Raw genomic sequence first — 57,671 nt, 5'->3', positions numbered from 1 at the left:
GTCGAGCCCAGCGCGGCGCCGGCGCTCTTCTGATCCACCGCCATGCGGCGGTAGCCGAGATCCTCCAGCGCCTGCACGGCGCCCGACATGTCGCCCACCACGTTGACCTGATCGGTCAGGAAGATCGCCAGATAGCTCTTGCCGGCGGGATCGGACGGCAGTGCCCCCCGCACCGCCGCCACGCGCTCCCGATAGGCCGTCTCGCGCACGGTGAAGGCATCCTCGCGCCCGACGACCCGCGCCAGTTCCCTCTCGACGCCGAAGCCACGGATTTTCCCGGTGCTGACCTTCTGGAGATAGACCGGGGCGACGGTCGCCAGTTGCGGAGCCTTGTCGACGTCGAGTTCCGTGCCGACGATCAGGTCGGGGTTGAGCGCCCGCAGCCTCTCCAGATCGATCTGGCCGACCGGGCCGAAGCCCCTGGGTTTCGACCGGCCGGCCCCGAGCACGAGATCGACGAAGTCGATGGCGGTGACGAACCTCCCATCCTCGCCGCGGCCGTAGCTGCCGACCACCTCGACCCCCAGATCCATCAGCGGCAGGCCGAGCAGCGGCTCGTGCATCACGACGATCCGCGCCGGGCGGGCGGGAACGGCGACGCTGCGGCCGGCGTCGTCGGTCAGGCTGCGGGTGTCGGCGAGGGCAGGGGCGGTGGCGGCCAGCAGCACGAGAACGGTCGCGGCGGCGGTGGCGAACAGGGGGTTCAGACGCATGGCGTTGCCTTTTTCTACGGAGCCCGCTTCTAAGAAGGGGCCCGCCTCCGGCGCAGGGCCTGGAGGCGGAGGGCGAGGATGAAGAGGGGGACCCCGATCAGCGTCAGGGCAAGGCCGATCGGCAGCGGCAGGTCGCCGGCCAGCCCGCGCGTCAACGCGTCGGCGGCCACCACCAGGATGCCGCCCATCAGCCCCGACAGCAGCAGACGGGCCCGCGCCACCGCCGGCGACAGGAAACCGGCCAGATGCGGCGCCAGCACGCCGAGGAAGGTGAGCGGCCCGACCGCCGTGACCGCCGAGGCGCTGAGGCCGACGGCGAAGAGCAGGATCAGCGGGCGCGAGCGCCCGACCGGCTCGCCCAACGCCATCGCCGTTTCGTGGCCGAGGTCGTAGACGGCGAGCGCCCGGCCGGCGAGCGCGATCCCGAGCAGGCTCAGCGGCATCAGCGGCGCGAAGGCGGCGATCCCCGTCCAGCTCGCCTGGAACAGCGAGCCGGCCATCCAGTCGGCCAGCGCGATCGAGGTTTCCGGCGGCGTGTGGAGCAGCAGGACCGAACCGACCGAGGACAGCACCGTTTCGATGGCGATCCCCATCAGCAGGATGGCCGGCCCGCCGGCCCGGCTGCCGCCGACCAGGGCGATCAGCGCCAGGGCCACGGCCAGCGCGCCCGCCACGGCGGCCAGCGCCACCAGCGGCTTGGGCGCTCCCGGCAGCAGGACCAGCAGCAGCATGATCATGGTCATGGAGCCCTGGCTCAGCCCGAACAGGCCGGGGTCGGCCAGCGGGTTGCGTGCGATCGATTGCAGCATCGCCCCGGCCAGCGCCACGCTCCAGCCGGCCATGAAGCCCATCAGGATGCGCGGGAGCCGCACCGTCCACAGCGCGTAGGCCTGCTCGCCCCCTTCCGCCACGCCGGCCAGCAGGTCGAGGAGCCCGGTGTCGGTGCGGCCGAGGCCAGCCGACAGCGCGGCCAGCAGCAGCGCCGCGGCGAGCAGCCCCGCCCCGGCCCACAGGTTGCCGGTCCGCATCGGCAGCCCGCCGGCCAGCCGCAGGATCCGCCGTCCGTCGGTCGCGCGGTCGAGTTTCATGGGCCGAACGTCATGCCGTTTTCCCCGGCGACAGGTAGAAGCGCTTGACGATCACCAGGAAGACGAGCCCGCCCAGCAGATCCGTCACCAGCCCGGTGTGCAGCACATAGGGGTGGAAGGCGGTCTGGGCGACCAGATCGGCCAGCAGGCAGACGATGGCGCCAGCCAGCGCGCAGGCGGGCAGGGCGAGCGTCAGGCCGGAGCCGACGAGCGGCCGCACCAGATGCGGCACCACCAGCCCGACGAAGCCGACCGGCCCGCAGATCGCCACCGCCGAGCCGCAGCCCAGCAGCGCCGCCGCCAGCGCGAGCCGCGACACCCGCCCCACCTCCACCCCGGCCGAGGCCGCCTTTTCCGCCCCCAGCAGCACCAGCGTCAGCGGTCGCGCCAGCAGGGCGAGGACCAGCAGGGACAGCGCGCCGATCCACCAGAAGGCGGCGAGGCGGTCGGCGTAGACATGGGTCAGGGTGCCGGCGACCCAGCCGAGAAACTCGGTCCGCCGCGCCGGGTCGGAGAGCAGCAGCGCGTTGGTCATGCCGACCAGCAGCATCGACACCAGCGCCCCGGCCAGGATCAGCGACAGCCCGCGCGGGTCGCGGTCGCGGCCGGCCAGCCGCGCCACCAGCACGCAGGCGGCGAAGCCGGCGCCGCCGCCGGCCAGCGCGGCGACGCCCTGGGCCGCGGTGCCGAGGTCGAAGAGCAGGGCGCCGGCGACGACGGACAGCGCCGCCCCGGCGTTGATCCCCAGCGTGGAGGGCGAGGCGAGCGGGTTGCGGACCAGCCCTTGCAGCACGGCGCCGCCCACCGCCGTGACCGCACCGACATAGACGGCGATCAGCGCGCGCGGCAGCCGCTGGTGCAGCACCACCGATTGCTCGTAGGTCTCGGCGTCGAGGGTGAGCAGGGCGCCGGCCACCTCGGACAGCGGGATCGCGGCGGCGCCGATCCACAGCTCGGCCAGCAGCGCCAGAGCCAGCAGCGGCGGCGCGACGGCGAGGAACAGACGGCGCCGGGTCATGCCGACGGCTGCTCTTGCCGGGCCGGACGGGGCAGGCAGACCAGCCGGCCCCCATGGGCGAAGATGTCGGCCTCCAGGTCGAAGACGCGGGCGACGGTGTCGGCGGTGATCGCGCCCTGCGCCGGCCCCGCCGCCGCGACCCGTCCGTCCTTCAGCATCACCACGTCGTCGGCGAAGGCCGAGGCGAGGTTGAGGTCGTGCAGCACGACGACGATGGTCCGCCCATGGTCCCGCGACAGCGACCGGACCAGATCGAGCACCGCGTACTGGTACTTCATGTCGAGATGGTTGACCGGCTCGTCCAGCAGGATCAGCCCGGTGTCCTGGGCCAGCACCATGGCGATCCAGGCGCGCTGGCGCTGGCCGCCCGACAGCGCGTTGACCGGGTGGGCGGCCTTGTCGGCCAGACCGACGATGTCGAGCGCCTCGCGGAACAGCCGGCGGTCGCGCTCCGACGGGCCGCCGGCCAGCCCGTAGCGGGCGTAGCCCGACAGCTCGACCAGTTCGCCGAGCGTCAGGTAGTCCGGGCAATGGTTTTCCTGCGGCAGGTAGGCGATCCGCCGGGCGAGCGCGCGCCGGCCGATGCGCTGGATCGCTTCGCCCTCCAGCCGGATATCGCCGCCCGACACCGGCAGGAAGCCCATGACCGCCTTCAGCAGGGTCGATTTGCCGCAGCCGTTCGGCCCGACCAGCGCGGTGACGCGTCCGGCCCGGAAACGCGCGGAAACACCGCGCAGGACGGGGGCCGGGCCATAGCTCGCGGTGACCTCACTGACGTCGAGCACGACTTCGAACCCCCCGCTCACCCCTTGCATCGCGGTCGGACTATCGTCAAAAACAAGGCCTTGCGCAACATGCGTCTAAGTCGCATTCGCAAAATCGCACCCTCGATCACCGCAGGCCGGGATATCAGGAATGACCCATCACGGAACGCAGCCCAGGACGCTTCACATCGGCATGTCGCTCGCCCCGACCTGGCTCGGCGGCGACGCCTGGCGGCGCCCCGACAGCGGCGTCGAGGGCCTCTTCGGCACCGACTTCTACGTGGATGTCGCGCGGCGTTCGGAGGCGGCGAAGCTCGACTTCGTGTTCCGGCCCGACACCCTGTTCCTCAACACGCCGGCCCTGGAGTCCGGCTTCGGCTTCGCCAGCCTCGACCCGACGGTCCTGCTGGCGGCGCTCGCCCGCGAAACCTCGCGGATCGGCCTCCTGTCCACCGTCTCCACCACCTTCTTCCCGCCCTACGTCCTGGCGCGGCAGATCCTGTCGCTGCACTGGATCACCAACGGCCGGGCCGGCTGGAACATCGTCACCGCGCTGGAGGGCCACGAGAATTTCGGGCTTCCCGCCATGCCCTCGCCCGAGGAGCGCTATGAGCGGGCGGCCGAGTTCACCGAACTGGTGCGCCATCTGTGGGAAAGCTTCCCCGAGGAGGCGCTGGCGCTCGACCGCGAGGGCGGCCGCTACGCCGACCCCGCCCGCATCCGTCCGGTCGATCACCGGGGCCGGCATTTCAGCGTCAAGGGGCCGCTCAACCTGCCGTCCTTCGGCGGGGCGCCGATCCCGCTGGTGCAGGCCGGGGCGTCGGCGGTCGGGCGCGACTTCGCCGCCTCGGTCGCCGACGCGGTCTTCGCCTCGACCCCCGACCGCGACGCGGCGGTCGACCTGCGCCGCGACCTGCGCCGGCTGGCCGAGGGCCACGGCCGCTCCGCCGACGCCGTCCGCCTGCTGCCGGGCCTCAGCCTCTATCTGGCCGGCAGCCGCGCCGAGGCCCGCGAGCTGTTCGCCGAAACCCACGCCGGCACACAGCGGGCGCGCAAGCTCGCCTCCATCCGCGAGATGACCGGCCTCGACCTGTCGGACTGGCCGGAGGACCGACCGGTCACCGCCGCCGATCTGCCGCCGCCGCCCGAGCGCCCGCGCAGCCGCACCCACGCCGGGTTGCTGCGGCGGCTGATCGAGCGCGAGGGGCCGGCCCTCGCCGACCTGCTGCAACGGCCGGAGGTGATCGGCTCGGCCCACTGGCAGGTGATCGGCACGGTGGACGACGCCGTCGCGGCGGTGCGCGACTGGGTGGAGGCCGGGGCCATCGACGGCTTCATCGCCGTGCCCGGCGGCTCGGTCGGGTCGATGCGGCTGGCCCTGGAAGGGCTGGTGCCGCGGCTGGCCGAGGCCGGGCTGTTCCGCCGCGACTACACGGCCACGACCTTCGCCGGCCATCTGCGGGAGTAGGGCGGGAGTAGGGCGGGAGTAGGAGGGTGCGAGCGACGGGGCGCGCCGTTCCGGCGGTCCCCGTCACGATCCTTCGGACAGCCCCGGAAAGGACAGCCCGCCCGTCGCCCGGTTGATCTGCCGGGCGCGCAGGAACAGGGCGTCCCGGTCCTCGGGCGTCTCCGTCTGGCCGAGGTCGGAGACGGTGGTGACGACGCAGACGATCTGCTGCTGGGCGTCGAACACCGGCGCCGCCCGCCCCGTGACGTTGGGAAGCAGGTGGTTGCTCAGCTCGGCCCGGCAAGCCCGGCGGATGCCGTCCAGCATCCCCCGGTCCGGCGGCGTGCCGCGGAAATGCTCCGGCTGGAGCCGCCGCGCCGGCTCGACGGTCGCTTCGGGCAGGAACGCCTGGAAAACCAGACCGCAGGCGGTGTTGTCCAGCGGCAGGATGTCGCCCAGCGCCAGCGAGCTGATCGAGAAGTAGGCGCTGCGGAACCAGCGCACCAGCGTCGGCCCCCGGTCGGTCCAGATCGCCACGCCGCCGCTGCCGGCGCGTCCCCGGGCCAGTTCCTTCATGTGGCTCGCCGCGATCTCGACGGCATCGACCCGCTTCAGGGCGCCGATCCCGATGCTGAGCGCCGCCGGCCCGAGATCATAGAGCCCGGTGGCGGAATCCTGGGCCGCCAGCCCTTCCTTGACCAGGCTTTGCAGATAGCGGTGCGCCGTCGAGGTGCCGGTGCCGCTGCGCCGGGCGAGCGCGCCGAGCGGCAGCGCCTCCTCGGCGTTGGCGAGGATGCGCAGGAACTCGGCGGCGATCGAAACCGACTGGATGGTTCCGTCACGTTTCTCACCGGGCGCGGTCGCGGTCTTGGCTGAGCGGTCGGTCATGGGCGTGATGTTCGGTCCCAACGGTGCCCTTGGCGGGGACGGGGCGGGATCATCGCCCAACGGCGCCCTGGTTTCCAGGGTTTCGAGACGGTTCCCGCTTCCGGAGGAATGGAGGCGTGCGTGTTCCGGCGAACCCGCCCGGCCGTTCCGCCTGGGCGTGTTCGCCGGAACACGGCAAGTCAGAAGCTGCCCTTGATGCCGATGCCGAGGGTGCGCGGCTCGATCATGTTGGCGACCAGCCCGCCGACGGAACGGTCGTCGGACAGGTAGGTGACGGCGCGCCGGTCGAAGAGGTTGTTCACGTAGGTGTAGATCTGCAAATAGTCGCGCGGGGCGTAGCTGGCCCGCAGGTTGGCGACCGTGAGGTTGCCGACCTCGTAGGCCGGCTTGTTCTCGTCGGTCGAGTGGTAGCCGTCGGTGTGCCGGATCTCGCCGGTCAGCCGGACCGTCGGCGTCACGTCCCAATCGGCGGCGAGGCTCAGCATGTAGCCGGGGGCGCCGCCGAATTCGTGGCCCTTGTGGATGGCGCCGTAGGCGTTGGCGAAGCGGCCGATCTCGGTGTGGAGCAGACCGGCGCCCGCCCGGACCCGGAGGTCGCTGGTGACCAGATAGTCGGCGGAGACCTCCAGCCCGTAGGATTCCGCCTTGTCGGCGTTGACGGCGATGCTGCCGTACTGGACGCCGTTGAGATAGTCGGGCAGCAGCCGCTGGGAATTCCTGAAGTCGCTGTAGAACACATTGCCGTTGAGGGTCAGCCGGCGGTCGAGCAGCCGTGCCCGGCCGAACAGCTCGTAGTTCCAGACGGTCTCGGCCCCGAAGGTGATGTAGCGGCTGCTGGCGAAGCTGAGATTGACGCCGCCGGGGTTGTAGCCCTTGCTGACCATGGCGCCGACGGTGGCGTCGGGGGTGATGCTGTAGGCCAGCGACAGCTTGGGCAGCCAGGCCTGGAAGCTCTCGTCATAGGCGAGCGGACGCGGCGAATAGCTGGAAAGGCCGGTGCGGCGCTGGCTGTCGCGCTGGTGGCGCAGTCCGCCGGTCAGCGACCAGCGCTCGTCCAGCCGGTAGGTCAGTTCGGTGAAGACGCCGAGATTCTCCCGGCGGTCGTCGAAGTCGGAGACGCCGCGGATGTGGAGCGTGTCGTCCGAGGTGGTGCGGGCCGCGTAGAGCCCGACGACACCGCTGACGGTCGATTTCGCGTCCCCGAAGGTCAGGCGGGTCTCGTTGGAATAGTTTTGCTGGTCGATCGCTGCCGAGCCGTTGTTCGCCGGTGCCGCCACGCGGTCGACATGCATGTTGGAATATTGGGTCTGGTTGTGCAGCGCCAGCCCGTTGCCGAACTCGTAGCCGAGATCGACGACGCCGGTGTCGCCGCGCTGCTTCCAGCTCGGCATCGAGGTGGTGGCGTTGTCCAGCCGGTCATAGGGAGCCGACGCCGCCTCCCAGGTCGGGCGGTTGTTGGCGGTGTGCGCGTAGGTCAGCTTCGCCGTCAGGCCGGCGATCGCCTCCGGCTTCCACAGCAGCTTGGCCCGGCCGTTGAGGGACCGGAAATCCAGGTTGGTGCCGCCCCTGGCGAAGTTGCGGCTGACGTAATCGATGAAGGTGTCGCGCCCCCAATAATCGACCGCCACGCGCCCGGCCAGTTCGCTGCCGACGATCGGGCCGGACAGCGCCAGCGATCCGCGCTTGCGGTTGTGGCTGCCAAGTTCCGCCTGATAGGAACCCTCGGGCGTGAAGGTCGGATCCTTGGTGTTGACGATGATGGCGCCGGCGATGGCGTTGGCGCCCTGCGCGGTCGTCTGCGGCCCGCGGAAGACCTCGACGCTCTCGACGTCCCAGATCCCGGTGCCGCCATAGACGTATTCGTAGAAGTTCAGGTAATGGCCGTCGAGGTTGATCGTGGCGCGCGGGATGGTGCCGCCGAAGAAGGCGGTGGAGCCGAAGTTCGGACCCTGGGAGTCCTGGCCGCGGATGATCGGCGCGCTGACGGTGCCGGTGTAGACGACGTTGGGGACGTCGCCGATCAGGTCGGGCACCGACGCCGCCCCCACCTTGTTGTCGATGTCGCCGGCGGTGAAGGCGGACACGGAGGAGGCGGTGTCCTGGATGCTGCGCGTCACCTTCTCGCCGGTGATGACGACCGGCTCGAGCCTGAACGTCTGTCCGGCGTCGCCGGCCGCCTCCTGCGCCAGCGCGCCGCCCGACAAGGCGGCGGTGACCGCCACCGCACCGATACTGAAGATGCCTCTTCCGTCGACCCCGACTCTCATCTGACGCCCTCGCAGCATGAACGATTCTCTCGAAGCCTATCGTTAGAGAGAGAGCGGAGTTTCCACAATGCAGAATGCATCCCGCACCATGGAGGCGGGGGAGCGGCATCCTTAAGTTGTTTCTTTGATCGGAATTCGACGATTCTCGCCTGAAAAACCACTCATAAGAGAAGTTAAATATATTTGAGCGGGATGATCTCCCATAAAAATCAATCAATCTGTTCGCGAATCGGTCTTATTCGCATCTCTGCTCCGATCCGGCTCGGCTTGTCTGACCGCGATCCCCTTCTCCCGCGCCAGTTCCTGCCGGATCGCGTCGGCGTTCCCCACGCAGCCTCCGTCCGCAAAACCCGGGAGCGACGCCGCCTGGGGGCTTTACCGTCACAATTATAACTGTTATATGAAATCACAATCATGGCATCGAGCGACTTCCGTCGCGTTCATCCCGGCGCCTGCGGACCAGCAAGGCCGGCGCCGGGAAGCCGTTCCAAAAAGCAATCGCCAGAACCGGAGGAAACGCATGTCCGATCTCCACCCGCCCGCCCGCCGCGACGGCGCCCGCCCGCGCCTGCGCCGCGCTCTGCTGGCCGCCGCCGTCGTGGCGCTGCTGCCCGGCGCGGCGGCGGCCGACATCACCATCGGCCTGATCGTGCCGGCCACCGGCTCGACGGCGGCGCTCGGCATCCCGGTGAAGAACACGGCGACCCTCTTCCCCGAGGAGATCGGCGGGGAAAAGGTCAGGCTGGTCGTGGTGGACGACGCGTCCGACCCGACGACGGCGACGACCCAGGCCCGCCGCCTCGTCACCGAGGAGAAGGTGGACGTCATCCTCGGTTCGGTGATGACCGGCGCCGCCATCGCGGTGGCCGGGGTGGCGCGCGAAAGCGAGGTGCCGCAGCTCGCGCTGTCGCCGATCGACCTGCCGGCCGGCAAGGACAACTGGACCTTCCGCCTGCCGCAGAACGTGACGCTGATGGCCCGCGCCGTCGTCGCGCACATGAAGGCCGCCGGCGTGAAGACGGTGGGCTTCATCGGCTTTTCCGACGCCTGGGGCGATTTCTGGCTGCGCGACCTGAAGGCGCTGGCCGACGACGGCGGCTTCAGGCTGGTGGCGGAGGAGCGCTACGCCCGCGCCGACACCTCGGTCGCCGGGCAGGTGCTGAAGGTGATGGCGGCGCGGCCCGACGTGGTGCTGGTCGGCGCGTCCGGCACGGCGGCGGCGCTGCCGCAGCTGGCGCTGCGCGAACGCGGCTTCAAGGGCGTCATCTACCAGACCCACGGCGCCGTCACCCACGACCTGATCCGCATCGGCGGCGCGGCGATGGAGGGCGCCATCCTCGCCTCCGGCCCGGTCATGGTGGCCGAGCAGCTTCCGGAATCCAGCCCGGTGCGCGCCGTGGCGCTGGATTACGTCACCCGGTACGAGGCGAAATTCGGCGCCAACAGCCGCACCCAGTTCGGCGCCCATGGCTGGGACGCCGTCCAGGTGCTGAACCGCGTCGTGCCCGCCGCGTTGAAGACGGCCAGGCCGGGCACCAGGGAGTTCCGGTCGGCCCTGCGCGACGCGCTGGAGAGCGAGCGGGACATCCCCGCCTCCCAGGGCGTCTTCAACTTCACCAAGGACGACCATTTCGGCCTCGACGAGCGCGGCCACGTGCTGCTGACCATCGAAAAGGGCCAATGGAAGCTCCTGAAGTAAGGCCGAGGCCCCCCGCATCCGACGTCCCGGAGGTCATTCCTTGGACCCGACCATCGCCCTGTTCCTGGCCCAGGACGGCGTGACGAACGGCGCGATCTACGCGCTGCTCGCCCTGTCGCTCGTGCTGGTCTTCACCATCACCCGCGTGATCTTCATCCCCCAGGGCGAATTCGTCGCCTACGGCGCGCTGACCCTGGCGGCCTTCGAGCGGGGCGTGCTGCCGCAGACCGCGTGGCTCGCCCTGCTGCTGGGGGCGGCGGCCTTCCTCGACGACCTGATCCGCTTGCCGGACCGACGGTCGCCGCGCCGCGTCCTCGCGGCGCTGGCGGCCGACGTCGGCTTTCCCGCCGCCGTCCTGGCGGCGGCCTGGTGGGCGGCGCCCCGGCATCTCGGGCCGCTGGCCGAGGTGCCGCTGACGCTGGCGATGGTCGCCTCGCTCGGCCCCTTCCTATACCGGCTGGTCTTCCGTCCGCTGGCCGAGGCCCCGGTCCTCGTGCTGCTGATCGCGGCGGTCGGCGTCCATCTGGCGCTGGTCGGGCTGGGGCTGGTCTTCTTCGGGGCCGAGGGCTTCCGCACCGCGCCCTTCAGCACCGCCGTGATCGAGGCCGGGCCGGCGACGATCACCGGCCAGAGCCTGTGGGTCCTCGGCGTGACGGGCGGCCTGATCCTGGCGCTGTGGGCCTTCTTCGGCCACACGCTGACCGGCAAGGCGCTGCGGGCGACGGCGGTCAACCGGCTGGGCGCGCGGCTGGTCGGCATTCCGACGGCGGCGGCCGGGCGCATCGCCTTCGTGCTGGCCGCCTTCATCGGCGCGCTGTCGGGCGTGCTGATCGCGCCGGTGACGACGGTCTTCTACGACACCGGCTTCCTGACCGGACTGAAGGGCTTCGTCGCCGCGATCATCGGCGGGCTGGTCAGCTTTCCGCTGGCCGCCGCCGCCGCCGTCCTGGTCGGGCTGGTCGAGGCCTTCGCCTCCTTCTGGGCCAGCAGCTTCAAGGAGGTCGTCGTCTTCACGATCATCATCCCGGTCCTGCTGTGGCGCTCGCTGCGCAGCGGCCCGGCGGAGGACGAGGAATGAGCGCGCTGTCGATGAGCCGCCTCCCGACGACGGGCGGGCCGGTCCGCCTCGCCGGGCTGGCGATCCTGGTGGCCGGCGCCGTGCTGCCGCTGCTGCCGGGGGTGCCGGAATTCTGGATCACCCTGTTGAACGCCGTCGGGCTGTCGGCGCTGGTCGCGATGGGGCTGGTGGTGCTGACCGGGGTCGGCGGCCTGACGTCCTTCGGGCAGGCGGCCTTCTGCGGCTTCGGCGCCTACACGACGGCGGTGCTGTCCACCGTCCACGGCGTCTCGCCCTGGCTGACGCTGGTCGCGGCGCTGCTGCTGACCGGGGCGGCGGCGCTGCTGCTCGGGCTGCTGACGGTGCGGCTGTCCGGCCATTACCTGCCGCTCGGCACCATGGCCTGGGGGATCAGCCTGTTCTACCTGTTCGGCAACCTCGACGCGCTGGGCCGCCACGACGGCATCTCCGGCATCCCGCCGCTGAGCGTCGCCGGCCACGCCCTCTACGACGGCCGCTCGGTCTATTACGTGATCTGGGGCATCGTCGCGCTGGCCGCGCTGGCGACCGTCCGCCTGCTCGATTCGCGGGTCGGGCGCACCATCCGGGCGCTGCGCGGCGGCGTCCTGGCGGCCGAGGCCTCCGGCGTCGACACCGCGCGGGCCAAGCTGGTCGCCTTCGTCTACGCGGCGCTGCTGGCGGCGGTGTCCGGCTGGCTGTTCGCCCATGTCCAGCGCGCGGTGAATCCGACGCCCTTCGGGCTGAACGCCGGCATCGAGTATCTGTTCATGGCGGTGGTCGGCGGCGTCTCCCACATCGGGGGGGCGGTGCTGGGGGCCGGTCTGGTGCTGCTGCTGAAGGACCAGTTGCAGGTCGTCCTGCCCTGGCTGTTCGGCGGTTCGGGCAACTATGAATCCATCGTCTTCGGCGGGCTGCTCGTCCTGCTGCTGCAACACGCCCGCGGCGGGCTGTGGCCGCTGGCGGCGCGCCTCCTGCCGGCCCCCGCCGCGCCGGTGGTCGATCCCGCCGCCGAGCCCCTGCCGCGCCGGAGCGTCCCGGAGCGCGGCGGTCCGCTGCTGGAGATCGACGACCTCCAGAAGAGCTTCGGCGGGCTGGCGGCGGTGCGCAACGTCGGCTTCTCGGTCGCGGCCGGGGAGATCGTCGGGCTGATCGGTCCCAACGGGGCCGGCAAGAGCACGACCTTCAACCTGATCACCGGCGTGCTGCGGCCCTCGGGCGGCCGCGTCCGCCTGCTGGGGAGCGGCATCGGCGGGCTGCCCGCGCGCGCCGTCGCAAGGCGCGGCGTCGCCCGCAGCTTCCAGCACGTCAAGCTGCTGCCCGAGATGAGCGTGCTCGACAACGTGATGCTGGGCGCCCATCTGCGCGGCCGCGCCGGGGTGCTGCGGGCGGTGCTGCGCCTCGACCGCGCCGAGGAGGCCCGGCTGCGCCGCGAGGCGGCGCTCCAGCTCGAGCGCTGCGGCCTGGGCGACAGCCTGCACCGCCCGGCCGGCACGCTGGCGCTGGGCCAGAGCCGGATCGTCGAGATCGCGCGGGCGCTCTGCCTCGACCCGCTGCTGCTGCTGCTCGACGAGCCGGCCGCCGGCCTGCGCCACGCGGAGAAGCAGGCGCTGGCCGCCCTGCTGCGCCGCCTGCGCGAGGAGGGCACCACCATCCTGCTGGTCGAGCACGACATGGATTTCGTCATGGGGCTGGTCGACCGGCTCGTCGTCATGGAGTTCGGCGCCAGGATCGCCGAGGGCGTGCCGGCGGACATCCGCAACGACCCGGCGGTGCTGGACGCCTATCTCGGGGGGATCGAATGAGCGAGCCGCTGTTCGCCTTGCGCGACCTGTCCGTCGCCTACGGCAAGATCGAAGCCGTGCGGCGGGTGTCGCTGGAGATCGGCGCCGGCCGGATCGTCACCGTGGTCGGCGCCAACGGGGCGGGCAAGACCACCCTGTTGAACGCCGCCATGGGCATCCTGCCGGCGCGCGGCGAGATCCGCTTCCAGGGGCGGCCGGTCGGCGGCCTGTCCATCGAGCGGCGGGTCGCCGGCGGCATCGCGCTGGTGGCCGAGAAGCGCGAGCTGTTCACCACCTTGTCGGTGGAGGACAATCTGCGGCTCGGCGCCTACACCCGCCCGCGCGGCGAGCGCGTCGCCGACGCGCTGGAGGAGGTCTACGCGCTGTTCCCCCGCCTGAAGGAGCGGCGGCGCCAGATGTCCGGCACGATGTCGGGCGGCGAGCGGCAGATGCTGGCGATGGGCCGCGCCCTGATGGCCCGCCCGAAGCTGCTGATGCTGGATGAGCCGAGCCTTGGCCTCGCGCCGCGCATCGTGAAGGAGATCCTGCGCCTCGTCTCCGACCTGCGCCGCACCGGGGTCGGCATCCTGCTGGTCGAGCAGAACGCCCGGGCCGCCCTGCGCATCGCCGACTACGGCTATGTGATGGAGACCGGGGCGGTGACGCTGCAAGGCCCGGCGGAGACCCTGGCCAAGGATCCCCGCGTCATCGAGAGCTATCTCGGCTTTTCCGACCGCGCCGCCTGACGGCGGCGGAGGGCGGTCCGCTTGACGGCGGCGCGCGCAATAGTTATAATTCATAACAATAATGCAAAGTAACAGAAAGGCAGTCCGATGGGCTTGGGCGAACATGTGGGCGAACGAATCCTGGAAGGGGCGTTGCCCTCCTCCCTGCGGGCGGAACAGCGGGGCGAGGTCGCCGTGCTGACGCTGGCGCGGCCGGAAAAGCGCAACGCGCTCAACGACGACACCATCCTCGGGATCGAGGCCTTCTTCCTGTCCCTGCCGGCGGCGGTCAAGGCGGCGGTCGTCGCGGCGGAGGGCGACAACTTCTCCGCCGGGCTCGACCTGTCGGACATCGCCGAGCGCTCCACCGTGGACGGCGTGGCGCATTCCATGATGTGGCACCGCGCCTTCGAGCGGATCGAGTTCGGCCGCGTGCCGGTGGTCTCGGTCCTCAAGGGGGCGGTGGTCGGCGGCGGGCTGGAGCTGGCCTGCGCCACCCACATCCGCGTCGCCGAGCGCGGCGCCTACTACGCCCTGCCGGAGGGGCAGCGCGGCATCTTCGTCGGCGGCGGTGCCTCGGTGCGGGTGCCGCGCCTGATCGGGGTCGCCCGCATGGCCGACATGATGCTGACCGGCCGGGTGCACGACGCCGAGAGCGGCTACGCGCTGGGGCTGTCGCAGTATCTGGTCGGACCCGGCGAGGGGCTGGCCAAGGCGCTCGACCTCGCCGCCCGCATCGCCGCCAACGCCCCCATCACCAACTTCGCCGTCATCCACGCGCTGCCCCGCATCGCCGAGGCCGACCCGCGCCAGGGCTTCATGATGGAATCCCTGATGGCCGCCATCGCCCAGGGCAGCGACGACGCCAAGGACCGCCTGCGCGCCTTCCTGGACAAGCGGGCGAAGAAGGTCACCGAATTCTGAACCGCCGGTTCTGAACCGCCGGGAAGGCCGGGGACGGCGAACGACCGCCCGCCCGGCCTTCCCACCACCACCACCGCAGCGATGCCGGGAGCGGCGACAAGACCGCGACCAAAGCCCGGCCGTATTCTGGAGCCATGTTCCGGGGAGGAACACCCATGACCAAACCGATGCGCGCGATCCGTCTCGGCCAGCCGGGCGTGATCGTGGACCGCCGCGACGACGGCACCCTGCTGGTGCGCGGCGACGCTCCGCTGGAGCCCCATCCCGACAAGCTGACCCTCTGCCTGGAACGCTGGGCGCGCGACGCCCCCGACCGGGTGTTCCTGGCCCAGCGCCGGCCCGACGGCGGCTGGCGCGAACTGACCTACGCCGGAACCCTGGACCGGGTGCGGCGCATCGCCCAGGCGCTGCTCGACCGCAACCTGTCGGCCGAGCGCGGCATCGCGATTTTATCGGGGAACGGCATCGAGCACGCGCTGCTCGGGCTGGCGGCGCAGTATGTCGGCGTTCCCTACGCCCCGGTCTCGACCGCCTATTCGCTGGTCAGCACCGATTTCGGCAAGCTGCGCCACGTCCTCGGCCTGGTGACGCCGGGGCTGGTCTTCGCCGCCGAGGGGGAGCGGTTCGAGCGCGCGCTGCGCGCCGCCGTGCCCGCCGGGGTCGAGGTGGTGGTCGGCGACGCGCCATCCTCCAGCCCGATATCCTCCAGCCCGACATCCTCCACCTTGCCGGCGACGCCCTTCGCGGCGCTGACCGCCAGGGCCGCCACCCCGGAGGTGGACGAAGCCCACGCCAGGGTCGGTCCCGACACCGTGGCGAAGCTGCTGTTCACCTCGGGCTCGACCGGGCTGCCCAAGGGCGTGATCAACACCCAGCGCATGCAGTGCAGCAACCAGCAGATGCTGCGTCAGGTCTTCACCTTCCTCGCCGAGGAGCCGCCGGTGCTGGTCGACTGGCTGCCCTGGAACCACACCTTCGGCGGCAACCACAATTTCAACATGGCGCTCTACAACGGCGGCACCTTCTGCATCGACGAGGGCCGGCCGGTGGCCGACGGCGTCCTGCCGACCGTCGCCAACCTGCGCGACGTCGCCCCGACGATGTACTTCAACGTGCCCAAGGGATACGAGGCGCTGGTCCCCCATCTGCGCGCCGAACCGGAGCTGCGCCGCCGCTTCTTCAGCCGCCTGAAGGCGCTGTTCTACGCCGGGGCCGGGCTGTCGCCCTACATCTGGGAGAGCCTGGAGGAGCTGGCGGTGGAGTCCTGCGGCGAGCGGATCGTGTTCGTGACCAGCCTGGGCTCCACCGAGACGGCGCCCGCCGCCCTGATCGGCAACCGCGCGGTCGACCAGCCGGGAATCGTCGGCGTTCCGGCCCCCGGCGTCGAGGTGAAGCTGGTGCCGTCGGGCGAAAAGCTGGAACTGCGCCTGCGCGGGCCGAACGTCACGCCCGGCTACTGGCGCCAGGACGCGATGACCGCCAAGGCGTTCGACGAGGAGGGCTTCTACCGGATGGGCGACGCCCTGCGCTTCTTCGACGACGCGCGGCCCGAACTGGGCTTCGTCTTCGACGGGCGCATCTCCGAGGATTTCAAGCTGGCGACCGGGACCTGGGTCAGCGTCAGCACGATGCGGGCCGGCGTGCTGCGCCATTTCGCCCCGCTGGTCAGCGACGTGGTCATCGCCGGGCACGACCGCGACGACGTGGCGATGCTGATCGTGCCGGACGTTCCGGCCTGCCGCGACCATTGCGCGGACTTCGCCCGCGACCTGCCCGACGCCGAGGTTCTCCGCCGTCCGGAGGTGCGCGCGCGCTTCCAGGCGCTGCTCGACGATTTCGCGCTGACCGGCACAGGCAGCTCCAACCGCATCGGCCGCGCCATCCTGCTGGAGGAGCGGCCCTCGCTCGACGCCGGGGAGATCACCGACAAGGGGTCGCTCAACCAGCGGGCCGTGCTGACGCGCCGCGCCGCGCAGGTCGAGGCGCTCTACGCGCCGGTGCCGGGGCCGGACGTGCTGGTCGCCGCCCGGCACGTCTCCCAAGGCAAGGGCTGACCAGGGCAAACGCCGACCGGGGCAAACGCCGACCGGGGCAAACGCTGACCAGGGCAAACGCTGAAAAGGACGCAACGACATGATCATCGAGGGACAGGCGGCCGTCGTCACCGGCGGCGGTTCGGGGCTGGGCGCCGCGACGGCGCGGGCGCTGGCGGGTGCCGGGGCCAGGGTGGCGCTGCTCGACATTGACGCCGACGCCGCGCGGGATCTGGCGCGCGAGCTGGGCGGCGTCGCCCTGCGCTGCGACGTGACCGATCCGCGGGCGGCGGCCGACGCGCTGGCCGAGGCGGGCGCCGCCCATGGGCCGGCCCGCGTGCTGGTCAACTGCGCCGGCATCGGCACGGCCAGGCGCATCCTCGGCCGCGACGGGCCGCAGCCGCTCGACGCGTTCGCCCGCATCGTCCAGGTCAACCTGATCGGCAGCTTCAACATGCTGCGTCTGGCCGCCGCCGCCATGGCCGGGCTGGAGCCGCTGGCCGACGGCGAGCGCGGCGTCGTGGTGTCGACCGCCTCGGTCGCCGCCTTCGAGGGGCAGGTCGGGCAGGCGGCCTACGCGGCCTCGAAGGGCGGCATCGTCTCGCTGACCCTGCCGGCGGCGCGCGAGCTGGCGCAGTTCGGCGTCCGGGTGCTGGCCATCGCGCCGGGCCTGTTCCTGACGCCGATGATGCGGACCCTGCCCGACGCGGTGCAGGCCAGCCTGGGCGCCTCCATCCCCTTTCCCAGGCGCCTGGGAAAGCCGGAGGAGTTCGCGGATCTGGTCCTGCATTGCGTGGCCAACCCGGCCCTGAACGGCGAGGTGATCCGGCTCGACGGAGCCCTGCGCCTGCCGCCGCGGTGAGGGGCGGGTGAGGGGCGGGTTACGGGGGGGATGCCTTGGGCGCGCGCGGCTTGCGCGGCTTGGCCGGCGGGGCCTCGGCCGCGTCCCCCTCGTCGGCCAGGCCGGGCCCGCCGAACTCCACCAGCCGGCCCAGCAGCTCCAGCAGCCGGGTCCGCCCCTCCTCGCCGATCTGGTCGCGGATGCGCTGCTCGTGCTGCGTCCACAGCGCGTTCAGCTCCTTCACCAGGACGGCCCCCTTGGCGGTCAGGTGGAGCGCGTGGGAGCGGCGGTCGGTGGTCGCCAGCTTGCGCTTGACGAGGCCGCGCGCCTCCAGGGAATCGAGGAGGGGGACGAAGTTGGTGCGCTTGATGCTCAGCGCGTTGCTGACCTGCGACTGCCTGAGGCCGGGGTTGCGCCCGATGATGGTGAGGACGGAGAACTGCGCCGGCCGGATGTCGGCCTCCGCGAAGGTCCGGTTGAAGTCGTTGAACACCGCCATCTGCGCCCGCTTCAGCAGAAAGCCAACGGCTTCGCTCAGCAGGCCGAGATCGATCGTGTCGGCTGGCGCCATGTCCTGCGGGGGGGCGGCGGGAAGAGCGGTCGCGGGCGCCTTCGGGCGCCGGACCTGCGGGCGCTTCGGGGCGGATTCGGTCATCGGTCGGTGGCTCGTTTTCACTGTCGGCGGGGGTGGCCCGGCGCCTTGGGGACGGCAGGGACCCTAGCAGATGCGGGGTGGATGTGGTATCGCTATTAATGTTATAGATCATTACAGTGATGATTTATCATAAACGCGCGAACGCGCTCCGGGGAGGGTGGCATCATGGGTTTCAAGGCGCCGGTGGACGACATCCTGTTCACGCTCCGGCATGTCGCCGGGCTGACCGAGGTGATGCGCGACGGCCTGTTCGACGGTCTCGACGACGATCTGGCGCGCGCCCTGCTGGAGCAGGCCGGGACCTTCGCCGAGGGCGTCCTGGCGCCGCTGAACCGGCCGGGCGACCGGACGGGTGTCCGCTTCGCCGACGGCGCGGTCCGCACCCCGCCGGGCTTTCCCGAGGCGTACCGCCGCTGGGCCGAGGCCGGGTGGAACGCGGTGGCGGCGCCGGAGGATTGGGGCGGGGCGGGGCTGCCGGTGATGCTGAACACCGCGGTGATGGAAATGCACACCAGCGCCTGCATGGCCTTCGGGCTGGGGCCGGTGCTGACCCAGGGGGCGGTCGACGCGCTGCTCGCCCATGGCGACGCGGCCCTGCGGGAGCGCTGGCTGCCCCGGCTGGTGTCCGGCGAGTGGACGGCGACCATGAACCTGACCGAGCCGCAGGCCGGCTCCGATCTGGCGCTGCTGCGCACCCGCGCGGTGCCGGCGGGCGACGGCACCTACCGCATCACCGGCCAGAAGATCTTCATCACCTGCGGCGAGCACGATCTGACCGACAACATCGTCCATCTGGTGCTCGCCCGCCTGCCCGACGCGCCGGCGGGAACCAGGGGGATTTCGCTGTTCCTGGTGCCCAAGCGGCTGCCCGGCGATGGCGCCGCCGATGGCGGCATGCCGGGGGCGATGAACGACGTGCGCTGCGCCGGGGTCGAGCACAAGCTCGGCCTGCACGCCAGCCCGACCTGCACCATGGTCTTCGGCGAGGGCGGCGCCTTCGGGGGCGGGGCCGTCGGCTGGCTGGTCGGCGAGGAGAATCGCGGGCTGGCCTGCATGTTCACGATGATGAACCGCGCCCGCCTCGCCACCGGCCTGCAAGGGGTGTCCATCGGCGAGCGCGCCTGCCAGCAGGCGCTGGCCTACGCCAGGGAGCGCCGGCAGGGCCGGGTGGGGAGCGATCCGGAAGCGCGGCCGATCATCGAGCATCCCGACGTGCGGCGCACGCTGCTGACCATGCGCGCCCTGACCGCCGCCGCGCGGTCGGTCGCCTACGTCACCGCCGAGGCCATCGACCGGGCCGAGCGCGGCGGCGACGCGGCGGCGCGGGAACGCGCCGACCTGCTGACGCCGGTGACCAAGGCCTTCTGCTCCGAGGCCGGGATCGAGGTCGCCTCGCTCGGTATCCAGGTCCATGGCGGCATGGGGTTCGTCGAGGAGACCGGAGCGGCGCAGCATCTGCGCGATGTGCGGGTGACCTCGATCTACGAGGGGACCAACGGCATCCAGGCCATCGATCTGGTGACCCGCAAGCTGCCGCGCGGCGGCGGTGTCGCGGTCCGGCGGCTGCTGGCCGATTGGCGGGGCGTCGTCGAGGCCGCGCGGCAGGCCGACGCCGACGCCCTGGGGGCGTCCGCCCCGCGGATCGGCGAGGCGCTCGACGCGCTCGGCGCGGCGACGGATTGGCTGCTGGCGGAAGGGCGCGCGCCCGACGACGCGCTGGCCGGGGCCAGCCCCTGCCTGCGCCTGTTCGGGCTGGCGGCGGGCGGGGTGCTGCTGCTCAAGGGGGCGCTGGCCGCGCTCGCCCTGCAAGGGGACGGCGACACGAACCCGGCGTTGCGCGCCACCGTCGCCACGGCGCGCTTCTACGCCGAGAACCTCGCCACCGCCGCGCCCGGCCTCGCCCGGACGGTGACCGGGGGCGCCGCGTCCCTGCGCCTCGGTCCGGATGTCTTCGCCTGACCTCTTCCCCGCCCGACTTCGGAGCCGCCGCCATGAACATCGACGATCTGGTCGCCATCGACATCCACACCCACGCCGAGAAATCCTGCCGCGCGCCGTTGCTCGAAGAGGCGCTGGCGATGGAGGAGGCCAAGGCGAAGTATTTCAGGAACGACCTCGGCCAGCCGGGCATTCCGGAAATCGCCGCCTATTACCGCCAGCGCAAGATGGCCTGCGTCATCTTTCCGGTCGACGCCGAATGCTGCACCGGCCTGCCGCGCGTGCCCAACGACGAGGTTGCCGAGCTGGTCGCGCAGAATCGCGACGTGATGATTCCCTTCGCCAGCATCGACCCGGCGCGCGGCAAGGTCGGCGTCCGCGAGGCGCGGCGCCTGATCGAGGAGTACGGCGTCCGCGGCTTCAAGTTCCACCCGACCATGCAGGGCTTCTTCCCCAACGACCGCATGGCCTACCCGCTGTACGAGGTGATCGCCGAGCACAGGCTGCCGGCGCTGTTCCACACCGGCCAGACCGGCATCGGCGCCGGCATGCCGGGGGGCGCCGGCCTGCGCCTGAAATACTCCAACCCGATGCACATCGACGACGTGGCGGCGGATTTCCCCGACATGCCGATCATCCTGGCGCACCCCTCCTTCCCCTGGCAGGAGGAGGCGCTGGCGGTGGCCACCCACAAGCCGCAGGTCTACATCGACCTGTCGGGCTGGTCGCCGAAATACTTCCCGCCGATCCTGGTCCAGTACGCCAACACGCTGCTGAAGCACAAGATGCTGTTCGGCTCGGATTTCCCCCTGATCACGCCCGATCGCTGGATCGCGGATTTCGAGAAGCTGCCCATCAGGGACGAGGTGCGCCCCCTCATCCTCAAGCACAACGCCGCCAGGCTTCTTGGTCTGGGGGGGTGACGTCGGCGGCATCGCCCGAACCGGACGGCCCCCCGGAAATCCGGCGCGGTCCGGCCGGGGCTGTGGCGATGTCAATCAGGTTGCCGCCGGTTCCGGCCCGCCATACTTTGAGGTTGACCGATCCGTCGCCCTTGCCGGCGCCGGATCGGCTGCCCCATCGTCATGCAGAACCGCGGCGACGCCCCCGATGCCCAATCTGACCCTCGCTCCGAGCGAAGCCCCCGCGTCCACCTACGACTGGATCGAGGGGGAAATCCTGTCCGGCCGGCTCGCCCCCGGTTCGCGCATCGACCTGAAGGGGGTGGCCGGCGACCGTGCCGTGCCGGCGGCGGAGGTCCGCGAGGCGGCGCTCCGCCTCGCCTCCGAGGGGCTGGCGTCGCTGGAGGAGGGGACGATCCTGCGAGTCACCCCGGTGTCGCTGGCCGATCTCAAGGATCTGACGGCCTCGCGAATCGTCATCGAAACCGAGATGCTCCGCCAATCCATCGCCGCCGGCGACGCGGCGTGGGCCGACGGCGTGCGCGCCGCCTTCGAGCGGCTGGCGGCGGTCGAGCCGCTGCTGGCGGACAACCCGCGCGATTTCCTCGACGACTGGGAGCGCTGCAACCAGGGCTTCCACGCCGCGCTGGTCGCCGCCTGCCCGCTGCGGCGCCTGATGCGCGTCAACGAGCGGCTCTACAAGCAGCACCAGCGCTACCGCCGCCTGTCGCTGCTGGGCCGCGCCTCGCCCCGCGACGTGCACGCCGAGCATCTGGCCCTGTACGAGGCGGCGCTGGCCCGCGACCCGGACCGGGCGGCCGCCGTGCTGGCCGATCACATCGGCTGCACCGTCGATCAGCTGGCCAACGGCATCCGCGACGGAAGCTGGTTCGGCCTGCCGTCCGGCTGAGCGGGCTCAGTCCCGGCCCTTGCGGTACCGATAGGCGAGCTGCGCGCGGGTCAGGCCCAGCATGCGGGCGGCCTCCGCCAGGTTGCCGCCGGCCCGCTCGACCGCCGTTTCGATCAGGCGGGCCTCCAGAAGCTCCAGCGGAATTTCGTTGGCCAGGACGCTGTCCACCAGCGAGTCAGGGCCATCCGTCGCCGGGCCATCTGCCGCCGCTCCGGCCGCCGCCGGTCCGGCCGGCGGATCCGGGGCGGTCAGCCCGTCGATCAGCGACCCGTCCTGGCCGACGCCGTAGAAGGGCGAATGGACCTCGTCGCCGCAGGCGAACAGATGGCCGACGTCGATCGGCGCGCCGTCCTCCGGCGCCAGGATGACGGCGCGCTCGATGATGTTCTCCAGCTCGCGGACGTTGCCGGGAAACTCGTAGTCGATCAGCCGGTCCATGCCGCGGTCGGTGACGCCGGCGACCGGGCGCTTGTGGCGGTCGGCGTATTTCAGCAGGAAATGCCGGACCAGCAGCGGGATGTCCTCGCGCCGCTCGCGCAGCGGCGGGATGCGCACCGGAAAGACGTTCAGCCGGTAGAACAGATCCTCGCGGAAATTGCCGCGCCGGCTTTCCGCCCGCAGGTCGGCGTTGGTCGCGGCGATGACCCGGACGTCGACCCGGCGGGTCTCGGTGCCGCCGACCCGCTCGACCTCGCGCTCCTGGAGCACGCGCAGCAGCTTGCCCTGCGCCGCGAGGTTGAGGGTGCCGATCTCGTCGAGGAAGATGGTGCCGCCATGGGCGCGCTCGAAGCGGCCGGGGCGGGATTGCAGCGCCCCGGTGAAGGCGCCGCGCTCCACCCCGAACAGCTCGGATTCGATCAGGTTTTCCGGAATCGCCGCGCAGTTGATGGCGACGAACGGCATGGCGGCGCGGTCGCTCGACGCGTGCAGGCTGCGGGCGAACATCTCCTTGCCCACCCCGGTCTCGCCGAGGAACAGCACCGACGCGCTGGTGCGCGCCACCTTCTGGAGCAGATGGTGGGCCGCCAGGAAGCCCGACGACAGGCCGATCAGCCCCGGCTGCCGGCGGGCGTCGGCGGGCTGGGCCGGCAACCCGGTGAAGGCCGGGGGGACGGAGGGGGCGGCGGCCCGGTACAGGCTGCCCAGGCTGTCGGGTTGCAGATAGATCAGGTCGGGGTTGGGGTCGTCCCACTCGTGCACCGGCTTGCCGACGATCCGGCAGTGGCGGCTTCCGGTGGCGCGGCATTCCACCTCGCGGTGCAGGATCGGCTGGCCCATGAAGATGCTGGTGTAGCCCGAGGCGTAGCCGATCTGCATCCAGCACACCGGCTCGGCGCTCATGCCGAAGGCGGCGACGTGGGCGTCGACCTCCGACGAGCCGTGCCAGAGGAATTCGCCGTAATAGCGGCCGGATTCGATGTCGACCTCGACCCGCACCGGCTCGACATGGACGATGCCCTCCAGCGCGTGCATCTGCGGGCCGACGTAGAAGGCGTTCAGATCGTCGCCGGGCCGGATGCGGCGGGCGAACTCCGCGTCCTTGCAGCCCGACGCGTAGCCCATCCGGGTGAACAGCCCGCGCGCCGCCGCCAGCCCCAGCGCGCCGACCAGCTCGCGCCGCAGGTCGGCCAGCGCGCTGAGATGGATCAGCAGCATCCGCTGGTCGCCCAGCCAGATGCGGCCGTCCTTCGGGCAGAAGCGCAGGCGGGCCGACAGGTCGGCGATGTCGGGCAGGCGGGCCGTCGCCTCCGCCGCCACCTGCGGAGGCATCAGGGGCACGGAGGAGGCTGGGGTGGATGACGTACTCACGCGGCGCTCCCCGTTGCGGATTGGCCGCCGGTCATGCGCCGGCTTCGGCGGTCCGGCGGCGTTCGGCCGGTCGCGCCGACAAAACTACGTGACCGCCCGATCCGGCGCAACGCGCGCCTGACGGATGATCGATTCATCAAATAATCACCTGTCCGGACCATGCCGGAGGGCGGGATTGACGATTTCATCAACGGACCGCCGCCACCGCCGCGGCCCCGATCCGCGCCGCCTCCGGGCAGGTCCGATCAAGCCCTTGAAACACATTGGTGTTCACGGAAATCGCGGACGTCCGAGGCGCTTGGCACGGCGCTTGCCAATAGGCTCGGCACGGGAAACGCCGGAAGGAGCGAGCATGGCGCATTCAATGACCGCCTACGTCCGGGTCATGGCGATCCGCGACGGCCGTTTCGTCGAGTTCGCCTACGCGCTCGGCGACGACGACCTGTCGGTGGAGCTGATCATGCCCTTCGCCGCCTTCGACGAGTTCTGCCGCCGCGAAGGGGCGGTGATGCTGGGGCCCGCCGAAGCCGCCGAAGCCGCCGAAGCCGCCGAAGCCGCCGGGGCGCCGCCGCCCGCCGGCCCCGGCCTGTACCGGCCCCCGGCGGCGGGCGGCGGCGCCGGCTGACGCGAGACCGAACCAACCCGGCGGAACCCTCCCGCCGCCGGGAGCCGCGCGCGACAAGGGGAGGGCCAAGGAGGAAACGCGTGACCATCGAGATCAAGACCCTGAAGGTCGAACCCCGCCGCCAGACCTTCGGCCACGTCGCCCGGCGCCTGGGCGCCGACAAGCCGGCCTCGCGCTACGACGAGGCGACGATGGACGTCCAGGCGACGGCCAATTTCCATTACAAGCCGCTGTGGGACGCCGAATTCTGGCATTACGACGAGCGCCGCACCGCCATCCGCATGCGCGACTGGTACGCGCTGCGCGATCCCCGGCAGTTCTACTACGCCAGCTACAACATCGCCCGCGCCGCCCAGCACCAGGGCACCGAGCGCAATTTCGACTTCGTCGAGAAGCGCGGGCTGCTGGCCCTGCTCGACCCGGCGTGGCGGGAGACGGTGGAGGGCTACCTGCTGCCGCTGCGTCACATGGAATGGGGCGCCAACCTGAACTGCGTCAACATGTGCGACCGCGGCTACGGCACGGCGGTGACGGCCCCGGCGATGTTCGCCGCTGGCGACCATCTGGGGATGGCGCAGATCGTCGGCCGCATCGGGCTGGCGCTCGACGGCAACAGCGGCGCCTCGCTCGACGTCGCCAAGCAACGCTGGATGGAGGCCCCGGACTGGCAGGAGCTGCGCCGGCTGACCGAGGATTCCCTGGTGATCGGCGACTGGTTCGAGCAGTTCGTCGCCCAGAATCTCGCCATCGACGGGATGCTCTACCCGCTGGTCTACGGCCGTTTCGACGCGGCGGGTCAGGCGCTGGGCGGCACCGCCGTGTCGATGCTGACCGGGTTCATGACCGAGTGGCACGCCGAGCACGGCCGCTGGGTCGACGCCGTGGTCAAGACCGCCGCCGCGGAATCGGCGGAGAACAGGGCGCTGCTCGGCGGCTGGCTCGGCGCCTGGAGCCGCCGCGCCGCCGCCGCCTTCGCCCCGCTGGCCGCCGGCGTGCTGGGCCCGGACGCCGGCGCCGCCGCCGTCGCCGAGACCGCCGCCGCCATCCGCGCCCGCGGCGCCCGCCTCGGCCTCGACCCGCTCGCCGCCGCCGCCTGACCGGAAGGACCGCGCTCCATGCTCCGCACCGTCTCCATCACCTTGCAGAACACCGACGACGCCCGCCCGATCATCGAGGCGATCACCGAGGACAACCCCGGCGCCACCGTCCACAGCTATCCCGGCATCGTCAAGATCGACCGCGAGGGCAGCCTGACCGTCCACCGCGCCTCGGTCGAGACGCGTCTCGGCCGCGACTGGGATCCGCAGGAAATCCACCTCAGCCTGGTGTCGATGGCCGGGAACCTGGACGAGGACGACGATTATTTCCGCCTCGCCTGGGCGCACTGAACAAAAAAGCCACCGGGAAAAAAGCCACCGAGAGGAAACGCCGCGATGAACGCGATCAACAAGCTGGGGCTGAAGCAGCGCTACGCGCTCCTCACCAACGGCCTGGACTGGGAACCGTCCTACCAGCCGAAATCCGCGATCTTCCCCTACGCCGAGTTCGAGGGCATCAAGATCCGCGACTGGTCGAAATGGGAGGATCCCTTCCGCCTGACCATGGACAGCTACTGGAAGTACCAGGCGGAGAAGGAGCGCAAGCTCTACGCCGTGCTGGACAGCTTCGCCCAGAACAACGGCCAGACCGGCCTCAGCAACGCCCGCTACGTCAACGCCGCCAAGCTGTTCCTGACCGGCATCACCCCGGCGGAGTATCAGGCCCATCGCGGCTTCGCCCATGTCGGCCGCCACATCCCCGGCGTCGGCCCGCGCATCGCCGCGCAGATGCAGTCGCTCGACGAGCTGCGCCACGCCCAGACGCAGATCCACACGCTGAGCCACTACAACAAGTTCTTCGACGGCTTCCACGAGTTCAGCCACATGCACGACCGCGTGTGGTACCTGTCGGTGCCGAAATCCTTCTTCGACGACGCGCGGACGGCCGGGCCGTTCGAGTATTTCATCGCCATCGGCTTCGCCTTCGAATATGTGCTGACCAACCTGCTGTTCGTGCCCTTCATGTCGGGCGCCGCCTACAACGGCGACCTCGCCACCGTCACCTTCGGCTTCTCCGCCCAGTCGGACGAGAGCCGCCACATGACGCTGGGCATCGAGGTCATCAAGTTCCTGCTGGAACAGCACCCCGACAACCTGCCCATCGTCCAGAAATGGGTCGACAAATGGTTCTGGCGCGGCCACCGCGTGCTCGGCCTCGTCGCCATGATGATGGACTACATGCTGCCCAAGAAGATCATGTCCTGGCGCGAGGCGTGGGACATCTACTTCACCCAGGCGGGCGGCGCGCTGTTCGCCGATCTGGCGCGCTACGGCCTGCGGCCGCCGAAATACGCCGACGTCGCCACCGCCGAGGCCGAGCATCTGTCGCACCAGAACTGGTCGGTGTTCTACCAGTACACCCAGGCCGCCGCCTTCCACACCTGGCTGCCGACGCCCGGGGAGATGGACTGGCTGTCGGAGAAGTATCCCAACAGCTTCGACACCCTCTACCGCCCGCGCTTCGAGATGTGGGCGGAGATGGAGAAGGACGGCAAGCGCTTCTACAACAACGCCCTGCCGCAGCTCTGCACGGTCTGCCAGATTCCGATGGCCTACACCGAGCCGGGCGACCCGACGACGATCTGCTTCCGCCATTCCGAGCACAAGGGCGACCGCTATCATTTCTGCTCGGACGGCTGCAAGGACATCTTCGACGGCGAGCCGGAGAAGTACAGCCAGTCCTGGCTGCCGGTTCACCAGATCTTCCAGGGCAACTGCGGCGGCGCCTCGATGGAGGAGGTCCTCGCCTGGTACAGGCTGAATCCCGGCGCCGACAACATGGACCAGGCGGGATCGCCCGATCAGGCCATGTGGGACCAGTGGATGCGGATGCGCGACCGCGTCGCCGGCTAGCCGCGACCCTTTTCCAGGAAAAAATCACCGGAGGAAACGCCATGGCCGTCGTCGCCCTGGACGAACACTACGCCGACAAGATCGAGATCCGCGACCGCGTCGAGAATTTCCACGGCAACATCGTCGTCTACCTGCATTGGGAGGAGCATCTGAGCTTCTGCTCGGCCGTCGCCTTCCCGTTCCCGCCGGCGATGCCGTTCGGCGCGCTGGTCAAGGACATCCTGCCGGCCACCTACGGCGCCCACCCCGATTTCGCCGCCATCGACTGGGACGCCGTGCGCTGGACCGTGGACGGCCGGGAGACGGCGCCCGACCCGGCGCGCAGCCTCGCCGAGAACGGCGTCGGCCACAAGTCGCTGCTCCGTTTCCGCACGCCCGGCCTGCACGGCTACCGGGGAACGCGGAGCTGACGGCGGACGGACGGGGAGGGATGCCGCGATGAGTCACACGCTGACGATCGAACCGACCGGCGAGAGCGTCGCCGTCGAGGAGGGCCAGACCATTCTGGACGCCTGCCTGCGTCAGGGAATCTGGCTGCCCCACGCCTGCGGCCACGGGCTGTGCGGCACCTGCAAGGTCGAGGTGGCCGACGGCGAGGTCGATCACGGCGACGCCTCGGGCTTCGCGCTGATGGATTTCGAGCGGGACGGCGGCAAGACGCTGGCCTGCACCGCCACGCTGCGCTCCGACGTCACCATCGAGGCCGACATCGACGACGAGCCGGACGCCCGCCGCTGCCCGGTGCGCGACTTCACCGGCACCGTGGTCGGGCTGGAGGATCTGACCCACGACGTGAAGGGCGTCACCATCGAACTCCCCGGCGACGGCATCGCCTTCCAGGCCGGGCAGTATGTCAACCTGACGGTGCCCGGCGTCGAGGGGGCGCGGGCCTTCTCGCTCGCCAGCCCGCCGTCGCGGCCGAACCGGATCGAGCTGCATGTCCGGCGGGTGCCCGGCGGCCGGGCGACCGGCTGGATCCACGACACGCTGGCGCTCGGCGACCGGCTGCGGCTGTCCGGCCCCTACGGCCGCTTCTTCGTGCGGAGATCGGCGGCGGTGCCGTCGATCCTGCTGGCCGGCGGCACCGGGCTGTCGAGCCCGAAGTCGATGATCCTCGACCTTCTGGAGCAAGGCTGGACGCAGCCGATGCTGCTGATCCACGGCGTGCGGGCGCGCCGCGACCTGTACGACGAGGCGCTGTTCCGCGATCTGGCGGCGCGGCACCCCATCCTGACCTACGTTCCGGTCCTTTCGGATCCCCAGCCGGACGACGGTTGGGAGGGGGAGACCGGCTTCGTCCACGAGGCCCTGCAACGCCGCTTCGACGGGCTCTACGCCGGGCGCAAGGCGTACCTCTGCGGCCCGCCGCCGATGGTCGAGGCCTGCATCCGCACCCTGATGCAGGGCCGGCTGTTTGAGCGCGACATCCACACCGAGCGCTTCCTGACCGCCGGCGACGGCGACGCCGGGAAGGTCCGCAGCCCTGTCTTCCGGAGGCTGTGAGATGGCCGTCGCCACCCACGTCATCCGGCTCGACGGGAATCCCGGCGGGAATCCCGGCGAACATCCCGGCGGCGCCCCGTCGGCCTTCCCCTGCCGCGGCGACGAGACGGTCGTCGCCGCCATGGAGCGCCTGCGCCTTCCCGTTCCGGGACTGCGGCGGGCGCCGGGGCGGCCGATCCCGGTGGGCTGCCGGCAGGGCGGCTGCGGGGTGTGCCGCGTCCGGATCCTGTCCGGCTCCTATCGGTTGCAGCCGATGAGCCGGGCCCATGTCAGCGAGGCGGAGGAGCGCGCCGGCTACGCGCTCGCCTGCCGCCTGATCCCCGAAAGCGACCTCGACCTGCGCTGCGCCCGCAAGACGGGGGCGGCCGCCACCGGCGCGCCCGTCCCGGCGCAGCCGATCACAAACACCTAAGAAACAGGAGGAACACCCGATGTCCGTCAAAGGCGTGCTGCGTCCCGGCTTCATCCAGCTCCGCGTGCTCGACATGGCGGCGGCGCTGACCCACTACGTCGACCGGCTGGGGTTGAACCTCGTGTCCACCGGCGACGACGGCCGCGTCTACCTGAAGGGCTGGGACGAGTTCGACCGCCACAGCGTCATCCTGCGCCAGACCGACACGGCCGGCATGGACGTGATGGGCTTCAAGGTGCGGACCGAGGACGACCTCGACCAGTTCGCCGAGCGCATCCGCGCCTGGGGGCTGGCCGTCGACACGGTGGCGGCGGGCGAGCAGCCCGGCGTCGGCCGCCGCATCGGCGCCGTCCTGCCGTCCGGCCACCGGATCGAGCTGTACGCGACCGTCGAGCTGTCGGGCAGCCACCCGCCGATCCACAACCCGGACGTCTGGCCGGAGGAGCCGCGCGGCATGAAGGCGACCCGCTTCGACCACGCCCTGCTCTACGGCCCCGACATCGACAGGAACCTGCGCTTCTTCGAGGAGGCGCTGGATTTCTCGCTGGCCGAGAAGATCGAGCTGCCCGACGGCGTGCTGGCGATCTGGCTGACCTGTTCCAACAAGGCGCACGACATCGCCTTCGTGAAGCATCCCGAGCCGGGCAAGTTCCACCACGCCGCCTTCTTCCTGGAATCCTGGCACGACGTCGGCCACGCCGCCGACCTGATGAGCCGCTACAACATCTCCATCGACATCGGTCCGACCCGCCACGGCATCACGCGCGGCCAGACGATCTATTTCTTCGACCCGTCGGGCAACCGCAACGAGGTCTTCGCCGGCGGCTACACCCACTACCCCGACAACCCGACCCGCGTCTGGGACGAGAACGAGCTGGGCAAGGGCATCTTCTATTACGAGAAGGCGCTGAACGAACGCTTCCTCAGCGTCGTGACCTGAGGGGGCGGCCATGGAACGCGCCATGGAACTGGCCGTCCGTCAGGACGTGGAGCTGGCCGTCCGTCAGGACGTGGAGCTGGCCGTCCGTCAGGACGTGGAGCTGGCCGTCCGTCAGGACGTGGAGTTGACGGTCCGTCAGGACGGCATCGCCCACGAGGCCGCCTGCACCGCCGTCCTCGCGGCGGTGCGCGAGGGCGCCGCCCTGGGGGTGGCGGTCAACGCCGCGGTGGTGGATTCCGGCGGGACGCTCGTCGCGTTCCTGCGCGCCTCCGGGGCGTTCCTCCACTCCATCGCCATCGCCCAGGACAAGGCCTTCACGGCGGTCGGCTTCCGCATGCCCACCGCCGATCTGGGCCGGCTGATCGCCGGCAACCCCGACCTGCGCGACGGGCTGATCCGCCGCGACCGGCTGACCGCCTTTCCCGGCGGGCTGCCGATCCTGGCGGACGGGCGGCTCATCGGCGGCATCGGGGTCTCCGGCGCGTCGGAGGAGCAGGACTGCCGCTGCGCGCGGGCCGGTCTGGCCGCGCTGGGGCTCTGACCGCCGCGCATCACGACACAACAAGGACGCAAGACCCATCATGACCACCTCCACCCTGTCCCGGACCGGGCCATGGCCCGACGCCGCCCGGCCCGACTCCGCCTCGGCGGACGGCGCCGCGCCCAAGGAGATTCTCCACTTCATCGGCGGCGCCTACGTTGCCGGCGGCGGCGGGCGCCGCTTCGAGAACCGCTCGCCGGTCGACGGCTCGCTGGTGTCGCTGGTGCACGAGGCCTCGCGGGCCGACGTGGACGCCGCCGTCGCGGCGGCCCGCGCCGCGCTGTCCGGCCCCTGGGGCCGCATGACGGTGCAGGAGCGGGTGGACCGCCTGCACAAGGTCGCCGAGGGCATCCTGCGCCGCTTCGACGCGTTCCTCGCCGCCGAGATCGCCGACACCGGCAAGCCGCAATCGCTGGCCTCGCACATCGACATCCCGCGCGGCGCCGCGAATTTCGCGGTCTTCGCCGACGTGGTGAAGAACGTCCCCACCGAGTTCTTCGAGCTGGCGACCCCCGACGGCGCCGGGGCGCTCAACTACGCGAGGCGCGGCCCCAAGGGCGTCATCGCCGTGATCAGCCCGTGGAACCTGCCGCTGCTGCTGATGACCTGGAAGGTCGGGCCGGCGCTGGCCTGCGGCAACACCGTCGTCGTCAAGCCCTCGGAGGAGACGCCGACCACCGCCGCGCTGCTGGGCGAGGTGATGAACGAGGCCGGCATTCCGCCCGGCGTCTACAACGTCGTCCACGGCTTCGGCCCGGACTCGGCCGGCGAGTTCCTGACCACCCACCCCGGCGTCGACGCGATCACCTTCACCGGCGAGACCCGCACCGGCGAGGCGATCATGAAGGCCGCCGCGACCGGCGTCCGCGCCGTGTCGTTCGAGCTGGGCGGCAAGAACCCGGCGGTCGTCTTCGCCGACTGCGACCTCGACAAGGCGATCGAGGGCACCCTGCGCTCGGCCTTCGCCAATTGCGGGCAGGTCTGCCTGGGCACCGAGCGGATCTATGTCGAGCGCCCGATCTTCGACGCGTTCGTCGCCCGGCTGAAGGCGGGGGCCGAGGCGCTGGTCCCCGGCCATCCCTTCGCCTCCGGCACCAGCCTCGGCCCGCTGATCAGCCGGGAACACCGCGACAAGGTGCTGTCCTACTACGCCCGCGCCATCGCCGACGGCGCCACGCTGGTGACCGGCGGCGGGGTTCCCGACATGCCGGCGGAGCTGGCCGGCGGGTCCTGGGTGCAGCCGACCATCTGGACCGGGCTGCCCGACGACAGCGCCGTGGTGCGCGAGGAGATCTTCGGCCCCTGCTGCCACATCCGCCCCTTCGACAGCGAGGAGGAGGCGGTGGCGCTCGCCAACGACACCCCCTACGGGCTGGCGGCGGCGGTGTGGACGGAGAATCTGGGCCGGGCGCACCGGGTCGCCGGCCGGATCGGCGCCGGCATCGTCTGGGTCAATTCCTGGTTCCTGCGCGACCTGCGCACCGCCTTCGGCGGGTCCAAACACTCGGGCATCGGCCGCGAGGGCGGCGTCCATTCGCTGGAATTCTACACCGAACTGAAAAACATCTGCGTCAAGCTGTGAGGGCCGACCGATGAGCGAACACTCCATCCGAACGGCCGCCGACCGGCTGTTCGAGGCGCTGGGCAGCGGCACGCCCTGCGACCCCGTCCGCGAGCTGCTGCCCGACGGCGATCTCGCCGCCGCCTACGCGGTGCAGGAAACCAACACCCGGCGCGGGCTGGCGCAGGGCCGGGCGCTGTCGGGCCGCAAGATCGGCCTGACCTCCAAGGCGGTGCAGGCCCAGCTGGGCGTCGGCCAGCCCGACTACGGCATGCTGTTCGCCGACATGGCGGTGCCCGACGGCGTCGAGATCGCGCGCGACCGGCTGATCCAGCCCAAGGCGGAGGCGGAGGTCGCCTTCGTCCTCGGCCGCGACCTCGACCGGGAGTCGATCACCGCCGCCGACGTGATCCGCGCGGTCGACTGCGTTCTGCCCGCCATCGAGATCGTCGACAGCCGGGTCGCCGGCTGGAACATCCGCATCCTCGACACCATCGCCGACAACGCCTCGTCGGGCCTCTACGTGCTGGGCAACGAGCCCAAACCGCTGGCCGGCCTGGATCTGCGCCTGTGCGGCATGGTCATGGAGATGGGCGGCGAGCCGGTGTCGACCGGCGCCGGGCTGGCCTGCCTGGGGCATCCGCTGAACGCGGTGCTGTGGCTGGCGCAGACCATGGCGCGGGTCGGCCGCCCGCTGAAGGCCGGCGACACGGTGCTGTCGGGGGCGCTGGGGCCGATGGTTCCGGTCGCCTGGGGGTCGGTCGTCGAGGCGCGCGTCGAGGGGCTCGGCTCCGTCCGCGCCGCCTTCGCCAGGGAGTGAACGGGTCATGAGCAAGGTCAAGATCGCCATCCTCGGGTCCGGCAACATCGGCACCGACCTGATGATCAAGGTGATGCGGCACGCCAAGCATCTGGAGATGGGCGTCATGGTCGGCGTCGATCCGGAATCCGACGGGCTGGCCCGCGCCCGCCGGATGGGCGTCGCCACCACCCACGGCGGGCTGGAGGGGCTGATGGCGATGCCGGAATGGCGCGACGTCGGCATCGTCTTCGACGCCACCTCCGCCTACGCCCACAAGGCGCACAGCGCCGCCTGCGTCGCGGCGGGCAAGCAGGTGATCGACCTGACCCCGGCGGCCGTCGGCCCCTACGTCGTGCCGCCGGTCAACCTCGACGCCCATCTCGACCGGCCCAACGTCAACATGGTGACCTGCGGCGGGCAGGCGACCATTCCGATGGTCCACGCGGTCGCGCGCGTGTCCAGGGCGGTGCCCTACGCCGAGATCGTCGCCTCGATCTCCTCGCGCTCGGCCGGTCCGGGCACGCGGGCCAACATCGACGAGTTCACCGAGACGACCGGCCGCGCCATCGAGACGGTCGGCGGCGCCGCGCGCGGCAAGGCGGTCATCGTGCTGAATCCGGCCGAGCCGCCGCTGATCATGCGCGACACCGTCTTCGTGCTGTCCCAGGGCGCCGAGCCGGCGGACATCGAGGCCTCGGTCGAGGCGATGGTCGCGGAGGTGCAGGGCTACGTCCCCGGCTACCGGCTGAAGCAGGCGGTGCAGTTCGAGCGCTTCGGCAACAACGATCCGGTGCGGATCCCCGGCTACGGCGAATTCTCCGGCATCAAGTCCTCGATCTTCCTGGAGGTCGAGGGGGCCGCCCATTACCTGCCGGCCTACGCCGGGAACCTCGACATCATGACCTCCGCCGCCATGGCCACGGCCGACCGCTGGGTCGAGCGCCGGTCCGCCGCCTGAAGGGAGCCTCCCACATGAGCAAACTTTACATTCAGGACGTGACGCTGCGCGACGGCATGCACGCGCTGCGGCACCGCTACGACCTGCCCACCGTGGTCGCCATCGCCAGGGCGCTCGACGCCGCCCGCGTCGACGCCATCGAGATCACCCACGGCGACGGGCTGTCGGGCGGCTCCTTCAACTACGGCTTCGGCAGCCACACCGACCTCGACTGGATCGAGGCGGTCGCCGGGGCCGTCGGGCACGCCAGGGTGACGGTGCTGCTGCTGCCCGGCATCGGCACGCGCGACGACCTGAACGCCGCCTTCGCGTCGGGCGCCCGTTCCGTCCGGGTCGCCACCCATTGCACCGAGGCCGACGTCTCGCGCCAGCACATCGAGCACGCCCGCAAGCTGGGCATGGACACGGCGGGCTTCCTGATGATGGCCCACATGATCCCGACCGACCGGCTGGTCGAGCAGGCCAGGCTGATGGAATCCTACGGGGCCGACTGCGTCTATGTCGTCGATTCGGCCGGCGCCCTGCTGCCCGAACAGGTGGGCGAGCGGGTGCGGGCCTTCCGCGCCGCGCTGAGGCCGGAGACGGGGATCGGCGTCCACACCCACCACAACCTGACGCTGGGCGTCGCCAACGCCATCGCCGGGGTGCAGGCCGGCGCGACGCGCGTCGACGCCTCGCTGGCCGGGATGGGCGCCGGGGCCGGCAACGCGCCGCTTGAGGCGCTGGTCGCCGTGCTCGACCGCATGGGGCTGGACCATGGCTGCGACCTGTTCGCCCTGATGGACGCCGCCGACGATCTGGTCCGCCCGCTCCAGGATCGGCCGGTGCGGGTGGACCGCGAGAGCCTGTCGCTCGGCTACGCCGGCGTCTATTCCAGCTTCCTGCGCCACGCCGAACGGGCGGCCGGGACCTACGGCCTCGACACCCGCGCGATCCTGGCGGAGCTCGGCCGGCGCAAGATGGTCGGCGGGCAGGAGGATATGATCGTGGACGTGGCGCTGGATCTGCTGAAGGCGCGTGACAAGGAGATCGCGGCATGAACGGCATCGTGACGGGTTTGGGGGAATTGGCGCGGATCGCCGACGACGCGGCGCGTCTGGCCCACGCGATCCCGCAATTCACCGATCGCCTCGCCCTGACGGTGGACGACGCCTACGCCGTGCAGGCGCTGTCGCTGGCGCGCCGCGCCGCGCGCGGCGAACGGCGGGTCGGCATGAAGATGGGGCTGACCAGCCGGGCCAAGATGGCCCAGGTCGGCGTGGACGAGATGATCTGGGGCCGCCTGACCGACGCCATGCAGGTCGAGGAGGGCGGGACGATCCGGCGCTCGGCCTACGTGCACCCGCGCGTCGAGCCGGAACTGGCCTTCCTGCTGAAGGCCCCGCTGGCCGGGCGGGTGACGGCGGCCCAGGCGCTGGCGGCGGTCGAGGCGGTGGCCCCGGCGCTGGAGATCATCGACAGCCGCTACCGCGACTTCAAGTTCGCGCTGCCCGACGTGATCGCCGACAATTCGTCGTCGTCCGGCTTCGTGGTCGGGCAATGGCGCCGGCCCGACCTCGACGTCGGCAATCTCGGGCTGGCGCTGCTGGCCGACGGCCAGCCGGTGCAGGTGGGGTCGACCGCCGCGATCCTCGGCCACCCGGTGCGCTCGCTGGTCGCGGCGGCGCGTCTGGTCGCCCAGTGGGGCGAGCGGCTGGAGGCCGGCTGGATCGTGCTGGCCGGCGGCGCCACCGCCGCCCATCCGCTGGCCCCCGGCATGGCGGTGCGCGCCGACATGCAGGGGCTGGGGTCCGTGTCCTTCCAGGTGGGGGAGTGAGGCCATGCCGATCATCGACGTGACCATCCTGGCCGGGCGCCCGCCGGAGAAGCGGCTGGCGCTGATCCAGGCCCTGACCAGGGCGGCGGTGGAGAGCTTCGACGTGCCGCCCGAAGGGGTGCGGGTGCTGCTGCGCGAGATCCCGCCGGAGCATTTCGCCGTCGCCGGCACGCCCAAGAAACCGCTGGTTCCCGGCTGACCGGCCCGGCGCGCGCGGGATCACCACGAACAAGAAGACCAGCCGCCCGGCCGGCGCCGCGATGCCGCGCGCCGGAACGGGACGGCGCACGGCATCGGAGGAAGCATCGTGAGGATTTGGACATCGGCCTGGACATCGCTGGCCGCCACGGCGGCGCTCGCCCTCTCGCTGGCGTCGGCGGCGCCCGCCGGGGCGACCGAGGCGGAGACGCAATACCCCAACGGGGCGGAAGGCTTCATGGCCGGCGCGGTGCCGCCGCCGGGGGTCTATTTCCTGAACTACCTGACCCACTACACCACCAACCGGCTGAACGACGGATCGGGCGACAGGGTGCCGGTGCATTTCCGCCTGAACGCCACGGCGGAGGTCGCGCGCTTCGTCTGGACCAGCGACGTCCAGGTGCTGGGCGCCTATTGGGGCATGCACATCCTGACCCCGCTGGTCAATCTGGAGTATGAGCTGGGGCCGAACTCCGTCCATCAGTTCGGGCTGGGCGACATCACCATCGACCCGGTGATCCTGTCCTGGCACTGGAAGAACTTCCATCTCGCCACCGGCCTCGACGTGATCCTGCCGACCGGCCGCTACGACAAGACCAAGCCGCTGAACATCGGCGCCAACTATTGGGGGTTCGAGCCGCTGGTCGCCGGGACCTACCTGTCCGACGACGGCTTCGAGGTTTCGGCCAAGCTGATGTACACCGTCAACACGACGAACACGGCCACCGACTACCGCTCGGGCCAGGCGTTCCACATGGATTACATGGTGGGCCAGCACATCGGCGGCTGGACGGCCGGCGTCGGCGGCTACTGGTTCCGGCAGACCGGCGACGACCGGCGGGCGGGTGTCGGCATCGGCAACCGCGGCCGGGCCTTCGCCGCGGGGCCGGCGGTGAAATACGATGTCGGCGGGGTGTCGCTGATCGGCCGCTGGCAGCACGAGTTCGCCAGCGAGAACCGGCCGCAGGGCGACAAGTTCTGGTTCAAGTTCGTCACCCCCCTGTAGGCGGGCTTTTCCCGGACCGGACCCGTGGTCCCGGCGCGGCACGCCTTTGGCGGACCGGCTCCAGGGCTTCGAAGCGGTTGCCGCGCTTCCCGGCGAACCCCGGTCGGTTTTCTGCCGCCGAATGCGGAGGCCGCTTCACCGTGCCAACTCTCCCGTGCTGTGGATAAAACCTGTCGCGGGAGAGCAGCAAAATGTGTTAATCACCATTATTGAACGGCATTATTTCGCATAACGCCACCAAGGGTGATGGTTGGACACCGGGCATCGCCTTTTTTTAATGAAAAGAAGGGCGCGGATTCATGCAAGGGAAGCGCAATGGTCTGAGAAAATCCATTCTCCCATTGGGTGTAATCGCGTTGCTGGGCGCAGGTTTCGCGGCGCCGTCACAGGCGGCGAAGACCCTGGTCTTCTGTTCGGAAGGCAACCCTGACTATCTCAGCCCGCCGCTCGCGCGGACCACCACCAGTTTCGACGCCATCACGCCGGTCTTCGACACGCTGGTCCGTTTCGATCCCGCCACCCAGACCATCGTGCCGGGGCTGGCCGAATCCTGGACCGTGTCGCCGGACGGGCTGGTCTACACCTTCACGCTGCGGACGGACGCGGTCTTCCACGGCACCGCCGACTTCAAGCCGAGCCGGGCGCTGAACGCCGAGGACGTGCTGTTCAGCTTCCAGCGGCAATGGCGGGCCGACCATCCCTACCACCGGGTCAGCGGCCTGACCTACGACTACTTCCGCGACCTGTCGATGCCGGCGCTGCTGAAGAGCATCGAGGCGGTCGACGCGCGGACGGTGCGCTTCACCCTGAACCGTCCGGAGGCGCCCTTCCTGGCCGATCTCAGCATGGTGTTCGCGTCGATCGCCTCGGCGGAATACGCCGAGCACATGCTGAGGAAAGGCACGCCGGATGAGTTCGACCGCGCGCCTCTGGGCACCGGCCCCTTCCAGCTGGTGTCCTACCAGAAGGGCGCCACCGTCCGTTTCAAGGCGTTCGCGGAGCATTGGGGCGGCAAGCCGCCGCTCGACAGCCTGGTGTTCTCGATCACGCCGAACGCCGCCGTCCGGCTGAACAAGCTCCAGTCCGGCGAATGCCACGTCATGCCCTTTCCCAACCTCGCCGACCTGCCCAAGGTGGAGGCCGACCCCAACCTGACGTTGATGCGGCAGGAGGGGTTCAACGTCGCCTTCATGACCTTCAACGTCCAGAAGAAGCCGTTCGACGACGTGCGGGTCCGCCGCGCCGTCAGCATGGCGATCGACAAGGCGACGCTGGTCGAGGCGATCTACGGCACCGCCGGGCGGACGGCCAAGAATCCGCTGCCGCCCACGACCTGGGCCTACAACGACGCCATCGTCGATCTTCCCTACGACCCGCGGCAGGCGGTCCGGCTGCTGGCCGAGGCGGGCTACCCGGAGGGCTTCGCGACGGAGCTCTGGCACATGCCGGTGACCCGCCCCTACATGCCCGACGCCAAGCGCGCGGCCGAGATGATGCGCAACGACCTCGCCAAGATCGGCGTCCGGGCGACGCTGGTGACCGACGACTGGTCGGTCTACATGAAGCGGCTGATGAACGGCGACCACCAGGCCGGCATGATCGGCTGGACCAGCGACAACGGCGACCCCGACAACTTCCTCTACACGCTGCTGAGCTGCGAGGGCGCCCGCCCCGGCGGCGGCAACATGGCGAAATGGTGCGATCCCGATTTTGAGAAACTGATCGTCCGCGCCAAGCAGACGACCGACACCGCCCTGCGCACGACGCTGTACCATCAGGCCCAGGAGGTCTTCAAACGCGAGGCGCCCTGGCTGCCGCTCGCCCATTCCATGGTCTTCATGGTGGTGCGCAAGGAGGTCCGGGGCTACCGGATGCATCCCTTCGGCCTGCACGTCTTCCGCAGCGTCGACCTGGACCGCTGACGCCGTGGCCCGCGCGCCCCTGATCCGTGCCCCTGATCCACGCCCCATGACACGCGCCCGATGACGCGCGCCGGCATCGCGCAACGGATCGCCGCCGTCGGCGGCGTGCCCGTGCTGGTCGCGGCGGCCATCGCGGTCGCCGCGTGGTTCCTGCTGGCCCAGGCCGACCGGGCGCGGCAGTCGGCGGTCATCGCCGGCACGGTCTACCGCGAGCTGATGGGCGCGGCGGCGGCGCGGTCGGACTACCTGCACGCGGCCCCGGCCAAACGCGCGCCCCAGGCCGCGCTGTTCGACGCGCGGACGGCGGAGGCCCGCCGCCAGCTGGACGCGCTGGCGGCGCTGGCCGGCGACGGCGAGCTGACGGCGGCGGTCGCCGCCAACCGGCGGACGCTGGGCGGCTACGCCGAGCGGATGGAGCGGTTCAAGGCGGTCACCGAAGGGAACGACGCCCTGATCGCCACCATGGCGCAGCAGGCGGCGCGGCTGGTCGAGATCACCGACAGCGCCCGCCAGCGCCAGCGCATCGCCAACATCCGCTTTTCCGAAAGCATCGCCGAATCCGATCGGCGGCTGCGGCTGAACCGGGACGTGCTGGACCACGCGCGCGGCCTGCGCAACGCCCTGGCCGGTCTGTGGCGCTACGAGGCCACCCGGCTGGCGGCGGTGGACGAGGCGGCGACCCAGCTCGACATCAACGTCCTGACCGCCCGCCTGCAACTGACCGCCAAGGCCCTGGACGAGGCGATGGCCGGCATGGCCGGGCAAACCGTCACCGGGGAAACCGCCTCCGGCCAGACCGACTCCGGGCAGCCGGCGGCCCCGGACAGCTTCGCGGCGGTGACGGCCGATCTGGGGCAGGCGCTCGCCGCGCGGACCCCGGTGCAGGGACTGGCGCGGGCGCTCGACGGGCGGATCGACCAGATCATCAACATCCACAGCACCGCCTACGCCTCGGTCCAGGACGAGCTGACCGAGCTGACCGGCCACGCGGTGGAGGCCAACGAGACCGAGCAGGAGGTCCAGAACATCGCCGTCGCGGTGCTGAAGCTGACCGGCCGCACCGCCGACGCCGTGGTCCAGCGCGACACGGCCGCCGCCACCCGCATCCTCGGCGACGCCGCCCTGCTGGAGGAGACCATGGCGCGGCTGCCGATCCCGCCGCTGATCCAGGGCGACATGATCGACGCGACGGACAGCTGGCGCCGCAGCCTGACCCTGGCGAAGGACGGGCTGGCCCGGCAGGAGGCGATGATCGCCGAGATGGACGCCGACGCCGGGACGATGGCGGCGGGCGCCCACCGGCTGAACGACGCCTTCGGCGACAACGCCGAACGGATCGGCGCCATCCTGCGCAGCATCCTGGCGCTGGGGGCGACGGCGGGGCTGCTGCTGGCCGCGACGGCAACCCTCCTCGTCGCCCGCTCGATCACCCGGCCGATCCAGCGCCTCCAGCGGCAGATGGTGCGTCTGGCCGAAAGCCCGCTGGCCGGCCAGCAGCCCGCCGAGGCCATCGCCGAGACCGACCGCCGCGACGAGCTGGGCGCCATGGCGCGCGCCGTGCAGCTCTTCGTCACCGGGATCGGCCAGCGCGAGATCGCGCTGCACCAGGCCCGCGACCAGGCGGTGGAGGCGACGCTCGCCAAATCCTCGTTCCTGGCGATGATGAGCCACGAGATCCGCACGCCGATGAACGGCGTCACCGGCATGGCGGAGATGCTGGGCCAGACCGACCTGACCGACGAGCAGCGCGGCATGGTCGGCGTCATCCGTAGCTCGGCGCGGGCGTTGCTGACGATCATCAACGACATCCTGGACTTCTCCAAGATCGAGGCCGGGAAGCTGGAGATCGAATCCATCGCCTTCTCGCTGACCGAGGTGGTGGAGGACGCCGCCGAGCTGGTCACCGGCCGCGCCGAGGAGAAGGCGCTCGATCTGGTGGTGCTGATCGACGACGGCGTTCCCGACCAGCTGCTGGGCGACCCGACCCGGCTGCGGCAGGTGCTGATCAACCTCGCCGGCAACGCCATCAAGTTCACCGAGAGCGGCCATGTCGCGCTGCGGGTCCGGCGCCTGCCCGGCGGCGACTCGGCGGAGAGCGCGCGGCTGCGCTTCACCGTGTCCGACACCGGCATCGGCCTGACCGGGGAACAGCGCGCCCGCCTGTTCCAGCCCTTCCAGCAGGCCGACAGCTCCACCTCGCGCCGCTTCGGCGGCACCGGGCTCGGGCTGACCATCTGCCACCGGCTGTGCGCGCTGATGGGCGGCGCGATCGGCGTCGATTCGGTGCATGGGGAGGGCTCGACCTTCTGGTTCGAGCTGCCCTTCCCGATGGTGGCGCCCGAACCGCTGGCGCCCGCCGTCGCCATCGCCGACGCCCGCGTCGTCGCGGTCGGCTTCGACGGCCCCCGCCGCGCCGCCCTGGAGGGCATCCTGCGGGCCGGCGGCGTCGGCTCCGTCGCCTGGGTGGGCTACGACGACGACCCGCTGGCGCGGATCGCGGCGGTTTCGGCGGGCCCGGCACCGGAGGGCGCACCGGAGGAGACGCCGGGGGTGGCGGTCATTCTCCACACCGCCGGGACCACCGACGCGGCGATGGCCTGCGGCAAGCGGATCGTCGAGGCCGGCATCCGGCCGGCGCCGAAGGTGATGCTGACGGCGTCGCGGCTGCTGGTCTCCTCCCTGGGCGAGGCCGACCGCATCGGGCTGTTCTGCACGCTGACCCTGCCGCTGCGCCGCCAGCGGCTGTGGCAGGTGCTGGCCGCCGTCCTCGGCCGCGCCAGCCTGGAGCGGCGCGGCGGCGCGCAGGACGACGACGCGGCCGGCTGGACTCCCCCCTCGGTGGAGGAGGCCCGCGCGGCGGGCTGCCTGATCCTGGTGGCGGAGGACAACCCGATCAACCAGACGGTGATCCGCCGCATGCTGAACCAGCGCGGCTACGCGCTGGAGATGGCCGACGACGGCGTCCAGGCGCTGGCGCTGCACCGGCCGGGCCGCTACGGGCTGCTGCTGACCGATTTCCACATGCCGGAGATGGACGGCTTCACCCTGACCCGGATGCTGCGGCGGCGCGAGGAGAGCGAGGGCCTGGATCGCCTGCCCATCGTCGCGCTGACCGCCGACGCCCTGCCCGGCACCGAGCAGCGCTGCCTGGAGGCCGGGATGGACGGCTACCTGACCAAGCCCATCGACTCGCGGCTGCTGGCGGCGGTCCTCGACCGTCATCTGCCCCAGGCGCGGGCGCTGCGCCGCCGGGCGCGGCCGGCCGAGCGCCTTGCGCCGCCTTCCCCCACGACGTCTTCCCCCACGACATCTTTCCCCACGGCGGCTCCGGCCCGGACATGGCGGGACGCCGACATCGACCCGGCCATCTTCGACCTCGCCCAACTGGCCGAGAACTTCACGCCCGGCGATCCCGACGCCATCGCCTTCCTGGAGCGCTTCCTCGAGATGGTTCCCGGCCTGATCGGGACGGCGGCCGGCCGGCTGGCCGACGGCGACACGGCGGCGGCCCGCGACGCGGTCCACACTCTGAAGGGAGCGTCCCTGTCCATCGGGGCGGCCCGGCTCGGGCAGTTGGCCGCCGACGCGCAGGATTGCCTGGACGCGGGCGATGCCGACACCGCCGCCCTTCTCGTCGATCTGCTGGCGCCGACGCAGGAGGAACTCGTCGAGGCCACCGCCGCCTTGCGGGAATTCACGGCCGGCATGGCGCCGTGCCGGGAAACGGAAACGCGTTAGGGAACGGAAACGATCATGGCCTCCATCGACTACTCGAAGCTCCGCGTCCTGGTCGTCGAGGACGACGCCTTCACCCGCGACCTGATCCGCAAGGTCCTGAAGGACATCGGGGTGCGGTCCCTGTCGGAAAGCGCGAACGGCAAGGACGGGCTGATGGAGGTGGTGCGGACGCGGCCCGACATCGTGTTCTGCGACATCCACATGGCGCCGATGAACGGCCGCCAGTTTCTCCAGGCGGTGCGCGGCATCAAGGTGAAGGACGTGAACCGGACGCCGGTCGTCTTCCTGACCGCCGACGCCGACATCAGCCATGTCCGCTTCGCCAAGGAGCACCAGGTCAATGGCTATCTGGTCAAGCCGATCAGCCTGACGAAGCTTCGCGACGCCATCGACCTCGCCATCGGCAACGCGAACGCCAACGCCCAGCGCGAACAGGAGGGCGTGGCGGAAAACGGGCTGTCCTGACGGCGTTTCCGGACGCGGGTGGGCGGCTTCCCGCATCGGCGTCCATCGTCTTGCGCCGATGATTCCGATCAGGATTGTCCGCGCGACACCCGGTACCAGTGCTCGGCGTGCTGGCGGCAGAATTCGGCCTCCACCGGATCGCCGTTGCGCGCCGCGTCCTCGGCGCGCGACAGCCACTGCGCCTGCTTCTGCTCTGGCGATCCGCCGACGCGCGGTGGCTGCTGCGGCCGGCTCGGCTGGAAGGAGGGCGGGGAGGCGGCGTCGGACCGGCGGCGGCCGGCTTTGGCGCGAAAACGCGGGGTCTGGGATCCGGGGGCCATTGGCTCGTGCCTGGGGAATGCGATGCCCAGCCGACGGAGGCTTGGGCGGGGTGGAGTCTAACGGCGTGGCGGAGCGTTGTCACCCGTGGCGGTGCGGGTGTCGAGGAAAGGCTTGGCCGATCGGTCGCTGCTCGGCAAGGCGCCGTTGGGCGCCGTTGGGCGGCGGCGTCGGTCAAGGGCTTCCCATTCCATTTTTCCGACCGATCAGCGCACGGATGCGCTCCTTGACCCGTTCGTCCAGCGGGTTGTAGACCAGCAGACCCAGATCGGGACGGCCATCGACGGCGAAAGCCGAATATTCCATCGCGAAGGTGCCCAGTTCCGGATGCTGGAGGTGCTTGATCCCCTCGCCCGGCGCATGAACGTCGTTCTCCTTCCAGAACCTGGCGAAATCCGCACTCGCCCTGCACAGCTCGTCAACGAGTTCGGCGATCTCCTTCACGGCGCCGGCGCGTGCGGCGTCGACGCGGAAGGCGCCGACCAGAAACCGGGCCACGCCCTCCCAGTCCTTTTGCTTGGATTGGATCGCCGGGTTGCAGAACACCAGCCGCAGGATGTTCCGCCGATCGGGGGGGAGCGTGCCGTAATCGGTCAGAACCACCGCAGCGGCGGAATTCCAGGCCAGCACGTCCCAGGTCGCCGTCTTGATGAAGGCTGGACAGGCGTCGAACGCGTCCAGCAGCCGTTGTAGACGGGGGCTGACGCCTTGCGCCGGCCTGTACCGCATCTCCGGCGGCCGGCCGAGCGCCAGAATGAACAGATGCTCCCGTTCCAGGTCGGTGAGCATCAGGCTGCCGGCGATCCGGTCCAGCACGTCGGCCGACGGCGCTCCTCCCCGTCCCTGCTCCAGCCATGTGTACCAAGTCGGGCTGATGTTGGCGCGCTGCGCCACCTCCTCCCGGCGCAGTCCCGGCGTGCGGCGGCGTCCGGAGAAGCCGAAGGCCGCCGGATCAAGCCGTGTGCGGCGGTCCCGCAGGAAGGCGGCGAGCGAGCTGGTCTGTCTGGAGCCGGTCTGCATGGCGATCCTGGTAGCCGCTATACTAGGAAAACGTCACTACTTTAACAGGATATCATGCGGCGTCAGAGTGGGGGCGACGGAATTGGAAAGGTGATTTCCCCATGCGCGTTTTTCTCACCGGCGCCACCGGCTTCATCGGCCGGGCCGTGCTTTCCGAACTGCTGAAGGCCGGCCACCAGGTCGTCGGCCTGACCCGGTCGGCGGAGGGCGCCCATTCCCTCGCAGCCGCCGGTGCCGAGGCGCACCACGGCACGCTGGAGGATTTGGCGAGCATCCGAAGCGGTGCCGAAGGAGCCGACGCCGTGATCCACGCCGCGTTCGACCACGACTTCTCGCGTTTCGCCGAGAATTGCGAGAAAGACCGCCGGGTGATCGGCGCGCTGGGCGAGGTGCTGAAGGGCTCGGGCCGCCCGCTGCTGATCACCTCGGGGATCGGCATGGGCGGTAGCGGCCATGGTCAGCCGGCCCGCGAGGATGTCTTCAACGATGCCCACCCCAATCCACGCATCGCTTCGGAGCGGGCCGGCAACGACCTGCTGGATGCCGGCGTCAACCTGGCCGTGATGCGGCTGCCCCAGGTTCACGACACGCGCAAGCAGGGGCTGATCACTCCGCTGATCGCGATCTTCCGCGAAAAGGGCGTCGCATCCTACATCGGGGAGGGGCGCAACCGCTGGTCCGCCGGTCATTTGAACGACGTCGCCCGTCTCTATCGGCTGGCGATCGAGGCGGCGGAGCCCGGCGCACGCTACCACGCGGTCGGCGAGGAGGGTGTCGAGATGCGCGAGATCGTGGAAGCCCTGGCCCGCGGCCTGGGGATTCCGGCGGTCTCCATCCCGCTGGACAAGGCGGCCGAGCATTTTGGCTGGATGGCGATGTTCGCGGGCACCGACATGGCGGCGTCCAGCGTCCTGACGCAGGCGAGGCTCGGCTGGCGTCCGGAGGGGCCGGGCCTCATCGCCGACCTCGATGCGATGCGCCATGCCTGACACGGGAGGGGCGGACCATCGCCGCCCCGCCCATTGCGGGCGGCTGCCTCGTGGAAGCCCCGACGATCCGCTTGGCGACGCCCTTCCGGCCCAGCCGCACCGGGCGCACGTCAAACCGGGCGCACGTCGAACCGGGGGCGACGCTCCTCGAGCAGCCGGCGGGGCAGGGCGGCGACGCCGCGGCCGTGCGCCACCATCAGCGGCCTGATGTCCGCGAACATGGTGGACATTCGGTGGGGTTCCGCCGCAAATCCGTCCGGGAAACGGGGCCATCCCACAATCAGGGCAAGCCGGCAAAATATCCCGTCACCCGTTACGGAATATCAATGTATGTATGACACACATGTTCCGGCAGTCGGTCCTGTCCGAATTGGAACCGTGGGGAGTACATGATCGGTAAGCTCAGCATCAAGGGTAAGATCGGCCTGATCCTGGCGGTCAGTCTGGTCGGCCTCACGGCGATGGTCGGCATCGCGCTCAGCAACATGCGCGACCAGATGTTCGCGGACCGCGAGGCCAAGGTGAAGAACCTGGTCGAGGTCGCCTACGCCCTGGTCTCGCATTACGAAGCCGAGGCGAAGGCCGGCCGCCTGCCCGACGAACAGGCGCGGACGGCGGCCTTGGCGGCGCTGTCGCAGCTCCGCTACAACGCCACCGACTATTTCTTCGCGCTCGACGCCAAGGGCATCACCGTGGCGCACGCCAACCCGCAGCAGGTCGGCAAGGACCTGACGGGCGCCAGGGATCCCAACGGCGTCCTCTTCGTCCGCGCCATGGTGGACACCGCCCGCGCCGCGCCGGAGGGCGGCTTCGTCCGCTATTCCTTCGCCAAGCCGGGAGGCGATCCCAACACGCCGCAGCCCAAGCTGGCCTATGTGCGCGCCTTCGCGCCATGGGGCTGGACGCTGTCCACCGGCATCTACATCGACGACGTGAACACCGCCTTCGCCACCGAGGCGTGGCGCCAGGGTCTCGTCAGCGCCGTGGTGATGCTGGCCGGTGTCCTGGCGACGCTGCTGATCGGGCGGGCGGTGGTGAAGCCGATCCCCAACATGCAGGCGGCGATCGCCGCGGCCAGCGCCGGCGACCTGAGCGGCACCGCCGCGGTCGACGGCGACGACGAGATCGCCGCCATGGCCCGCGACTTCAACGGGCTGATCGGCACGCTGCGCGACAGCATTTCACGGGTTGGCGAGGCCAGCGCCTCGGTCTCCTCCGCCTCGGTGGAGCTGAACGCTTCGGCCGGCGACATGAGCCGCAACGCCGAGCGCATGAACGAGAAGGCCGACAGCATCACCCAGGCGGTGACCCAGGTGGTGCGCGCGGTCGGCGAACTGTCGACGGTGGCCGAGGAGCTGGCCGCCAACGCCGAGACCGTCGCCGCGGCCGCCGAGGAGATGGGCGCGTCGATCAGCGAGGTCGCCCGCCACGCCGCCGGCAGCGCGCAGGTGGCGCACCGCGCCTCGGCCGCCGCCGCGCAGGCCGGCAGCGTGTTGCAGGCCGCCGATGGCGCCATCAAGGAGGCGGTCGGCAACATGCGCGGGCTGGCGCAGGCCAGCACCGAGATCGGCCAGGTCATCAAGGTGATCTCCGACATCGCGCAGCAGACCAACCTGCTGGCCTTGAACGCCACCATCGAGGCGGCCCGCGCCGGGGAGGCGGGAAAGGGCTTCGCCGTGGTCGCCAACGAGGTGAAGAACCTCGCCACCCAGTCGGCCAGGGCCACCGAGGAGATCGAGCAGAAGATCACCTCGACCCAGGAGCAGACGGAGAAGAGCGTCGTCTCCATCGACGAGGTGGCGCGCATGATGGAGCGGGTGAGCGGGACGCTCGCCTCGATCAACGACGTCATCGGCGAGATCGACGAGATCGCCGCGTCGATCGCCCACGAGGTCCAGCAGCAGAGCGCCGCCACCGCCGAGATCGGCCGCAACGTCTCGCAGGTCGCCACCGCCGCCAAGGAGGTCGCCCGCGACACGGTGGAGACGTCGGGCCAGGCGCGGGTGGTGAAGGACGCCGTGGAGTTTCTCGCCCGCATCGCCGGCGACACCGCCAGCGGCGCCACCCAGACCTCGGCCGCCGCCAATGAACTGGGCCGCCTCGCGACCGGGCTTGACGAGATGGTTTCCCGTTTCAAGCTGCGGGCGTAGGGCGCCGGGCTCGCCACGTCCGGGCCGGGCCGGGCCGTCACCGGGCCGGGCCGTCACCGGGCGTGAAGGGACGCGATCTCCGGGGGCTGGGCCAGATCGCGGCGGGCGATGGCGACAGCCGCGTCCAGGGTCTGGGCGAAGGCGACGCCGGGAGCGTTGCCCAGACCCATCGCGTCGAGAACACGCCGGGGCTCCTTCGGCATGCCGGCAAGGATCACCGCCGTCTCCGTGCGGCGGCAATGCTCGACCAGATCGGACAACGCGCCGACGCCGGTCGCGTCGATCAAGGGAACGGCCCGCAGATCCAGGATGAAGATCTTCGGCGGGGGCCCGATCTGGTCGAGCACCTCGCTCAACCGGGTGGCCACCCCGAAAAAGAAGGGGCCGGTGATCCGGAACAGCACGACGCCGTCAGGCAGGTCGGTCCGCGGATCGTAGACATCGCCGGCGGGCCGATCGAAATCATCGGCATCCTCGTCGATCAGCCTGACCTGGCTCTGGATTTCGACGGCCTGGGCCATGCGGTGCATGAAGGCCAGGGCGGCGACCACCACCCCCACCTCGATGGCCACGGTCAGGTCGACCAGCACGGTCAGCCCGAAGGTCAGCAGCAGCGCCGCCCGGTCCGCCAGCGGCGCCGACATCAGATGCCGGAAGCGCTCGACCTCGCTCATGTTCCAGGCGACCACGACCAGCACCGCGGCCAGGCTGGCCAGCGGCACGAAGGACGCCAGCGGCGCCAGGGCGAGCATGAAGGCGAGCAGGAAAACCGCGTGCAGCATGCCGGCGAGCGGCGAACGCGCACCGGAACGGATGTTGGTCGCGGTGCGCGCGATGGCGCCGGTGGCGGGCAGCCCGCCGAACAGTCCGGAGGCGATGTTGGCGATGCCCTGGGCGACCAGCTCGCAGTTCGAACGGTGGCGGCGTCCGGTCAGGCCGTCGGCGACGACGGCCGACAGCAGCGATTCCACGCCCGCCAGGAAGGCGATGGTGAAGGCGCTGGGGACGAGCTCGGGAATGCGCGACCAGGGCACGCTGGGCCAGGCCGGCACCGGCAATGAGCTGGGAATGCCGCCGAAGCGCGAGCCGATGGTGTCGACGGGCAGGCCGAGCGTCCAGACGGCCAAGGCGCCGCCGCCCACGGCGACGAGGAAGCCGGGCAACCGCGGGGCGAAGCGCCGCAGCCCGAGGATGACGGCCAGCGACCCGGCGGCGACCGCCAGGGTGAGCGGGTCCAGGCTGTCGCGATGCTCCCAGAACGCCAGCCATTTCGCGAGGAACTCGGCGGGGACCGTCCCGATGTCCAGGCCGAACAGATCCTTCACCTGGCTTGAGAAGATGATGACGGCGATGCCGGCGGTGAAGCCGGTCACGACCGGCTGCGGGATGTATTTGATCCAGGTGCCGAGCCGAAGGAGCCCCGCGGCGACCAGCATGGCCCCCGCCATCAGGGTGGCGACCACTAGCCCGTCGAAGCCGTGCTGGGCGATGACGTTGAAGACGACGACGACGAAGGCGCCGGTCGGACCGCCGATCTGAAAGCGGCTGCCGCCCAGGGCGGAGATCAGGAAGCCGGCGATGATGGCGGTGTAGAGCCCCTTGTCGGGCGTGGTGCCCGAGGCGATCGCCAAGGCCATGGCGAGCGGAAGGGCGACGATGGCGACGGTCAGCCCGGCGACGACGTCGTTCCGCAGGGCCGCCGGACCATAGCCCTGGCGGAGCACGGTGATGAGCTTCGGCACGAACAGGTGCCAATGCGGTGTGGGTTTGGAGGCCGCTCCCGTCATGCGCTATCTCCAGAGAGGATGGAGCCTGGGGTCAACGCTTCGCCGTGATGGGTTCCACGGGGGTCGCGTCCGTGATCTTGGCGGCCGGTTTCCGGTCCACCGCCCTGAAACGGACGCCGCGCCCGCTGCCCTGGCTCGGCGTGTTCTCCCCGATCAGTTCGATTCCCGCCGCTTCGAGCGCGCTGACCACCTTGACCAGGGTATCGACGATGCCGCGCACGTTGCCCCCGCTCGCCTCCATGCGCTGGATGGTCGGCAGCGACACGCCGGCGGCCTCGGCCAGGGTTTTCTGGTCGATGCCGAGGAGCGCCCGCGCGGCTCTCAACTGCGGTCCCGTTATCATGGTCCGTTCTTCATGTCCCGAGCTGCCGTATCGCCACTCTAGACGGTAGGAGTGATGCATGGAACATCACAATTGCGGTTTCGTGATGTCGGTCCTGCCCCCCTTCGCCGGGAACACCCTGGCGCAGAGGAAGTCCACCAGCGCCCGGACCTTCGGCGAGGGATGCTTGCTCGCCGGCCACAGCACGTGGAAGAGGCCGGTGCGCTCGACGTGATCGGTCAGGATCGGCACCAGCCGTCCATCGGCCAGCGGCTCGCGGATGGCGAAGTCCGGCAGGAAGGCGATTCCCAGCCCTTGCAGCGCGAAGCAGACGCGCGTCTCGATGTTGTTGCAGATCATCGAGGTGGGCAGTTGCGGTTCAGGCTCGCCGGGCGTCTGCCGCAGCGCCCAGACCTCCAGCTTGCCGCTGTTGGGAAAGCGGTAGTGCAGGCAGGTCTGCTGAAGCAGATCGGCGGGGGTTCGCGGCATGCCCCGCCGCGCCAGATAGTCCGGCGAGGCGACCAGATGCATCTGGAAGCTGCCAAGCCGACGCGCCGACAGCCGTGAATCGGCCGGCTCGCCCGTGCGCACCACGGCGTCGAAGCCTTCCTCGATGACGTCGACCATGCGGTCGGTGAAATCCAGGTCCAATTCTATCGCCGGATAGGCGCGCATGAACTCGCCGAGCACCGGCAGCACCAGCGAGCTGACCAGCGGCAGGCTCACCCGCAGGCGGCCGCGCGGCGCGGCCGTGAGCTGCGACAGCTCCAGCTCCGCGGCTTCGATCTCGGCCAGGATGCGACGGCTTCGCTCCAGGAACAGCGTGCCCTCGGCCGTCAAGGTGACGCTGCGCGTGCTGCGATGGAACAGCCGCACGCCCAGCTTCTCCTCCAGCCGCGCCACGCTCTTGCCCACCGCCGAGGCCGACACGCCCAGCAGCCGGCCAGCGGCGACGAAGCTGCGGGTTTCGGCGACCTGCACGAACACCATGAAGCCGTTCAGGCTGTCCATGATCGGATTCTCCGGAGCGATTGCGGACGTCTTGTTCCGCATAACAAGGAAATACAGCCTACTTTTTCTTTAATCGAGAGATTTCTATCGTCGGGGCGTCGCCAATCGCATTGAGGCACCCGCCATGACGAACCCGCCCTTTCCTTCGCATCACGCTGTTCCGTCCACCCGTCTGTCGGCCCGCGTCCGGGCCGTCGTCCAGCAGGCGATCGACGACCGGCGACTGGTCGGTGCCGTTGTCCTGGTCGCCCGCGACGGCGAACCGATCCACCAGCAGGCCGCCGGTCTGGCCGACCGCGAAAGCGCGCGGCCGCTGACCGTCGGGACGGTGTTCCGGCTGGCCTCGGCGAGCAAGCCCATCGTCGCCACCGCCGCGCTGGTTCTGGTGGCGCAGGGACGGCTCGACCTGGACGCCGGCATCGACACCTGGTTGCCCGACTTCCGCCCCTCGCTGGCCGACGGCCGCCCGGCGCGCATCACGGTGCGGCAGCTGCTCAGCCACACGGCGGGGCTCGGCTACCGCTTCCTCGAAGCCGACGCGGATGGCCCCTACGCCCAGGCGGGCGTGTCGGATGGCATGGATGCGTCCGGCATCACCCTTGAGGAAAATCTGCGCCGGCTCGCCAGCAAGCCGCTGCTGTACGAGCCGGGCACGGCCTGGGGCTATTCCCTGGCAACCGATGTGCTGGGCGCGCTGATTGCGCGCGTCGACGGCGCGCCGCTGGACGAGGCCGTGAAGCGGCTGGTGACCGGCCCGCTTGGCATGGCCGAAACCGGCTTCGCCGTCCGCGATCCCCGGCGCGTGGCAACCGCCTATGTGAACGATGCGCCGCAACCGCACCGGCTGGCCGAGGGCGAAACGGTTTCGCCCTTCGAGGGCGCCGTCGGCATCGCCTACAGCCCGGCCCGCGTCTTCGACGGGTCGGCGTTCCCGTCGGGGGGCGCCGGCATGGCGGGCACCGCCGGGGATTTCCTGCGCCTGCTGGAAACCCTGCGCCAGGGCGGCGGCGCGCTGCTGCCCGGCGAACTGATCGGGGAGATGGGGCGGGACCAGACAGCCGGGATGGAGCTGCCCAATGCTCCGGGCTTCGGCTTCGGCTTGGGCTTCTCGGTGCTGCGCGACCCCCGGCTCGCCGCTTCGCCGGAGTCGCCGGGCACCTGGCGGTGGGGCGGCGCCTACGGCCATTCCTGGTTCGTGGATCGGGCGCGGGGCCTGAGCGTCGTCGCCTTCACCAACACGCTGTACGAAGGCATGTCCGGGCGCTTCGTCACGGATCTGCGCGATGCGGTTTACGGCGCGCTGGAGGCTCGGTGATGACGGTCGCCGGCAATGACCGCCTGCCGCTGGCGTCCCTTCTGGCGCTGGCGATGGCGGCCTTCATCACCATCCTGACCGAAGCGCTGCCGGCCGGACTGCTGCCGCGGATGGCGCAGGGGCTGGCGGTGTCCGAGGCCTGGGTCGGCCAGACGGTCACGATCTATGCCATCGGTTCCCTGGTGGCGGCGATTCCGCTGACCGCGGCCACGCAGGGCGTGCGCCGCCGCCCGTTGCTGTTGACGGCCATCGCGGGCTTCGCCGTCGCCAACACCGTCACGACGCTGTCCGGCAGCTACGCGTTGACGATGGTGGCGCGCTTTCTGGCGGGCGTGTCGGCCGGGTTGCTGTGGGCGCTGCTGGCCGGCTATGCCGCGCGCATGGTGCCCGAGCGGCAGAAGGGCCGCGCCATCGCCATCGCGATGGTCGGCACCCCGCTGGCGCTGTCGCTGGGTGTGCCGGCCGGCACCTTCCTCGGCGGACTGCTGGGGTGGCGGATGTGCTTCGGCCTCATGAGCGCCCTGGCGCTGCTGCTCATCCTTTGGGTGCGCGTGACGGTGCCGGATTTCGCCGGGCAGGCGGCGGGGGAGCGGCTTTCGCTGGGGCGTGTCTTCACCCTGGACGGTGTGCGTCCGGTGCTGTTCGCGGTGCTGGCCTTCGTGCTGGCGCACAACATCCTCTACACCTACATCGCACCGTTCCTGGCGGCGGCGGGCATGGCCGAGCGGACGGATCTGGTGCTGCTGGTGTTCGGCGTCGCCTCGCTGCTGGGCATCTGGATCATCGGCGTGCTGATCGACCGCCATCTGCGCGCGCTGACGCTCGCCAGCACGGCCGTGTTCGGTTTGGCCGCGCTGGCGCTCGGGATGGCGGGTGGGGCGCCGGCCGTGGTGTTCGGGGCGGTGGCCGCCTGGGGCCTGGCCTTCGGCGGCGCGGCGACGCTGTTCCAGACGGCGCTGGCGAAAGCGGCGGGAGACGCGGCGGACGTCGCGCAGTCCATGCTGGTCACCGCCTGGAACACGGCGATCGCCGGCGGCGGCATCGTTGGCGGCCTGTTGCTCGGACGGCTGGGCGTCGGTGCGTTCGCGCCGGCCTTGCTGGTGTTGCTGGCGGCGACGCTGGTGGTGGTGTGGGTGGCCGGTTCCCGGGACGGCCCGCGTCAGCCCCGGCCGGGAAGCATCAAGCAGCGGTATCGCTGATGTTTCCTCACGGTTGCCCACGGTTGCCTGGAAGGGGGTGGTCATTTCGACGCACTGGCGGCGTGCATGGAAACATGGTCCTTGCGTTCCGCGTGCTGCGAACGGCCCCGTCCCGTCGGCGGCGAAGGCCCGACGGCGGCCTAGCCCATTCGCCGCATTCCCCTGTCCCGGCCGTTCCTCTAATGTGGGGATCGCCGCCTGGCCCGGAGGGCAAGCCGTTGGTCGAGGACAGCGTCACCGACGAAAGCTGGAGCCGGCAGCCGATCGCGGCCGTCCTGGAGACGCTGGGCGCGACCCCCGCCGGGCTGAGCCGAACCGAGGTGGAGGCCCGCCGTCGCCGGCACGGCTTGAACCAGCCGCGGGCGCGCCGGCGCCGCCCATTGATGTTGCGGTTCCTGACCCGCTTCCTGAGCCCGCTGGTGCTGATCCTTCTGTTCGCCAGCGGCCTGTCGGCGGCCACCGGCAACCTCACCAGCTTCGTGATCGTCCTCGTCATGGTCGTGCTCAGCGTCACCTTGGACTTTGTTCAGGAAATGCGGGCCGAGAACGCGGTGGAGGCGTTGCGCCGCACGGTCGCCGTGCGTGTCCAGGTGCGCCGGGACGGCGTGGAGGTGTCGGAGCCGGCGGATCAACTGGTCCCCGGCGACGTGGTGCGCCTGGCCGCCGGCGATCTGGTTCCAGCCGACGGCCGCCTCCTTGAAGCGCGCGACCTGTTCGTCAACCAGGCCATGCTGACCGGGGAGCCCTACCCGGTGGAAAAGCGCGCCGCCGCCCCGGCCGGCGATGCCCCGGCTGGCGATGCCGGCGATGCCCTGGCCGGCGATGCCGGCGATGCCGGCGAGGCGCCGGCCGCCGTCTTCATGGGGACCTCGGTCATCAGCGGCAGCGCCGTCGCCGTGGTCTGCCGGACCGGCGACGCGACGGCCTTCGGCCAGTTGAGCGGCACGCTCCAGGCGCCTCCGCCGCCCACCGCTTTCGAGCTGGGCATCCGCCAGTTCGGCTTCCTCATTCTGCGCCTGACGATCTTCCTGGTGCTGTTCGTGCTGGCGGTGAACGTGCTGTTCCACCGGCCCTGGCTGGAGTCCTTGATGTTCGCCCTGGCGTTGGCGGTCGGGCTGACGCCGGAGCTGCTGCCGATGATCGTCACCGTCACGCTGGCGCGCGGGGCGATGCGGCTGGCGAAGCGCCGGGTCATCGTCAAGCGGCTGGCCGCCATGCACAATGTCGGCGCCATGGACGTGCTGTGCACCGACAAGACCGGCACGCTGACCGAGGCGACGATCCGGATGGTCCGGCACCTGGATTTCCGCGGCGCGGAGAATGAGCGGGTCTTCCGTCTCGCCTACCTGAACAGCCATTTCGAGAGCGGCGTCAAAAGCCCGCTGGACGAGGCGATCCTCGCGTTCCGCGACCTGGACTTGTCCAAGTGGCGCAAGATCGACGAGGTGCCGTTCGACTTCGAGCGGCGGCGCGTCTCCGTGCTGGTCGGCGATGGCGCGGAGCGGCTGCTGGTGGTCAAGGGGGCGCCGGAGGACGTGCTGCGGCAGTCCACCCATTACGAGGGGGAGGGGGGCGTCGAGCGGCCGCTCGACCCGGCGGCGCGGGCGGAGTTGGACGCCCTGTTCCAGAGGCTGGGGGAGGACGGGTTCCGGGTGCTGGCGATCGCCTCCAAGGCGATGGGGCCGGAGCACACCTCCGCCGCGCTGGGAGACGAGAGCGAACTGGCCTTCGCCGGCTACGCGGTCTTCCTCGATCCGCCCAAGGCGAGCGCGATGACGGCGCTCCATGAACTGACCGGAGCCGGGGTGGCCGTGCGCATCCTGACCGGCGACAACGAGCGGGTGACCCGGCATGTCTGCGCCGAACTGGGCCTGACCGTCACCGGCCTGATCACCGGGGACGATCTGCGGGCGATGAGCGAGGAGGCGTTGCGCGCCCGACTTCCCAAGGTCAACGTGTTCTGCCGGGTGACCCCGGCGCAGAAGGAGCGCGTGCTTCTGGCCTTCAAGCGCTCCGGCCGGGTGGTTGGTTTCCTCGGCGACGGCATCAACGACGCCTCGGCCCTCCATGCCGCCGACGTCGGCATTTCGGTGGACAGCGCCGCCGACGTCGCGAAGGAGGCCGCCGGCCTCATCCTGCTCGAACAGGATCTGTCGGTGGTGCATGAGGCGGTGATGGAGGGGCGCCGGACGGTGCAGAACGTCACCAAATACATCCTGATGGGAAGCAGTTCGAATTTCGGCAACATGTTCAGCATGGCGGGGGCCTCGCTGTTCCTGCCCTTCCTGCCGATGCTGCCGACCCAGGTGCTGCTCAACAACCTGCTGTACGATGCGTCGGAGGCCGGCGTCCCGCTCGACACCGTGGAGGCGGAGGCGCTGGCCCTGCCGGCGCAGTGGGACCTGCGGCTGATCCAGCGCTTCATGCTGGTGCTGGGCCCGGTCAGCTCGCTGTTCGATTTCCTGACCTTCTACGCCCTGCTTCACCTGTTCGACGCCGGTGAGGGGCTGTTCCAGACCGGCTGGTTCGTGGAGAGCCTCGCCACCCAGGTCCTGGTCATCTTCGTGATCCGCACCCGCCGCAGCCCTTGGCGCAGCCGGCCCAACGCGGCGCTGGCCGGGTTGACGCTGGGGGTGGCCGCCATCGGCGCGCTGTTGCCGCTGACCCCGTTGGCGTCCTTCTTCGGCTTCGTGGCTCCGCCGGCGTCCTTTTATCTGTTCCTGGCGGCCGCCGTCGTCACCTATCTGGTCCTCGTGGAGATCGTCAAGCGGCTGTTCTTCCGCTATGTCGCGCCACGGCCCGGCGTGCCGCGCCGGGCCGCGTCGCGGCGCTGATCCCGCGGTCCGTTCCTTCCGGGATGGGCGTCGGGGGCCGCCGTCCACGGGGCCTGATCGGGCGGCCGATCAGGGGGCCACCTCGTCCGTCCAGACCTGGAAACCCGTCAGCGTGTTGGGGCCGAAGGTGTGGGTGAGCGGCACGTCGGCCGCGTCGCGCCCTTGCGCGATCAGGATGCGTCCGATCCGGGGGGCGTTGTTCCGCGGGTCGAAGACATGCCAGCGGCCGCCGAGATAGACCTCCATCCAGGCGGCGAAATCCATCGGGGCGTAGGGCGGCGGCAGGCCGATGTCGCTGATGTAGCCGGTGCAGTAGCGCGCGGGAATGTTCATGGCGCGGCAGAAGGCGATGGCGAGATGGGCGTAGTCGCGGCAGACCCCGCGCTTCTCGGCGTAGGTCTGGGCGGCGGTGCGGGTCGGGCGCGAATGCTCGTAGCCGAAACTCACATGCGTGTGGACGAAGTCGCAGATCGCCTGCACCCGCGCCCAGCCCGGCGGGGTGCCCGCGAACAGCCGCCACGCCTCGTCCGACAGCACGTCGGTTTCGCAATAGCGGCTGCCCAGCAGGAACAGCAGCGTGTCGGCCGGCAACGCGTCGACGCGGTGCTGCTCGGCGCCGGGCTCGGCCGTGTCGGGGGTTCCGCTGTCCCGGATGATGCTGTCGGCGCCGATGGTGACGGAGCCGGCGGGCGCCACCAGCCGGCTGCACCAGTTGCCGAAGCTGTCGCGGTAGCCCTGGATCGCCGCCGGCACGCTGGTGACGATGTGGTCGGGCCGCTCCAGGTCGCCGACGCGCGAATAATGCACGTTCAGCATGACGATCATCGGCGTGGGGGCGGGAAAGTCGAAGTTCAGCTGGTAACCCAGGCGTATGCGCATGATGGCCCTTCAATGAAATCTCGGATGACGGTCCCGAACCGGCAACGGTCGAGAGCCGCGGCGTGGAGAATGGTGGAGGGCTCGCGCGGCACGATCGGACCTCCCGGCACCTCTTGCGGGATGTTGATCCGATACCAGCACATCTGGATGGATTTGGATAGCAATCAACGCCCTGGCCGCCCGGCGTGCCGTGACGCCGGTCAGCGCGGGCGGCCGGGAGAGACGGTCATTGATGGGACGCGGGCCGTCGCGCGATCATGCGCGGCGGCCGCGCCGCCGCTTGTCTGGTCCCGGGGGCCGTGGGAATGTCGCCGTTTCCCGGAAAGCCCGACGCCAACGGAAAATGACGACGAGCGAAAGCACGGTTCGGTTCGCCAGCCGAAAGCATGCGGTGCCGAGGTCTCGGGGCGTGGCTCCTCCCCGTCCGGATCGGGGAGGGCGTCAGCCGCTGATCCGTGTGGGCCGGTCCGGCATGGCTTCGGGCGCGTCCGGCAGGGCGTCCGTGGGGAGACGGAGCCTTGCCGAAAACCGCCCGAAGCGGAAAATTTTCCTATAATATACCGGCCCCTCTTCCCATCCTCCGGAGCCGTCATGCCCCCGACACAGCCCCTCGACACAGCCCCGACCTCGCCCCCCATCCCCCATTGTGGGCGGCGGACCGCCTCGGCCTGTTCGCCGGCCTGGACGCCGCCCCCCAACCGCAAGCCCCAGCCTCGCCTCGGCACCCGAGCGCCGCGCCAAGGGCGTCGGCCATCCGCTCGGCGGCGGGCCTGCCGGATGAGCCGATGGAACGTGGAACGCCCCCGGAAAACCGTTCCATCCTGTTTCAAACGTTCCATTCCATCCCGCGCCGCCATCATGGGTCGTCCGGTTGGCCGGATGCGGCTTCCGCTTCGGATCGGGGGGTCTCCCATGGACGCCAGGACGAG

49 protein-coding genes (1 of these 49 cut by a window edge) are annotated in these 57,671 nt (G+C 70.7%); 35 read left to right on the top strand and 14 right to left on the bottom strand.

Annotated elements, in window-relative coordinates:
- The 4 genes in view from JN22_RS12195 to JN22_RS12180 are tightly spaced (at most 29 nt apart) and all read right to left on the bottom strand, a layout consistent with a single transcriptional unit that may run on beyond the window.
- Positions 1–713 carry the 5' portion of an ABC transporter substrate-binding protein gene (locus JN22_RS12195; RefSeq protein ID WP_085554172.1) on the bottom strand. 262 nt of this gene lie to the left of the window's left edge, so 713 of the gene's 975 nt are visible here — the first part of the coding sequence; it begins with the start codon at positions 711–713; its stop codon lies off the left edge, out of view.
- Between the two features lie 29 nt (positions 714–742).
- Positions 743–1,801 carry a FecCD family ABC transporter permease gene (locus JN22_RS12190; RefSeq protein ID WP_085554171.1) on the bottom strand — a complete coding sequence of 353 codons (1,059 nt, stop codon included), beginning with the start codon at positions 1,799–1,801 and terminating at the stop codon, positions 743–745.
- Between the two features lie 10 nt (positions 1,802–1,811).
- Positions 1,812–2,819, bottom strand: coding sequence for a FecCD family ABC transporter permease (locus tag JN22_RS12185; RefSeq protein WP_085554170.1), 1,008 nt, complete (start codon positions 2,817–2,819; stop codon positions 1,812–1,814).
- Complete coding sequence (locus JN22_RS12180; RefSeq protein ID WP_211099639.1) at positions 2,816–3,604, bottom strand: ABC transporter ATP-binding protein; 789 nt, start codon at positions 3,602–3,604, stop codon at positions 2,816–2,818. Before JN22_RS12180 ends, JN22_RS12185 begins: the two co-directional genes overlap by 4 nt.
- A gap of 130 nt (positions 3,605–3,734) precedes the next feature.
- Here JN22_RS12180 and JN22_RS12175 point away from each other — a divergent pair, with 130 nt between their 5' ends.
- On the top strand, positions 3,735–5,051 hold the full coding sequence (locus JN22_RS12175) for an NtaA/DmoA family FMN-dependent monooxygenase (RefSeq protein WP_085554168.1): 1,317 nt from the start codon (positions 3,735–3,737) through the stop codon (positions 5,049–5,051).
- Positions 5,052–5,114: 63 nt separating this feature from the next.
- Here the strand turns inward: JN22_RS12175 and JN22_RS12170 are convergent, their stop codons facing one another.
- Together JN22_RS12170 and JN22_RS12165 are read right to left on the bottom strand one after the other, a co-directional pair.
- Positions 5,115–5,918, bottom strand: coding sequence for an IclR family transcriptional regulator (locus JN22_RS12170; protein ID WP_085554167.1), 804 nt, complete (start codon positions 5,916–5,918; stop codon positions 5,115–5,117).
- Between the two features lie 179 nt (positions 5,919–6,097).
- Positions 6,098–8,140: a TonB-dependent receptor gene (locus tag JN22_RS12165; protein ID WP_223677688.1), complete on the bottom strand. Its 2,043-nt coding sequence runs from the start codon at positions 8,138–8,140 to the stop codon at positions 6,098–6,100.
- Between the two features lie 565 nt (positions 8,141–8,705).
- Between JN22_RS12165 and JN22_RS12160 the strand changes: the two genes are divergently transcribed.
- From JN22_RS12160 to JN22_RS12130, 7 genes are all read left to right on the top strand, one after another.
- On the top strand, positions 8,706–9,884 hold the full coding sequence (locus JN22_RS12160) for an ABC transporter substrate-binding protein (protein WP_085554165.1): 1,179 nt from the start codon (positions 8,706–8,708) through the stop codon (positions 9,882–9,884).
- 40 nt (positions 9,885–9,924) lie between these two features.
- Positions 9,925–10,962, top strand: coding sequence for a branched-chain amino acid ABC transporter permease (locus JN22_RS12155; RefSeq protein WP_085554164.1), 1,038 nt, complete (start codon positions 9,925–9,927; stop codon positions 10,960–10,962).
- Positions 10,959–12,764: a branched-chain amino acid ABC transporter ATP-binding protein/permease gene (locus JN22_RS12150; RefSeq protein ID WP_085554163.1), complete on the top strand. Its 1,806-nt coding sequence runs from the start codon at positions 10,959–10,961 to the stop codon at positions 12,762–12,764. Before JN22_RS12155 ends, JN22_RS12150 begins: the two co-directional genes overlap by 4 nt.
- Positions 12,761–13,489 (top strand): ABC transporter ATP-binding protein, encoded by a 729-nt coding sequence (locus tag JN22_RS12145; RefSeq protein ID WP_085554162.1) that lies wholly within the window; start codon positions 12,761–12,763, stop codon positions 13,487–13,489. Before JN22_RS12150 ends, JN22_RS12145 begins: the two co-directional genes overlap by 4 nt.
- 87 nt (positions 13,490–13,576) lie before the next feature.
- Complete coding sequence (locus tag JN22_RS12140; RefSeq protein ID WP_085554161.1) at positions 13,577–14,392, top strand: crotonase/enoyl-CoA hydratase family protein; 816 nt, start codon at positions 13,577–13,579, stop codon at positions 14,390–14,392.
- A gap of 155 nt (positions 14,393–14,547) precedes the next feature.
- Positions 14,548–16,446: a feruloyl-CoA synthase gene (locus JN22_RS12135; protein ID WP_085554160.1), complete on the top strand. Its 1,899-nt coding sequence runs from the start codon at positions 14,548–14,550 to the stop codon at positions 16,444–16,446.
- A gap of 79 nt (positions 16,447–16,525) precedes the next feature.
- On the top strand, positions 16,526–17,287 hold the full coding sequence (locus JN22_RS12130) for an SDR family NAD(P)-dependent oxidoreductase (protein WP_085554159.1): 762 nt from the start codon (positions 16,526–16,528) through the stop codon (positions 17,285–17,287).
- A 19-nt stretch (positions 17,288–17,306) separates the two neighbouring features.
- On the opposite strand, the gene JN22_RS12125 is transcribed toward JN22_RS12130, so the two are convergent.
- Positions 17,307–17,921 (bottom strand): MarR family winged helix-turn-helix transcriptional regulator, encoded by a 615-nt coding sequence (locus JN22_RS12125; protein ID WP_085554158.1) that lies wholly within the window; start codon positions 17,919–17,921, stop codon positions 17,307–17,309.
- Positions 17,922–18,086: 165 nt separating this feature from the next.
- Here JN22_RS12125 and JN22_RS12120 point away from each other — a divergent pair, with 165 nt between their 5' ends.
- From JN22_RS12120 to JN22_RS12110, 3 genes are all read left to right on the top strand, one after another.
- Positions 18,087–19,880 (top strand): acyl-CoA dehydrogenase, encoded by a 1,794-nt coding sequence (locus JN22_RS12120; protein ID WP_085554157.1) that lies wholly within the window; start codon positions 18,087–18,089, stop codon positions 19,878–19,880.
- Between the two features lie 32 nt (positions 19,881–19,912).
- Positions 19,913–20,782, top strand: coding sequence for an amidohydrolase family protein (locus JN22_RS12115; RefSeq protein ID WP_085554156.1), 870 nt, complete (start codon positions 19,913–19,915; stop codon positions 20,780–20,782).
- Positions 20,783–20,969: 187 nt separating this feature from the next.
- Positions 20,970–21,671, top strand: a complete 702-nt coding sequence (locus JN22_RS12110) for a GntR family transcriptional regulator (protein ID WP_085554155.1) — start codon at positions 20,970–20,972, stop codon at positions 21,669–21,671.
- Positions 21,672–21,677: 6 nt separating this feature from the next.
- On the opposite strand, the gene JN22_RS12105 is transcribed toward JN22_RS12110, so the two are convergent.
- Positions 21,678–23,480 carry a sigma-54-dependent Fis family transcriptional regulator gene (locus JN22_RS12105; protein WP_211099638.1) on the bottom strand — a complete coding sequence of 601 codons (1,803 nt, stop codon included), beginning with the start codon at positions 23,478–23,480 and terminating at the stop codon, positions 21,678–21,680.
- Between the two features lie 352 nt (positions 23,481–23,832).
- Between JN22_RS12105 and JN22_RS12100 the strand changes: the two genes are divergently transcribed.
- From JN22_RS12100 to JN22_RS12010, 19 genes are all read left to right on the top strand, one after another.
- Positions 23,833–24,105 (top strand): phenol hydroxylase subunit, encoded by a 273-nt coding sequence (locus JN22_RS12100; protein ID WP_143268270.1) that lies wholly within the window; start codon positions 23,833–23,835, stop codon positions 24,103–24,105.
- An 80-nt stretch (positions 24,106–24,185) separates the two neighbouring features.
- Positions 24,186–25,202 carry an aromatic/alkene monooxygenase hydroxylase subunit beta gene (locus tag JN22_RS12095; protein ID WP_085554153.1) on the top strand — a complete coding sequence of 339 codons (1,017 nt, stop codon included), beginning with the start codon at positions 24,186–24,188 and terminating at the stop codon, positions 25,200–25,202.
- Between the two features lie 18 nt (positions 25,203–25,220).
- A complete protein-coding gene (locus JN22_RS12090; RefSeq protein WP_085554152.1) occupies positions 25,221–25,493 on the top strand; it encodes an MmoB/DmpM family protein in 273 nt (90 codons plus the stop codon).
- A gap of 45 nt (positions 25,494–25,538) precedes the next feature.
- The gene (locus JN22_RS12085; RefSeq protein ID WP_085554151.1) at positions 25,539–27,056 is read left to right on the top strand and encodes an aromatic/alkene/methane monooxygenase hydroxylase/oxygenase subunit alpha; all 1,518 of its coding nucleotides are present in this window, start codon (positions 25,539–25,541) and stop codon (positions 27,054–27,056) included.
- A 41-nt stretch (positions 27,057–27,097) separates the two neighbouring features.
- Positions 27,098–27,466: a phenol hydroxylase subunit P4 gene (locus JN22_RS12080; protein ID WP_085554150.1), complete on the top strand. Its 369-nt coding sequence runs from the start codon at positions 27,098–27,100 to the stop codon at positions 27,464–27,466.
- 28 nt (positions 27,467–27,494) lie between these two features.
- A complete protein-coding gene (locus tag JN22_RS12075; protein ID WP_085554149.1) occupies positions 27,495–28,559 on the top strand; it encodes an NADH:ubiquinone reductase (Na(+)-transporting) subunit F in 1,065 nt (354 codons plus the stop codon).
- 1 nt (position 28,560) lies between these two features.
- Positions 28,561–28,971, top strand: coding sequence for a 2Fe-2S iron-sulfur cluster binding domain-containing protein (locus tag JN22_RS12070; protein WP_211099637.1), 411 nt, complete (start codon positions 28,561–28,563; stop codon positions 28,969–28,971).
- Positions 28,972–28,990: 19 nt separating this feature from the next.
- Positions 28,991–29,911: a catechol 2,3-dioxygenase gene (locus JN22_RS12065; RefSeq protein WP_085554148.1), complete on the top strand. Its 921-nt coding sequence runs from the start codon at positions 28,991–28,993 to the stop codon at positions 29,909–29,911.
- 10 nt (positions 29,912–29,921) lie between these two features.
- Complete coding sequence (locus tag JN22_RS12060) at positions 29,922–30,452, top strand: GlcG/HbpS family heme-binding protein (RefSeq protein WP_211099636.1); 531 nt, start codon at positions 29,922–29,924, stop codon at positions 30,450–30,452.
- 40 nt (positions 30,453–30,492) lie between these two features.
- Positions 30,493–32,034 carry a 2-hydroxymuconic semialdehyde dehydrogenase gene (locus tag JN22_RS12055; RefSeq protein WP_085554147.1) on the top strand — a complete coding sequence of 514 codons (1,542 nt, stop codon included), beginning with the start codon at positions 30,493–30,495 and terminating at the stop codon, positions 32,032–32,034.
- Between the two features lie 10 nt (positions 32,035–32,044).
- Positions 32,045–32,833 (top strand): 2-keto-4-pentenoate hydratase, encoded by a 789-nt coding sequence (locus JN22_RS12050; protein WP_085554146.1) that lies wholly within the window; start codon positions 32,045–32,047, stop codon positions 32,831–32,833.
- A gap of 7 nt (positions 32,834–32,840) precedes the next feature.
- Positions 32,841–33,773: an acetaldehyde dehydrogenase (acetylating) gene (locus tag JN22_RS12045; RefSeq protein ID WP_085554145.1), complete on the top strand. Its 933-nt coding sequence runs from the start codon at positions 32,841–32,843 to the stop codon at positions 33,771–33,773.
- Positions 33,774–33,787: 14 nt separating this feature from the next.
- On the top strand, positions 33,788–34,813 hold the full coding sequence (dmpG, locus tag JN22_RS12040; protein WP_085554144.1) for a 4-hydroxy-2-oxovalerate aldolase: 1,026 nt from the start codon (positions 33,788–33,790) through the stop codon (positions 34,811–34,813).
- Entirely contained in the window at positions 34,810–35,589 is a 780-nt protein-coding gene (locus tag JN22_RS12035; protein ID WP_085554143.1) for a 2-keto-4-pentenoate hydratase, read from the top strand. Before dmpG ends, JN22_RS12035 begins: the two co-directional genes overlap by 4 nt.
- A gap of 4 nt (positions 35,590–35,593) precedes the next feature.
- Positions 35,594–35,788: a tautomerase family protein gene (locus JN22_RS12030; RefSeq protein WP_085554142.1), complete on the top strand. Its 195-nt coding sequence runs from the start codon at positions 35,594–35,596 to the stop codon at positions 35,786–35,788.
- A gap of 108 nt (positions 35,789–35,896) precedes the next feature.
- Positions 35,897–36,793, top strand: coding sequence for a SphA family protein (locus JN22_RS12025; protein WP_211099635.1), 897 nt, complete (start codon positions 35,897–35,899; stop codon positions 36,791–36,793).
- Positions 36,794–37,149: 356 nt separating this feature from the next.
- On the top strand, positions 37,150–38,715 hold the full coding sequence (locus JN22_RS12020; protein ID WP_317852925.1) for an ABC transporter substrate-binding protein: 1,566 nt from the start codon (positions 37,150–37,152) through the stop codon (positions 38,713–38,715).
- Positions 38,716–38,775: 60 nt separating this feature from the next.
- A complete protein-coding gene (locus JN22_RS12015) occupies positions 38,776–42,453 on the top strand; it encodes a hybrid sensor histidine kinase/response regulator (protein ID WP_085554140.1) in 3,678 nt (1,225 codons plus the stop codon).
- Between the two features lie 15 nt (positions 42,454–42,468).
- Positions 42,469–42,918: a response regulator gene (locus JN22_RS12010; protein ID WP_085554139.1), complete on the top strand. Its 450-nt coding sequence runs from the start codon at positions 42,469–42,471 to the stop codon at positions 42,916–42,918.
- 68 nt (positions 42,919–42,986) lie between these two features.
- On the opposite strand, the gene JN22_RS12005 is transcribed toward JN22_RS12010, so the two are convergent.
- Together JN22_RS12005 and JN22_RS12000 are read right to left on the bottom strand one after the other, a co-directional pair.
- Positions 42,987–43,238: a DUF4167 domain-containing protein gene (locus JN22_RS12005; protein ID WP_085554138.1), complete on the bottom strand. Its 252-nt coding sequence runs from the start codon at positions 43,236–43,238 to the stop codon at positions 42,987–42,989.
- A 172-nt stretch (positions 43,239–43,410) separates the two neighbouring features.
- Positions 43,411–44,256, bottom strand: a complete 846-nt coding sequence (locus JN22_RS12000; RefSeq protein WP_085554137.1) for a helix-turn-helix transcriptional regulator — start codon at positions 44,254–44,256, stop codon at positions 43,411–43,413.
- A 101-nt stretch (positions 44,257–44,357) separates the two neighbouring features.
- Here JN22_RS12000 and JN22_RS11995 point away from each other — a divergent pair, with 101 nt between their 5' ends.
- Together JN22_RS11995 and JN22_RS11985 are read left to right on the top strand one after the other, a co-directional pair.
- Positions 44,358–45,245, top strand: coding sequence for an SDR family oxidoreductase (locus JN22_RS11995; RefSeq protein WP_085554136.1), 888 nt, complete (start codon positions 44,358–44,360; stop codon positions 45,243–45,245).
- A 389-nt stretch (positions 45,246–45,634) separates the two neighbouring features.
- Positions 45,635–47,395: a methyl-accepting chemotaxis protein gene (locus JN22_RS11985; protein WP_085554135.1), complete on the top strand. Its 1,761-nt coding sequence runs from the start codon at positions 45,635–45,637 to the stop codon at positions 47,393–47,395.
- Between the two features lie 53 nt (positions 47,396–47,448).
- Here the strand turns inward: JN22_RS11985 and JN22_RS11980 are convergent, their stop codons facing one another.
- The 3 genes from JN22_RS11980 to JN22_RS11970 form a co-directional block, all read right to left on the bottom strand.
- On the bottom strand, positions 47,449–49,182 hold the full coding sequence (locus JN22_RS11980) for a SulP family inorganic anion transporter (protein WP_085554134.1): 1,734 nt from the start codon (positions 49,180–49,182) through the stop codon (positions 47,449–47,451).
- Positions 49,183–49,213: 31 nt separating this feature from the next.
- Entirely contained in the window at positions 49,214–49,525 is a 312-nt protein-coding gene (locus JN22_RS11975; RefSeq protein WP_085554133.1) for a helix-turn-helix domain-containing protein, read from the bottom strand.
- A 66-nt stretch (positions 49,526–49,591) separates the two neighbouring features.
- Positions 49,592–50,515 (bottom strand): LysR family transcriptional regulator, encoded by a 924-nt coding sequence (locus JN22_RS11970; RefSeq protein WP_085554656.1) that lies wholly within the window; start codon positions 50,513–50,515, stop codon positions 49,592–49,594.
- 124 nt (positions 50,516–50,639) lie between these two features.
- On the opposite strand from JN22_RS11970, the gene JN22_RS11965 reads away from it, so the two are divergent.
- The 3 genes from JN22_RS11965 (at position 50,640) to mgtA (ending at position 55,863) form a co-directional block, all read left to right on the top strand.
- Positions 50,640–51,830 (top strand): serine hydrolase domain-containing protein, encoded by a 1,191-nt coding sequence (locus tag JN22_RS11965; RefSeq protein ID WP_085554132.1) that lies wholly within the window; start codon positions 50,640–50,642, stop codon positions 51,828–51,830.
- Positions 51,830–53,029 (top strand): MFS transporter, encoded by a 1,200-nt coding sequence (locus JN22_RS11960; protein ID WP_085554131.1) that lies wholly within the window; start codon positions 51,830–51,832, stop codon positions 53,027–53,029. Before JN22_RS11965 ends, JN22_RS11960 begins: the two co-directional genes overlap by 1 nt.
- Before the next feature lie 218 nt (positions 53,030–53,247).
- The gene (gene mgtA / locus JN22_RS11955; RefSeq protein WP_085554130.1) at positions 53,248–55,863 is read left to right on the top strand and encodes a magnesium-translocating P-type ATPase; all 2,616 of its coding nucleotides are present in this window, start codon (positions 53,248–53,250) and stop codon (positions 55,861–55,863) included.
- Between the two features lie 69 nt (positions 55,864–55,932).
- On the opposite strand, the gene JN22_RS11950 is transcribed toward mgtA, so the two are convergent.
- The gene (locus JN22_RS11950; RefSeq protein ID WP_085554129.1) at positions 55,933–56,742 is read right to left on the bottom strand and encodes a transglutaminase-like domain-containing protein; all 810 of its coding nucleotides are present in this window, start codon (positions 56,740–56,742) and stop codon (positions 55,933–55,935) included.
- Between the last annotated feature and the right edge of the window lie 929 nt (positions 56,743–57,671).

Origin of the sequence: Azospirillum agricola, from assembly GCF_020005195.1 — a bacterium.
In the GTDB taxonomy this organism is placed as follows: Bacteria; Pseudomonadota; Alphaproteobacteria; order Azospirillales; family Azospirillaceae; genus Azospirillum; species Azospirillum agricola.
This window is presented reverse-complemented; position numbering and strand designations above follow the sequence as displayed.

Coding starts and splice junctions, on each gene's coding strand:
- JN22_RS12070 (WP_211099637.1), top strand. CDS start 28,561: ATGGCCGTCGCCACCCACGTCATCCGGCTCGACGGGAATCCCGGCGGG.
- JN22_RS12160 (WP_085554165.1), top strand. CDS start 8,706: ATGTCCGATCTCCACCCGCCCGCCCGCCGCGACGGCGCCCGCCCGCGC.
- JN22_RS12005 (WP_085554138.1), bottom strand. CDS start 43,238: ATGGCCCCCGGATCCCAGACCCCGCGTTTTCGCGCCAAAGCCGGCCGC.
- JN22_RS12170 (WP_085554167.1), bottom strand. CDS start 5,918: ATGACCGACCGCTCAGCCAAGACCGCGACCGCGCCCGGTGAGAAACGT.
- JN22_RS12100 (WP_143268270.1), top strand. CDS start 23,833: ATGGCGCATTCAATGACCGCCTACGTCCGGGTCATGGCGATCCGCGAC.
- JN22_RS12010 (WP_085554139.1), top strand. CDS start 42,469: ATGGCCTCCATCGACTACTCGAAGCTCCGCGTCCTGGTCGTCGAGGAC.
- JN22_RS12060 (WP_211099636.1), top strand. CDS start 29,922: ATGGAACGCGCCATGGAACTGGCCGTCCGTCAGGACGTGGAGCTGGCC.
- JN22_RS12000 (WP_085554137.1), bottom strand. CDS start 44,256: ATGCAGACCGGCTCCAGACAGACCAGCTCGCTCGCCGCCTTCCTGCGG.
- JN22_RS12150 (WP_085554163.1), top strand. CDS start 10,959: ATGAGCGCGCTGTCGATGAGCCGCCTCCCGACGACGGGCGGGCCGGTC.
- JN22_RS12090 (WP_085554152.1), top strand. CDS start 25,221: ATGCTCCGCACCGTCTCCATCACCTTGCAGAACACCGACGACGCCCGC.
- JN22_RS12175 (WP_085554168.1), top strand. CDS start 3,735: ATGACCCATCACGGAACGCAGCCCAGGACGCTTCACATCGGCATGTCG.
- JN22_RS12120 (WP_085554157.1), top strand. CDS start 18,087: ATGGGTTTCAAGGCGCCGGTGGACGACATCCTGTTCACGCTCCGGCAT.
- JN22_RS12125 (WP_085554158.1), bottom strand. CDS start 17,921: ATGACCGAATCCGCCCCGAAGCGCCCGCAGGTCCGGCGCCCGAAGGCG.
- JN22_RS12085 (WP_085554151.1), top strand. CDS start 25,539: ATGAACGCGATCAACAAGCTGGGGCTGAAGCAGCGCTACGCGCTCCTC.
- JN22_RS11950 (WP_085554129.1), bottom strand. CDS start 56,742: ATGCGCATACGCCTGGGTTACCAGCTGAACTTCGACTTTCCCGCCCCC.
- JN22_RS12130 (WP_085554159.1), top strand. CDS start 16,526: ATGATCATCGAGGGACAGGCGGCCGTCGTCACCGGCGGCGGTTCGGGG.
- JN22_RS12055 (WP_085554147.1), top strand. CDS start 30,493: ATGACCACCTCCACCCTGTCCCGGACCGGGCCATGGCCCGACGCCGCC.
- JN22_RS12035 (WP_085554143.1), top strand. CDS start 34,810: ATGAACGGCATCGTGACGGGTTTGGGGGAATTGGCGCGGATCGCCGAC.
- JN22_RS12080 (WP_085554150.1), top strand. CDS start 27,098: ATGGCCGTCGTCGCCCTGGACGAACACTACGCCGACAAGATCGAGATC.
- JN22_RS12140 (WP_085554161.1), top strand. CDS start 13,577: ATGGGCTTGGGCGAACATGTGGGCGAACGAATCCTGGAAGGGGCGTTG.
- JN22_RS11985 (WP_085554135.1), top strand. CDS start 45,635: ATGATCGGTAAGCTCAGCATCAAGGGTAAGATCGGCCTGATCCTGGCG.
- JN22_RS12065 (WP_085554148.1), top strand. CDS start 28,991: ATGTCCGTCAAAGGCGTGCTGCGTCCCGGCTTCATCCAGCTCCGCGTG.
- JN22_RS11995 (WP_085554136.1), top strand. CDS start 44,358: ATGCGCGTTTTTCTCACCGGCGCCACCGGCTTCATCGGCCGGGCCGTG.
- dmpG (WP_085554144.1), top strand. CDS start 33,788: ATGAGCAAACTTTACATTCAGGACGTGACGCTGCGCGACGGCATGCAC.
- JN22_RS11980 (WP_085554134.1), bottom strand. CDS start 49,182: ATGACGGGAGCGGCCTCCAAACCCACACCGCATTGGCACCTGTTCGTG.
- JN22_RS12015 (WP_085554140.1), top strand. CDS start 38,776: ATGACGCGCGCCGGCATCGCGCAACGGATCGCCGCCGTCGGCGGCGTG.
- JN22_RS12185 (WP_085554170.1), bottom strand. CDS start 2,819: ATGACCCGGCGCCGTCTGTTCCTCGCCGTCGCGCCGCCGCTGCTGGCT.
- JN22_RS12030 (WP_085554142.1), top strand. CDS start 35,594: ATGCCGATCATCGACGTGACCATCCTGGCCGGGCGCCCGCCGGAGAAG.
- JN22_RS12145 (WP_085554162.1), top strand. CDS start 12,761: ATGAGCGAGCCGCTGTTCGCCTTGCGCGACCTGTCCGTCGCCTACGGC.
- JN22_RS11960 (WP_085554131.1), top strand. CDS start 51,830: ATGACGGTCGCCGGCAATGACCGCCTGCCGCTGGCGTCCCTTCTGGCG.
- JN22_RS12190 (WP_085554171.1), bottom strand. CDS start 1,801: ATGAAACTCGACCGCGCGACCGACGGACGGCGGATCCTGCGGCTGGCC.
- JN22_RS11975 (WP_085554133.1), bottom strand. CDS start 49,525: ATGATAACGGGACCGCAGTTGAGAGCCGCGCGGGCGCTCCTCGGCATC.
- JN22_RS12050 (WP_085554146.1), top strand. CDS start 32,045: ATGAGCGAACACTCCATCCGAACGGCCGCCGACCGGCTGTTCGAGGCG.
- JN22_RS11970 (WP_085554656.1), bottom strand. CDS start 50,515: ATGGACAGCCTGAACGGCTTCATGGTGTTCGTGCAGGTCGCCGAAACC.
- JN22_RS12045 (WP_085554145.1), top strand. CDS start 32,841: ATGAGCAAGGTCAAGATCGCCATCCTCGGGTCCGGCAACATCGGCACC.
- JN22_RS12110 (WP_085554155.1), top strand. CDS start 20,970: ATGCCCAATCTGACCCTCGCTCCGAGCGAAGCCCCCGCGTCCACCTAC.
- JN22_RS12135 (WP_085554160.1), top strand. CDS start 14,548: ATGACCAAACCGATGCGCGCGATCCGTCTCGGCCAGCCGGGCGTGATC.
- JN22_RS12075 (WP_085554149.1), top strand. CDS start 27,495: ATGAGTCACACGCTGACGATCGAACCGACCGGCGAGAGCGTCGCCGTC.
- JN22_RS11965 (WP_085554132.1), top strand. CDS start 50,640: ATGACGAACCCGCCCTTTCCTTCGCATCACGCTGTTCCGTCCACCCGT.
- JN22_RS12115 (WP_085554156.1), top strand. CDS start 19,913: ATGAACATCGACGATCTGGTCGCCATCGACATCCACACCCACGCCGAG.